49 protein-coding genes, 6 pseudogenes and 1 riboswitch (1 of these 56 only partly in view) are annotated in these 57671 nt (G+C 33.4%); of the genes and pseudogenes, 12 read left to right on the forward strand and 43 right to left on the reverse strand.

From position 1 onward, the window contains the following. The first annotated feature begins 301 nt into the window (after positions 1 to 301). The 3 genes and pseudogenes from ACQKNI_RS18785 to ACQKNI_RS18795 form a co-directional block, all read left to right on the forward strand. The gene (locus tag ACQKNI_RS18785; protein ID WP_098882621.1) at positions 302 to 757 is read left to right on the forward strand and encodes a GNAT family N-acetyltransferase; all 456 of its coding nucleotides are present in this window, start codon (positions 302 to 304) and stop codon (positions 755 to 757) included. A gap of 144 nt (positions 758 to 901) precedes the next feature. Next, positions 902 to 970 (forward strand): annotated as a pseudogene (locus ACQKNI_RS18790) (RNA-guided endonuclease InsQ/TnpB family protein); the annotation flags it as partial. 228 nt (positions 971 to 1198) lie between these two features. Continuing rightward, positions 1199 to 1387: pseudogene (locus ACQKNI_RS18795) on the forward strand (IS66 family transposase); the annotation flags it as partial. Positions 1388 to 1473: 86 nt separating this feature from the next. Here ACQKNI_RS18795 and ACQKNI_RS18800 read toward each other — a convergent pair. From ACQKNI_RS18800 to ACQKNI_RS18830, 7 genes are all read right to left on the reverse strand, one after another. Then, positions 1474 to 2874, reverse strand: a complete 1401-nt coding sequence (locus tag ACQKNI_RS18800; protein WP_098882622.1) for a zinc dependent phospholipase C family protein — start codon at positions 2872 to 2874, stop codon at positions 1474 to 1476. A gap of 87 nt (positions 2875 to 2961) precedes the next feature. After that, the gene (locus ACQKNI_RS18805) at positions 2962 to 5214 is read right to left on the reverse strand and encodes a M60 family metallopeptidase (protein ID WP_427282606.1); all 2253 of its coding nucleotides are present in this window, start codon (positions 5212 to 5214) and stop codon (positions 2962 to 2964) included. 419 nt (positions 5215 to 5633) lie between these two features. Then, positions 5634 to 6785: an HBL/NHE enterotoxin family protein gene (locus tag ACQKNI_RS18810; protein WP_098882623.1), complete on the reverse strand. Its 1152-nt coding sequence runs from the start codon at positions 6783 to 6785 to the stop codon at positions 5634 to 5636. Positions 6786 to 7058: 273 nt separating this feature from the next. Further along, complete coding sequence (locus ACQKNI_RS18815) at positions 7059 to 8219, reverse strand: HBL/NHE enterotoxin family protein (RefSeq protein WP_098882624.1); 1161 nt, start codon at positions 8217 to 8219, stop codon at positions 7059 to 7061. 53 nt (positions 8220 to 8272) lie between these two features. Next, a complete protein-coding gene (locus ACQKNI_RS18820) occupies positions 8273 to 9442 on the reverse strand; it encodes an HBL/NHE enterotoxin family protein (RefSeq protein WP_427282607.1) in 1170 nt (389 codons plus the stop codon). 999 nt (positions 9443 to 10441) lie between these two features. Beyond that, positions 10442 to 12820, reverse strand: coding sequence for a discoidin domain-containing protein (locus ACQKNI_RS18825; protein WP_427282608.1), 2379 nt, complete (start codon positions 12818 to 12820; stop codon positions 10442 to 10444). Positions 12821 to 12943: 123 nt separating this feature from the next. After that, positions 12944 to 13032: riboswitch (cyclic di-GMP riboswitch) on the reverse strand. Positions 13033 to 13242: 210 nt separating this feature from the next. Then, on the reverse strand, positions 13243 to 13938 hold the full coding sequence (locus ACQKNI_RS18830; RefSeq protein ID WP_427282609.1) for an ETX/MTX2 family pore-forming toxin: 696 nt from the start codon (positions 13936 to 13938) through the stop codon (positions 13243 to 13245). Between ACQKNI_RS18830 and ACQKNI_RS18835 the strand changes: the two are divergent. Next, positions 13912 to 14118, forward strand: a pseudogene (locus tag ACQKNI_RS18835) (DDE-type integrase/transposase/recombinase); the annotation flags it as partial. The gene ACQKNI_RS18830 and the pseudogene ACQKNI_RS18835 sit on opposite strands and share 27 nt — an antisense overlap. A gap of 377 nt (positions 14119 to 14495) precedes the next feature. On the opposite strand, the gene ACQKNI_RS18840 reads toward ACQKNI_RS18835, so the two are convergent. From ACQKNI_RS18840 to ACQKNI_RS18855, 4 genes are all read right to left on the reverse strand, one after another. Beyond that, complete coding sequence (locus ACQKNI_RS18840) at positions 14496 to 15620, reverse strand: NlpC/P60 family protein (protein WP_427282610.1); 1125 nt, start codon at positions 15618 to 15620, stop codon at positions 14496 to 14498. 44 nt (positions 15621 to 15664) lie between these two features. After that, a complete protein-coding gene (locus ACQKNI_RS18845; RefSeq protein WP_427282611.1) occupies positions 15665 to 16732 on the reverse strand; it encodes a 3D domain-containing protein in 1068 nt (355 codons plus the stop codon). Positions 16733 to 17247: 515 nt separating this feature from the next. Continuing rightward, complete coding sequence (locus ACQKNI_RS18850; protein ID WP_427282612.1) at positions 17248 to 17598, reverse strand: hypothetical protein; 351 nt, start codon at positions 17596 to 17598, stop codon at positions 17248 to 17250. A 532-nt stretch (positions 17599 to 18130) separates the two neighbouring features. Next, positions 18131 to 18841 (reverse strand): DUF421 domain-containing protein, encoded by a 711-nt coding sequence (locus tag ACQKNI_RS18855; RefSeq protein ID WP_427282613.1) that lies wholly within the window; start codon positions 18839 to 18841, stop codon positions 18131 to 18133. Positions 18842 to 19445: 604 nt separating this feature from the next. On the opposite strand from ACQKNI_RS18855, the gene ACQKNI_RS18860 reads away from it, so the two are divergent. Further along, positions 19446 to 19862 (forward strand): DUF1259 domain-containing protein, encoded by a 417-nt coding sequence (locus tag ACQKNI_RS18860; protein WP_098252224.1) that lies wholly within the window; start codon positions 19446 to 19448, stop codon positions 19860 to 19862. A gap of 381 nt (positions 19863 to 20243) precedes the next feature. On the opposite strand, the gene ACQKNI_RS18865 is transcribed toward ACQKNI_RS18860, so the two are convergent. Beyond that, a complete protein-coding gene (locus tag ACQKNI_RS18865; RefSeq protein ID WP_427282614.1) occupies positions 20244 to 20756 on the reverse strand; it encodes a ferritin in 513 nt (170 codons plus the stop codon). Between the two features lie 200 nt (positions 20757 to 20956). Between ACQKNI_RS18865 and ACQKNI_RS18870 the strand changes: the two are divergent. Next, a pseudogene (locus tag ACQKNI_RS18870) lies at positions 20957 to 21226 on the forward strand (IS4 family transposase); the annotation flags it as partial. A gap of 371 nt (positions 21227 to 21597) precedes the next feature. Here ACQKNI_RS18870 and ACQKNI_RS18875 read toward each other — a convergent pair. The 4 genes from ACQKNI_RS18875 to ACQKNI_RS18890 form a co-directional block, all read right to left on the reverse strand. Next, a complete protein-coding gene (locus ACQKNI_RS18875) occupies positions 21598 to 22026 on the reverse strand; it encodes an SMI1/KNR4 family protein (protein WP_088233105.1) in 429 nt (142 codons plus the stop codon). A 70-nt stretch (positions 22027 to 22096) separates the two neighbouring features. Further along, positions 22097 to 22288 (reverse strand): hypothetical protein, encoded by a 192-nt coding sequence (locus tag ACQKNI_RS18880; RefSeq protein ID WP_427282615.1) that lies wholly within the window; start codon positions 22286 to 22288, stop codon positions 22097 to 22099. Between the two features lie 391 nt (positions 22289 to 22679). Then, positions 22680 to 22997, reverse strand: coding sequence for a VOC family protein (locus ACQKNI_RS18885; RefSeq protein WP_427282656.1), 318 nt, complete (start codon positions 22995 to 22997; stop codon positions 22680 to 22682). Then, positions 22948 to 24159: an MFS transporter gene (locus tag ACQKNI_RS18890; RefSeq protein WP_427282616.1), complete on the reverse strand. Its 1212-nt coding sequence runs from the start codon at positions 24157 to 24159 to the stop codon at positions 22948 to 22950. Before ACQKNI_RS18890 ends, ACQKNI_RS18885 begins: the two co-directional genes overlap by 50 nt. Positions 24160 to 24390: 231 nt before the next feature. Here ACQKNI_RS18890 and ACQKNI_RS18895 point away from each other — a divergent pair, with 231 nt between their 5' ends. Further along, the gene (locus tag ACQKNI_RS18895) at positions 24391 to 25242 is read left to right on the forward strand and encodes a LysR substrate-binding domain-containing protein (RefSeq protein WP_427282617.1); all 852 of its coding nucleotides are present in this window, start codon (positions 24391 to 24393) and stop codon (positions 25240 to 25242) included. 458 nt (positions 25243 to 25700) lie between these two features. Here the strand turns inward: ACQKNI_RS18895 and ACQKNI_RS18900 are convergent, their stop codons facing one another. Continuing rightward, positions 25701 to 27557 carry an alpha/beta fold hydrolase gene (locus tag ACQKNI_RS18900; protein WP_427282618.1) on the reverse strand — a complete coding sequence of 619 codons (1857 nt, stop codon included), beginning with the start codon at positions 27555 to 27557 and terminating at the stop codon, positions 25701 to 25703. A gap of 58 nt (positions 27558 to 27615) precedes the next feature. Beyond that, positions 27616 to 28182 carry a TetR/AcrR family transcriptional regulator gene (locus ACQKNI_RS18905; RefSeq protein ID WP_140417522.1) on the reverse strand — a complete coding sequence of 189 codons (567 nt, stop codon included), beginning with the start codon at positions 28180 to 28182 and terminating at the stop codon, positions 27616 to 27618. A 427-nt stretch (positions 28183 to 28609) separates the two neighbouring features. Here ACQKNI_RS18905 and ACQKNI_RS18910 point away from each other — a divergent pair. After that, positions 28610 to 30039, forward strand: a pseudogene (locus tag ACQKNI_RS18910) (IS4 family transposase). Positions 30040 to 30182: 143 nt separating this feature from the next. Continuing rightward, on the forward strand, positions 30183 to 31025 hold the full coding sequence (locus tag ACQKNI_RS18915) for a DNA alkylation repair protein (RefSeq protein WP_088233097.1): 843 nt from the start codon (positions 30183 to 30185) through the stop codon (positions 31023 to 31025). Positions 31026 to 31494: 469 nt separating this feature from the next. Here ACQKNI_RS18915 and ACQKNI_RS18920 read toward each other — a convergent pair whose 3' ends face one another. From ACQKNI_RS18920 to ACQKNI_RS18955, 8 genes and pseudogenes are all read right to left on the reverse strand, one after another. Next, on the reverse strand, positions 31495 to 32871 hold the full coding sequence (locus tag ACQKNI_RS18920) for an erythromycin esterase family protein (RefSeq protein ID WP_427282619.1): 1377 nt from the start codon (positions 32869 to 32871) through the stop codon (positions 31495 to 31497). A gap of 409 nt (positions 32872 to 33280) precedes the next feature. Next, a complete protein-coding gene (locus ACQKNI_RS18925; protein WP_427282657.1) occupies positions 33281 to 33787 on the reverse strand; it encodes a hypothetical protein in 507 nt (168 codons plus the stop codon). A 312-nt stretch (positions 33788 to 34099) separates the two neighbouring features. Next, a complete protein-coding gene (locus ACQKNI_RS18930; RefSeq protein WP_427282620.1) occupies positions 34100 to 34594 on the reverse strand; it encodes a DUF2716 domain-containing protein in 495 nt (164 codons plus the stop codon). 874 nt (positions 34595 to 35468) lie between these two features. Then, positions 35469 to 35660, reverse strand: a complete 192-nt coding sequence (locus ACQKNI_RS18935) for a hypothetical protein (protein WP_427282621.1) — start codon at positions 35658 to 35660, stop codon at positions 35469 to 35471. A gap of 226 nt (positions 35661 to 35886) precedes the next feature. Further along, positions 35887 to 36327 carry a hypothetical protein gene (locus tag ACQKNI_RS18940; protein WP_427282622.1) on the reverse strand — a complete coding sequence of 147 codons (441 nt, stop codon included), beginning with the start codon at positions 36325 to 36327 and terminating at the stop codon, positions 35887 to 35889. A 552-nt stretch (positions 36328 to 36879) separates the two neighbouring features. Beyond that, the gene (hfq, locus tag ACQKNI_RS18945; protein WP_427282623.1) at positions 36880 to 37062 is read right to left on the reverse strand and encodes an RNA chaperone Hfq; all 183 of its coding nucleotides are present in this window, start codon (positions 37060 to 37062) and stop codon (positions 36880 to 36882) included. 209 nt (positions 37063 to 37271) lie between these two features. Continuing rightward, a complete protein-coding gene (locus tag ACQKNI_RS18950) occupies positions 37272 to 37556 on the reverse strand; it encodes a lysine 2,3-aminomutase (protein ID WP_098769170.1) in 285 nt (94 codons plus the stop codon). Positions 37557 to 38101: 545 nt separating this feature from the next. Then, positions 38102 to 38437, reverse strand: a pseudogene (locus ACQKNI_RS18955) (transposase). A gap of 355 nt (positions 38438 to 38792) precedes the next feature. Between ACQKNI_RS18955 and ACQKNI_RS18960 the strand changes: the two are divergent. Then, the gene (locus tag ACQKNI_RS18960) at positions 38793 to 38993 is read left to right on the forward strand and encodes a helix-turn-helix transcriptional regulator (protein WP_142952214.1); all 201 of its coding nucleotides are present in this window, start codon (positions 38793 to 38795) and stop codon (positions 38991 to 38993) included. Positions 38994 to 38998: 5 nt separating this feature from the next. After that, on the forward strand, positions 38999 to 39292 hold the full coding sequence (locus tag ACQKNI_RS18965; RefSeq protein WP_050845655.1) for a hypothetical protein: 294 nt from the start codon (positions 38999 to 39001) through the stop codon (positions 39290 to 39292). A gap of 835 nt (positions 39293 to 40127) precedes the next feature. On the opposite strand, the gene ACQKNI_RS18970 is transcribed toward ACQKNI_RS18965, so the two are convergent. The 3 genes from ACQKNI_RS18970 to ACQKNI_RS18980 form a co-directional block, all read right to left on the reverse strand. After that, positions 40128 to 41183, reverse strand: coding sequence for a hypothetical protein (locus tag ACQKNI_RS18970; protein ID WP_427282624.1), 1056 nt, complete (start codon positions 41181 to 41183; stop codon positions 40128 to 40130). A gap of 619 nt (positions 41184 to 41802) precedes the next feature. After that, positions 41803 to 42066, reverse strand: coding sequence for a hypothetical protein (locus tag ACQKNI_RS18975; RefSeq protein ID WP_427282625.1), 264 nt, complete (start codon positions 42064 to 42066; stop codon positions 41803 to 41805). A gap of 26 nt (positions 42067 to 42092) precedes the next feature. Continuing rightward, positions 42093 to 42281 (reverse strand): hypothetical protein, encoded by a 189-nt coding sequence (locus ACQKNI_RS18980; RefSeq protein ID WP_071770381.1) that lies wholly within the window; start codon positions 42279 to 42281, stop codon positions 42093 to 42095. Positions 42282 to 42396: 115 nt separating this feature from the next. On the opposite strand from ACQKNI_RS18980, the gene ACQKNI_RS18985 reads away from it, so the two are divergent. After that, positions 42397 to 42549, forward strand: a complete 153-nt coding sequence (locus ACQKNI_RS18985) for a hypothetical protein (RefSeq protein WP_175546523.1) — start codon at positions 42397 to 42399, stop codon at positions 42547 to 42549. A gap of 215 nt (positions 42550 to 42764) precedes the next feature. Here ACQKNI_RS18985 and ACQKNI_RS18990 read toward each other — a convergent pair whose 3' ends face one another. From ACQKNI_RS18990 to ACQKNI_RS19055, 14 genes are all read right to left on the reverse strand, one after another. Next, positions 42765 to 43427 carry a restriction endonuclease gene (locus tag ACQKNI_RS18990; RefSeq protein ID WP_427282626.1) on the reverse strand — a complete coding sequence of 221 codons (663 nt, stop codon included), beginning with the start codon at positions 43425 to 43427 and terminating at the stop codon, positions 42765 to 42767. Next, positions 43420 to 44397 carry a DUF3991 domain-containing protein gene (locus ACQKNI_RS18995; protein WP_427282627.1) on the reverse strand — a complete coding sequence of 326 codons (978 nt, stop codon included), beginning with the start codon at positions 44395 to 44397 and terminating at the stop codon, positions 43420 to 43422. Before ACQKNI_RS18995 ends, ACQKNI_RS18990 begins: the two co-directional genes overlap by 8 nt. Positions 44398 to 44639: 242 nt before the next feature. Next, complete coding sequence (locus tag ACQKNI_RS19000) at positions 44640 to 45575, reverse strand: nucleoside hydrolase (protein ID WP_427282628.1); 936 nt, start codon at positions 45573 to 45575, stop codon at positions 44640 to 44642. 258 nt (positions 45576 to 45833) lie between these two features. Beyond that, positions 45834 to 48491: a DNA topoisomerase gene (locus ACQKNI_RS19005; RefSeq protein ID WP_427282629.1), complete on the reverse strand. Its 2658-nt coding sequence runs from the start codon at positions 48489 to 48491 to the stop codon at positions 45834 to 45836. 518 nt (positions 48492 to 49009) lie between these two features. After that, complete coding sequence (locus ACQKNI_RS19010; protein ID WP_427282630.1) at positions 49010 to 49585, reverse strand: delta-aminolevulinic acid dehydratase; 576 nt, start codon at positions 49583 to 49585, stop codon at positions 49010 to 49012. A 450-nt stretch (positions 49586 to 50035) separates the two neighbouring features. Then, positions 50036 to 52537 carry an LPD25 domain-containing protein gene (locus tag ACQKNI_RS19015; protein ID WP_427282631.1) on the reverse strand — a complete coding sequence of 834 codons (2502 nt, stop codon included), beginning with the start codon at positions 52535 to 52537 and terminating at the stop codon, positions 50036 to 50038. Continuing rightward, complete coding sequence (locus tag ACQKNI_RS19020; protein ID WP_427282632.1) at positions 52530 to 52805, reverse strand: hypothetical protein; 276 nt, start codon at positions 52803 to 52805, stop codon at positions 52530 to 52532. The genes ACQKNI_RS19015 and ACQKNI_RS19020 overlap by 8 nt, the downstream gene beginning before the upstream one ends. 43 nt (positions 52806 to 52848) lie before the next feature. After that, positions 52849 to 53286 (reverse strand): hypothetical protein, encoded by a 438-nt coding sequence (locus ACQKNI_RS19025; protein WP_071717410.1) that lies wholly within the window; start codon positions 53284 to 53286, stop codon positions 52849 to 52851. After that, complete coding sequence (gene mobP2, locus ACQKNI_RS19030) at positions 53287 to 54480, reverse strand: MobP2 family relaxase (RefSeq protein WP_427282633.1); 1194 nt, start codon at positions 54478 to 54480, stop codon at positions 53287 to 53289. After that, on the reverse strand, positions 54473 to 54733 hold the full coding sequence (locus tag ACQKNI_RS19035) for a hypothetical protein (RefSeq protein WP_427282634.1): 261 nt from the start codon (positions 54731 to 54733) through the stop codon (positions 54473 to 54475). Before ACQKNI_RS19035 ends, mobP2 begins: the two co-directional genes overlap by 8 nt. A 259-nt stretch (positions 54734 to 54992) precedes the next feature. After that, positions 54993 to 55889, reverse strand: coding sequence for a hypothetical protein (locus ACQKNI_RS19040; RefSeq protein WP_098357275.1), 897 nt, complete (start codon positions 55887 to 55889; stop codon positions 54993 to 54995). Positions 55890 to 55910: 21 nt separating this feature from the next. After that, positions 55911 to 56489: a MerR family transcriptional regulator gene (locus ACQKNI_RS19045; RefSeq protein WP_427282635.1), complete on the reverse strand. Its 579-nt coding sequence runs from the start codon at positions 56487 to 56489 to the stop codon at positions 55911 to 55913. Between the two features lie 27 nt (positions 56490 to 56516). Continuing rightward, the gene (locus ACQKNI_RS19050) at positions 56517 to 57650 is read right to left on the reverse strand and encodes a lysozyme family protein (protein WP_427282636.1); all 1134 of its coding nucleotides are present in this window, start codon (positions 57648 to 57650) and stop codon (positions 56517 to 56519) included. Between the two features lie 4 nt (positions 57651 to 57654). Further along, positions 57655 to 57671: the 3' end of a VirB4 family type IV secretion system protein gene (locus ACQKNI_RS19055; RefSeq protein WP_427282637.1), read on the reverse strand. It continues 1921 nt past the right edge of the window; the window shows 17 of its 1938 coding nt (coding positions 1922-1938); its start codon lies off the right edge, out of view — the gene reads right to left on this strand; its stop codon occupies positions 57655 to 57657.

The raw sequence follows: 57671 nt of genomic DNA on the forward strand, positions 1-57671 counted from the left end.
AGGAATCTGTCTTTTCCTTGCTACCAATAACAGGACGTTATGTTAACTTCACATGTATAGGATATTCACTAAAAAAAACATTGCCTAGCCCAAAATAAAGAAAATTTGATTATAAGAATAACTTGATAGAAAAACATGATATAATAATAGTCTAAAAATTATAAATTCAAAGACTATTAACAATGAGAGAGGCTTTCTTTATGGCACACAGAAGGTCTTTTATCGTTACTGATTTTAAGGGAATAACACCTAATTAACATAAATGGTATAGGTATTCTCTAAATTGGAAAGGGGAAAATTTATGATTAAAACCGCTGTGAAACTTGTAGAATTAAATGCAGAAAACTGGTATGAATGTTGTGAATTAGAGTTATCCGATGGACAAGCAGATTATATTGAACCAAATGCTATTTCAATAGCTCAATCAAAATTCGAACCAACTTTAAAACCTTATGCAATTTATTGCGAAGAAAAGGTAGTAGGATTTTTAATGTTTAATTCTGAAATGGAAGAACTTGAAGGGTATTGGGTATATAGAATAATGATTGATAAGAAATTCCAAGGTAATGGTATAGGGAAAGCAGCAACTAATTTAATGATTGAAGAAATGACTAAATTACCAAATGCAAAAAAAATAGTAGTGGGTTATCATCCTGAAAATAAAGGGGCCCATTATTTGTATTCGAGTTTAGGTTTTGTTGATAATGGTGACAGGTTCGGTAAAGAAATAGCAGTTATACGATATATAAATGACTAAAAAATAAATATAAAAAAAGAAAAACTCGCAGTCACATGTAGGAAAGGGTTTACTTTAACTTCCAATATCGAGAATTGTGGAAATGAGCTGTCCAAATGGACGTCTTATTGTATTTTTTGCTTTTTCTGTAGTAACAGTTGTCTCATTTTTGGAAATGTAAAAAATATGACATTGTCTGAACAAGTCTATTCTTGTATTTGCGCTGTAAATCTCTAAAGAGATTATAACGCAGCTATCAATATCAAAAATGAAGCAATACGCCTATTAGCGTTATTATAAATAACAATAAAATAACCTTTGGAACAAGGGAGTTAGCTCAGCTATCTTAGGACGAATTCGTTAACTATCAAAAGTAATGATTAACCGAGAAGCCCCCACTTCAAACAGTCCATTAGGACGTTAAGTGGCGGGTAGTTCACCGATTTATGGTACACCTAGCGAAAAACACCTCATAATCAACTCGCTTTAGAACTGTTTAATGAGGCTGAGAAAGAAAATGATTCTGAAACCCCCGAACCAGCAGTTGAAACAATCACTTATCGTCGTATAAGGAAAGACGGTCATAGGGAGGAGTCTGTCCAAAACCTTACGATTGAAACAATTGAACATCGTTTACCTAATGAGGAACAGTGGTCAATGAATTTACCATCTAGTAGTAGATTGCCTAATAAAAAACACACTCGTTCTGATTAGGAACGAGTGTGTTTCTTTTTAGGTTATCTGAAAGGTACAAACTTCCATGAGCTAGGTTTTTGTGTTTTTTCACCTAGTACAATCCAACTTTTCTCTGCATTTATATTCTCATAATTTAATGGATAGCCATCTGTAAAAATATTATATTCTGTAGGATTATCTGGGTTAATTTGAACTTTAAAGTCGGCTAAACTATCAGATTTTTGAGCAAGGTGAATCCAACTCGAATAATTAGACCAATTTAAATATTGAAATTGATCATAATTCGAGTGCTTCATGCGAAGATATATACTCTCTCCATGGTGTAGCTTTGCATCATTTTCTTTGTAGAACTCAAATTCTATAGGTGTACCAGATAAAGCATTGTTCTCTTTATTTGCAAGTAAAACATAATCGTAACGGTTTAACGCATACCATTCAAATGCTAGCCCTTGATAAGGTGATTCACTTGGTACGATATAATAGCTTTTCCCTGCTTCTATGAAGTTTCCTGCTATATCATAGATTAATGCAGTCTCTATACTTGGAGCTTGCACATTTTTAGCAAACATCTTAAACCAAAGATTTAAGAAACCTGCTGTATTACGCTGAGCTTCTCCTAAGCTTCGCTGCACAGCTGGGGTAACCATTTCTTGCCACAATTGCGCCTTACCGCTATTGTAATACTCAAATGTTTTATCATTAGCAATATTTTGGATTTCAGGTTTAGCTAGTTTGGCTGCATAATCAATCCATTCTTCAGGTGTAGATAGAGAATCGTTATAATTCCCTCCATTATTGACTGCAAATTGATTTTGAATGGTTGTAACATAATTTTCAAAGTAGCTATGATATTTTATAGCTCTCGTATCAATTGCGGTAAAATTAGCTGCATGCATAGGTTGTGTCGCATCTGTAAAGTAGTGCGTGGCTACCCCTAAGTAATAGAAAGCTTTTTCATAGTCTTTATTTCGTAAATGTTCTCCAGATTCATAAAAGTATTTCTTGCCTTGTGTAAGAGCGGTTGGATCTGTTTCTCCTCTATAATTTTCTTTAGTATCAGGATCATAAAAATGGGATTTCCATCCGCCTTTAAAAACGCCGCCTATTCCCGTTCCACCATCGTTAAACTCTGCATTATAATCTGCATCATATAATCCTTTAGAAAATAGATCTTTATATTGCGGATAATTTAAGAACTCCACAGCCTGCTTATTTGCTTCAACATTAGATTCTGTTTTCATAATTTCAATAGCTTGTTTTGCAATCCATAAATGTGTACTTTTATCAGAATGATACGGAGCTTCTGCAGACCATCGTGCAGTGATAGGATCAGTCTCAGTTAAATCAATTTGATCGAGATGAGCATAGCTACTTTGAGGGGCTACTCCTAAAATAGTTAAAGTCATTCCAGCTATACATAGTGTTGATGTGATTTTTTTCATTTTTTGTTCCTTTCTAAATATAAAGATATAATTATTTTAAAGGTAGTAATATAAACTTATACTATGATACTTAACTTTATTTTCTTATTATTGATGTGATTGCCCATTTAAAATTGCATTATATAAAAACTGTGCATACTGTTCCCGTGTAACTTTCATATCCGGAGCAAATTTCCCTTCACCAATACCTGCTGCAATATGGTTCGATTGTATGGCACTAATTGCATCTTTTGCCCATGAATTCACTGGAACATCGTTGAAATTATGCGGAGCCTTCACATTTAATCTAAAAGCTTTCGTAATAACTTGAGCCATTTCTGCACGTGTTATTGCAGCTTTCGGTCTAAAGTTTCCTTGATGATCGCCTTGGAAAATCCCTAGCTTAGTTAAAGCTAGTATTTCCTCAGAAAACATTGTTGAATTTTTATCGATATCTCCGTATGGATTTTCATATTTATCTTGTTTTTCTATATGCAAAGTACGGTAAATTAATGCAGCCACTTGTTCACGTGTTACATTATCACCCATACCAAATATTCCATTCCCATAACCTGCGATAATTCCTTCATTCGCTAAATGATGAATCGCACTAAATGCCCAGTGTCCTTGTGGGACATCCTTAAATATATTTCTATTTACTCCCGCATCAATTGTTAAATCATCATGTAAAAGAGTAATCGCATCTGTTACCCCAGCCTCACTTACATTAGAGTCAACTGTTACATCTTGCCCACTTTGTTTTGGCATGAATATATATCCGGTAAGCTTCTCTACTTGTACACGATATGTGTTTTCTATTAATCCTTCAAACAAATAGTGGCCTTCTTTATCTGTTTTTACTTCTTTTATTCTATTCCCATCTTTATTTAACAGTTGAACACGAACGCCTTCCATTCCTTTTTCACTTTGATCTTGAATACCATTTTGGTTACCATCATCCCATACACGGCCACCTAATTTGAGCACATTCGCTTTAACAGGCTTAGAATCAGTTGCTTCCCAAATAGGAGCGATTAATATTGGATAGTTCAAAGTTTCTATTTTTTGCCGCGTTTCTTGCGATGCTTTCAGGCCCCATTGATCAAAGAACGGAAGTAAATTTTGTTTCGCTACTTTTGATGTATTGTATATAAACGCTTGGATTTTCTCTTCATCCGTTTTTGGAAGTTGATCTTCTGGTAATTCACGGTATAGTTTGTGAAGATTTGGATAAAAATCAGCACCATATGCTAATTGAAGTTGCCAAATCAGCACAAGCTTCACGAACAAGTCATCAATTTTTTTATAATCTTTATCTGTTTGTTTTAAGTATGCAAAAGCTTTATCGTAATCTCTCTCTTTTTCTAAACGCGTCGGTTGATCCGGGAATAATTGTTTTTGTGCAGCTAAAGAGTATAAGTTAACTGTAGCTTCAGTCATTCCTCTCAAATCATGATTCCACGTCCATGGGTATTGTTGTCTTGCGTGTCCCGCTTCATGCAGTTGTCCCCATCCAAATTTATTTACATTTAAAGCACTTTCGATTGCATTACCAGCAGTGGTAAATGCAGCTCCGTCCAAACTTGCATACATACCCCAGTCTGGTTTGTTAGGATTTTCTACAAAAGCCCAAATGCGACGAGTCGAACGATGTAAAGGATTAGGGTCTTTTTCAGATAACCCTGATATCTTATCTTGTGCTCGAATCATTTCATCATATTTTTTTAATAGAGGAATAGGATCTTGATTCACAATATATTTATTGGCACTATCCTGCGTAACAGTAAGTACTGCTTTTTCTGATTTCAATTGTACCGCATGTGCATCTGGATACTTGTTCATCATCGCAATCCAGTCTTCTTTCGTATGCTTCCCTAGTTCAAAGAATGGAACAGGGCTTCCACCTTGTGTTACTTTCACCTTAACTGTTCCTGTATCTTGAGAATTATCAAATCCTATTAAACCACCGTTTGGAGAGGAGATGGTATTAGAACCAGGAGAAAGATTAACTTCTTTTCCCCATTCTTTATCATATTGATGCGTCCCAATAATCGCTCTAATCTTTTGTGTTCCTGATACTTCAATTGTAACTTGTTCATTCGGTTTTACATAAATTCCTGTAGGCATATAGGTTTTTTGATTACTTCTTCTTTCTCTTTTTGCTTCATCCCCATAACTTCCTGTAGCTGGAAGATCAAACTCCCTCTGTTCATATTGGTTTGTAGTCTGTGCAGCAATCGTTTCAGCATGAACAATCAAGCCATTTGTCATGACAGGTGAAAATAATGTAGTGGTCAAAATAATAGACGTCGCAAGTACTTTCATCGGTTTTTGAAACATATAATGATTCCTTTTCTGCATATAAATAATCCTTTCCTTTTCAATTAGTTCCATTAAAGTCCTTTCGCTGAATGAATGTAATTAATTTTGATTTCCTGTTGGTTTAATTTTTTTAAAATTAAGAAATAAGTGCTGGTAAATATTCCTATAGTTTGATAAATATAAAACATAACCGAAGAAAGAAATCTCCATCCTTATTCATACTAAATAATTACGAAAGGTAGGATATGGGAATGGAACGAACCCATTTCCTTTTTTCTTTCTACTACGAACTTAACATCGAACAAGTCGTACAGCAATAAAATTTGACAATTATAGCTATTTTTCGACATTTTTCCCGCCTTACGCAAAAATATTGAAGGTACCTGAAGTTGTTACATCGTTATAAAAAAACATACAACCTTACCAACAAATACAAGGTTGTATGTTCTTAATAGTATTTAAGTGCAATCTGGTCCTGTTTGTGGTTGTCTTATTTGTGGTTCTCCTATTTGGACAATCTCTCCATTTTTTACAATCTTAGCACCTTCATATAATTTATCTGCATAATTTTTAAGGTCCTGCCAGCTATCCTTCGCTATCTTCAGCTGTGTTTTTATTAAAACAAGCTTGTCTGGATTAATATTATCAATATTTGTAATCAATGAGTCGTATTTTGACGCTATTATATGCCACTGATTCGATATATTTTCTAGGGCAATAATAGCTGTATCAATTGTTGTAGTCATATGTTCCGTTTTATTTTTGGCATCTGTCAAAATAACTAATTCTGCCTGTGCTCCAGAAATTCTGGACTTTAGTTGTTCTATTTCTTGTTGTGCAGATTTGATATTATTTTCAGCAGTAGCAATCAATGGTCCACCAACGAAAGGTAGAAATACAGTTAGGGCTATATAGCCACCACGCTTATCATAGTTTTCTCTAATTATATTATTATAATGTTCGATTTGTTGTTGTAAAAGTGGAATACCGGCGTTTGTACTTTCTAAAATAGTATTCAATTGCTTGGAATCTGCTTTAAAACTTCTTGTATCTTCAGCCATTTTATTCCGGAATGTTTTCAACTTTTCTAGTAGTCCATCCACTTCTTCACTATTTTCCAAAATACTACGATATAATCCCACTAGTCTAAATTTAAATGTCACTATATCTTTTTTATCTATAGCAGCTAGTAATTGATCATAACTCGCTTGAAAGGTATCATTATAACTTACACTATTTTGAATCGTTTTCATAATATCAGGATTTAGATTATCTAACCAATATGTTGCATTCGTTTGCGCATCCTTTTGATGCTGAATCATGTTTGCTTTGAAATCACCATTTATAGAACTTATTTTACTTAAATCTGTCTGTTGTTGATTACGGATTGTTTGAGCATATGAATCCATTGTAAGGATATTTGCCCCCATTTGCTCCATTACTTCTTTATATTTATCAGGACCCAAATCGTAGCTCTTACTATCTTCTTGCTGTTGGGACACACTATTAGCTTGTTCTGCTGCAAAAGTATGAAGTGGGATTACATTACTCGCTGCCATTCCAGTAATGATCGTTGATAAAATAACCTTCTTATACAATTTTTTATTCACCTTTTTCACCTATTCTCTCAAATGTATCACGTATTTTATTAAATTCATAAGCTTCTATTCTTTACTTCAAATGAATTACAATCATTGCAAATAAAACAACATATTAAAATAGGGAGTTTCATACTTTCTTATTCTACAATCTTTATCAAGTTTCATAACTATATAGGAAATCTCCTGCTCAAACTTGAACAGGAGACTCACATTATGTGTCCTTCAAAAGGGAAAGTCAGTATATTATATTTTTCAATACTTCAGCAATTTCTTGGAGTAATATTATTTCTTCTCTTCTACGAATTTAATCTCACCATTTTGAATATTTTGAGCATACTGGTTAACCTGTCCCCAGCTATCCTTCGCTGTATTCAGCTTTGATTTTATAATAATAGCAAGCTGGTCTGCGTTCAATTTGTCAACATTTTCAAGTAATGATTGATATTTCTCCCCCATTGTCGTCCACTGATCCTTTATTTTTTCAGTAGCAGTAACAGCTGCACCAACTGTTTCTGTTAAATTTTTAGTATTCTGTTCTAAAACCGTTAAATTAGCTACCTGTAGTTCTGCAGTTGAAATATTTGTTGTTAGCTGTTTAATCGTTTCGTATGCGCTGTTTATCTGCTGCTGCGATGTAATAATTCCATATATCCCGCCTCCTAATCCAGCTGCACCAATAGGTGCAAAGATAATTGTAGCAGTTAAGTATGCACCGAGAGCAGTTGCAACCGATGATGCAATATAAACTTTGTTATTCTCATCAATTAATTTGTAATTTACTTCGATTTGTTTCTTCATATCTGGAATTCCATTTTTTTCACCAGCTAAAATACTTGCGATTTTGTCAGTATTACTTTGAAAATTTTGTGTATCCAGTGCTAATTTGTCGCGAAAGGCTATCAAATCTTTCCCTAACTTGTCCACTGCATCTCTATTCTTTGAAATACTATCTTTTAATTCTATAAGTACAGCTTTTATTGTTTCTTTGTCCTTATTATTTGCAGCTTCTACTAAAGCATCATAATAATTTTGAAATTCTGTATTATAATTGATAATATTTTGATTCGTCTTAATTACTTGTGGTTTCAAATCATCTAACCATTGCTTTGCATTTACTCTAGAAACATCTAGGTTGTTTTTCATGCCTGTTTTTAAATCATTGCTAATTGCAGTTAAACCATCAAAATTAACATTTGCTTGTTTAATAATAGTTAAAGCATACAGGTCCATTACCAACATATTGGATCCAGTTTTCTCTATCGCATCTTTAAGCCCTTCTGGTCCAAGTGAATACTCAGGGTACTCAGGGTAGTTATTTTCTGCATACATAGGTGCTGGTTTTGTTGTATTTTCTGCTGCCGAAGCATATGATGGCGTAATGCTACCAGCTGCAATTGTTGCTATTAATGTAGATAAAGCCATTACCTTATAAGGTTTTTTCATTATATTCTTCTCTCCTTATATTATATTGTTAACAATTACGGTTCTTCATTCGATTATTTTCCTTCTGTTACTTTTATTTTTGTAACACTATCATCATATTCCTTTGTTTGTTTATTCAATTCATCCGTAAACTTTTTGAGTTCTGTTAATTTTGCTTGTACTGCATTAGAATCTAGTTTCGCATCAGTATTAAAACTTGTATTCATTTCACTCATTGTTTCATTAAAGATGTCCCAACCACTTACTAGATTGTCAAAACTCTGAATTTGCTTTTTAACTACACTCGTAAAGTTATTTAACTGCAGATCAATGAGTGTCATTTGAGTTGCTTGCACTTCGATTTTCGCTAGACTTTGTAGCAATAGAAGTTTTTGTTGTTGCTTCTGACGAACATCATTATTCAGTTTTGTTACTTCATCATTTTGGATTTGTCCAACTTGGTTAAAAATCACTTCCAAATTAGACGTGTCTAAAGTGTGATCCTTACCTGCGTCTTTCCAAATATCAATAACCGTCTTTCCAATATTTATAGAACCTTTTATATTTTCTTTTGGTAGAGCTAGAAGTTTTGTATAATCATTTTGAATGCTTTCATCAAGTTGTTCAATTTTCGTTCTTAATGTTTCAATGTCTCCACCTGAATTCTTATAACCTTCAATTGCTCTGCTAACTTTACTAGAAAAATTATCACTATCTTTAACCAAATCGTTTTTATAATAGTTTAAATTTACTGAATTCCCTTTCATGTTAAGCTGAATTACTTTCACTTGATCTTGAAGTTCATTGAAAACACTTACAAATGCTTCTTTTGCTTGCGGATCTTCATTCATTTTTTCAGCTAGTTCAACCAACATATCATAATAATTTGTAAAACTTGTTCCAAAACTCTGCATGTCTAGATTTACTTTGAATAGTTTTGGATTATAGTTATCCAGCCATTCTTTAACATGGTTTCTTGCAGTACGTTGATCAGTTGTTATTCCAGGTATAGCATTTACTTCAAGATCTGGTTGCTTTAGTATGATTAGTCCATATCCTTGAATTAATGGCGTCTGTGATCCTAATGTCCTAAGCGAATCTGATAATCTATTCATAGCAACTTGATTTTGACTACTTGTTAGTTGTGAATAAGTTGTTTTACTTTCTGCAAAAGTATTTACAGGTAAGAAGCAACTTGTAGATACCGCTGTAGCTAATAACCCTGCGACTAACGTTTTTTTCATGATAATTCCTCCTATTAATTGGTGTTTTTTGATAAAATAGTTGGACTAAATTTTAAAGGTTTCATTTCTATTTATATGAAATCTAGCATTGCAACTATTTATGCTTTGATTAGCTTTCAAATGAATAGATATTCAATTGAAAGCTGGAGCTACTGCATTTGCAGGAAGCCCAGATAGATTGAGTCGTTGCTCCTATCATTAATCCTGCCATGACTTTTTTGATAGCAATTTCATAAGATCCTACAAGATTACAAAAAATGAAATTATACTTGTACATTGCTTATACTTTTACCTCGGAATAAAATAACATCATTTTTGCTATGTATAGACTTAGAATGCTATTTTTTATAAATGTGATAATTTTGTGGTTCTATATTGTTTCTAAACTTAATTAACTGAGTATTAAGAAAATTAATTCAACATAATGTTACTTGCTACTTCACTGCACCTTTTATTCGTATAATCTTCTCCTTTCTTAGTGGTCATACCAATTACACCTTTATTAAAACATTAAATTTTTAATGCGTAAATAGTAGAATTTTGTCGAATAAATCTAAAAATTATACCATTAATCATTAGTTCAACTAGCAATGTTATCCTAATAAAATTACTATTTAATCCCATTTATATTCAACCTTATTTAATTAATTATACTTATTATAAGTTAATATACACATTAAAAAGATAGTTAATTTAACTTGCAAGGAAAAATGCAATGCAATTTAATTATATTAAAATAATTCAATCGCATCCTGCATACTCATTACCTTTATTTGTATATGTAGAATTGCATACTATTTGGTGATTTGCCCCAGAAGTCTTTCATCAAATTACCGAAACCAAGGATGTTTCCAACTATATAGGAATAGTATCAGTACTAGTACTTCCGAATTCCGAAGTTCCATTGCATAAATCCTCTAGTTTTTGCACTAGAACAAAAAAGAGACCGTAGCGAAAGTATAAAATACTTTTGCTACAATCCCATTCATCTTCCAAATACTAATTATATAATTTTATTTCTGAAGCTGAAGCAAATCCACCGTGTCCTGATACAACTTCTAGCTTTACATACTGAGCATTTACTTTACTGAAACTTGTATTCTTTGTAAGATTATTATCTTTCCACGTTCCAGTAGTAACCTTTGTAAAGTTAACTCCATCTAGACTTGTGTAGATATTATAACTAGTTATGTTACCATTAGAGTTACTGTCTTGTCTTGGAACATAAGTTAATTGTGATATGCTAGTAACTTCATTAAGCTTTATGGTAATGTATGGAGCCTTATCACTGCCATTCCATAACGTATGCCACATTGTTGCACCGTTTCCATCGATTGCATTTACGGCACCATTATTAGCCGAAACTTCCTGACTTGAGACACCTGCAACTGATAAGTTTTTGTGCGGTATTAATCCCACTACAGCGGTATCAGTAAACTTTAAGTTAACAGCATCACTTGCTGGATTTGAACCAACAGCAAATTTTCTAACTGTTAATGTAACATTTCCTGTTAAATCCGGTAAATTAGGAGCAACTGGATTAAATTTTGTCCAATGTGAACCTTGGTCTATACTGAATTCCATCGTACCGTCTAGACCAAAAACTAAATTCTCATCATCATTTGAAGAAACTTTGACTTTGTTAGCCTTTCCAATTGGAATTAATAAGGGCTGCTCTGTTCCGATCACTCTTGTTAAAATGCCATCCGTTGAATTGATTGCTGAGATCTCTTCATTGCTCAGAAGCATATCATTGCTTGTAGCAGTTTTATACGTTTTTCCTCCATCAATACTGTATTCCGTATCGGGTTTAATTCCCATTAGTTTTCCTGCATTTGCTCCATCAAAACTAAAAGTAGCAAGGCCTAATCCTAAACTTGGCATTTGATCTTTAATTTTATTAGCTACTTGCTTTTGGTTTACATCCGTTATTGTGTTAAATACATTTAATATATTTAACGTATACTGTTGCAGTTTTGCTCTATCATTTGTGTTCAGAACATGGCTTCTAATTTGAGTAAGAAGATCCATCATCGGTCTTGGCTCATTAGCAAAAGAAGAAATAATACTACTTTTTAATTCTTGCCACTCAGCATCTGTTGCATTTGGATTTTGTAACATAAGAGAAACGTAATCTTTCCATACTAAAACATTAGTTGGTAAAAGTTTAGTAGCTATTTTATAAATTGCAATTTTCTTATCTGTGGAATTCATCGCTTTCGCTAACCAGCGTAATCGCTCTGATTTATCTAGTTTTACTGGGGTACGTTCAGCATCTTCAAATTGTAAGATGTAAGGTACTTGATTTCCCAAACTATTATTTGACCAAGGAATAACAGTTACATCATGACGGCCCGATTCACCCCATCCCGATATATCATTTCCTAAATTCCAAGAAAATGGTTTGTCATTCCATATGAGTGCACAATGCCCAGGTTGTGTAACAGGCATAGCGGCCACACCAAAGGCTTGACTTACTTGCACACCAAACTTCGAAATATTACCGCATACCCCGCCAAATCTGTAAATGGAAGAAAGATTCCAGCCTACACCGTAGAATGCATCATTCCCAGCTTGAATGCTAACTCCATCCTTGTTATTTGTTACATACTGAATCAAATATGCACTTTTTCCGATCTTATCTTGACTTTTAAGTTCTGGATGTTCCGTATTAATCATGTTTCTTGCCCAAGTTAAATCTTCTTCTGGTGACCAAGTATTCACTACTAATCTTAAATGCCAAACATCATATGTTCTAAAGACTGGGAGTAACTCATTATTTTGATCTGCTGTTTTATAATATTGGTACCTCTTTAATGGATCAATAGGTTTATTATTTGTCCAATATTTTATAGGTTCAGCATGAGCTAACGATGTAGCTATCGCTAATTTTAAATACAATCCTTCGTGAGAATCTGCATCCGTATTCCAGATTGTATTCCATATCTCAAGTGCATTTACTGAATTCTTTGCAGTTGGACTGCCACCTTCAAGAAACGTATTCATTACCCCTGTATTTTTCATAACCCAGTTAAGAAAGCTCTGATGGGCAGCATCTTTTTTAGCGAATGTATCCATTGCTGCAGCACCTGTTTGTGATATGAATTGCCACTGAGCCAAAGCAGCTGCAAATACTGGGTCTGTAAGTTTACTTTTCACATTCACTTCAGTGAGTTCCCCAACCTTTTCATTTAAATATGTAGTAAGATAACTCAAATGATCTTCAAAATTACCATTTGCAATTGCCTGATCTGTCTTTTCTTTCAATGTTTTTTGAGTCAACGACACCGTTTCAGCTGAAACTTTCGTATAAGGAATCGTAACAAAGCTCCCTGAAATAAGTGACATAGCTAATACTAAAGATAAAGTTTTTTTCAAAATAAGCCCCCCTATTTTTTGTTTTTAAACGCTTACCTTTGTGTCTATCCTCCCTCATATAAAATAATTCTCGGACCTGAAATGCCCCCGAAATTTTTAAGATTCGGAATTAATTTGACATTTTTCGACAAACGGCTGACAAAGTGAATGAAATACATCTTAGCCCTATAGCTTTGTGTCATTAGCTTTCACTGATTTCGCTTTTACCGAGATGAATCTTTCAGTTTTAATATACCAAAAGTCCAATTGTATTTATAGAATTTTGTAATTAATGTAACTATTTTTAAAAAGTTAATTAAGGTCCGACACACATGCCAATCAAGCTACCATTTTGAAGTGCCCCCAAAACCAAAATTCCCAAGAATCTTTGCTTCAAACAAAAGGTTCTTGGGAATTTTATAGTCTAATTTTCTAGTTTTTTCTTAAAGAGATTTATCTTGTGTTTTTGTTTCATATTTTTCATATGACATTGTTTGTTTTGGTTCATTTTGATCGAATGGAATAAATTCCGCTTGTACCGCTGTACTATAACCCATTTCTCCTGTATAGTCAAAAGTTACATTTTTCACTAAGACTTTTTTACCATTGTCATCAAAACTTAAATATGCTGGTAATGGTATATATGGTACATTTTTGAAAAGAGTATATATGTCTTTTGCAGTTAGAGTAACCTCTTCGGTATGAACTACATCATGCGCATTCCCACTTTTCTTAATTATAGGCAGTTTCAATTTTAGTTCAGCTAAAGCTGCATCAGTTTGGAATGCCCCCGAAAATTTTGCTTTTCCAACCCTCGTAAAATAATTCGTCGTTCCACCTGCGGCAGCAAGTACTTCTTGTGCCTTAAATATAACAGTCTCTTCATTAGTAACGGTATTTGTATCTGTATGTGAAAAATTAAATTCAGCACTAGCTTTAAATGATTGTTTAGCTGAAGCTACAAGAGCATCAACTTTAAATTCAGTGTTAGACTCAAATCCTAATTTAAACCCATATTGGTTTGTCGCAGTAACAGTATCTACACGTTTCATTTGTTTTTCTGTTGTAAACTGTTTTTGTGTAAGAGGTGTGTCATTCCTATAACTTAATAGCTCAATAATATCGTGGAACAGAATCATCTTTTTATAAAGAAGAGGGTTCGTTCCATGTTAGGATTGAAAGCATTTCGTACAGCAACCTTGATTTTGAGCGGTATCGAAGCCATGCATGTGATGAAAAAAGGGCAACTTCACCAAAGGGCGAAATCTGCCCAAAATGAGGTTAGAGTCATTCATAAGTTATTTGAATTAGCAGATTAATCTCAAAATTAACAGGAGATTGCTGTTCTATATCCCTATTAAGCTATTTTTGCACTAGAACCCGTTTTCAGTACTTATAATAAAATCCTTGTCATATTCAAGGGAGTTATCCTTAACGTACAGAATCTGCGAAATATTGGTGCTACCCCATGCCCATCAAGCTAAGATAGATTAATACCCCAAAACGATAAATTTGAGAAATATTTATATAAATCTAGTATGTATTATGTAGAGATTGCTTTTTTGTAGATTGGTTGTTATTTTGGATAACTATTTTTATCTACAGTCCCCCTATTGCGAAAAGAAAAAAGGAAACTCGTCTATAGAGTCCCTTTTTTCTCATTTGAACGTTCTTTTAACAGGATTAATAGAATTTATTAGATTCGTCCGTATCCAACAAAGTGCTGGCGATTATACGGTGAATTTAAATCTCGGATATCTACATGGTCCCCACCAGCATCAATCATTTTATTATCACCAATGTAAATTCCTATATGAGTAATATAAGGGCCCGGAGAATATGTTTTTGTGAAGAAAACTAAATCACCAGGTTGCGGGTTTGTAATCTTCTGTGATTTATCATAAAATCCCTGTGCTGTTGTTCTTGATACTGGGTATCCAGCGTGAGTATACACATAAGTAATGAAACCAGAGCAGTCAAAACTATTAGGACCATTGGCTCCCCATACATAAGGTTTATTTATATGTTTTTTAGCTTCATTAATAATTTTATCACTTTTACTATCTTGCAATTGACCATTATTACCAAATACATAAGTCTTTCTGTCTATAGTAGCTTGTCCCGTCACCATAGCACCACCATTATTACCATCGAAGTAGTACCATTTATCATTTTCTTGGAACCATCCTGTTTTCATGGCGCCGCCATCATTACCATCCAAGTAGTACCATTTATCCCCCACTTTTTCCCATCCTATTTTCATTGCTCCACCTTCATTTGGATTTAGGTAGTACCATTTTCCTTCTACCTGTACCCAACCTGTCTTCATAGCGGCGCCATCATTACCATCGAAGTAGTACCATTTATCCCCCACTTTTTCCCATCCTATTTTCGCGGCCCCACCCTCATTTGCATTTAAGTAATACCATTTTCCTTCTACCTGCACCCAACCTGTCTTCATTGAGCCATCTGTCGTTGGATCTAGATAATACCATTTCCCTTCTACCTTTTCCCAGCCTGTTTTCATTGCTCCACCTTCATTTGGATTTAGATAGAACCATTTTCCTTCTACTTGTGCCCAACCCACTTTCATCGCTCCACCGGCGTTTGGATCAAGGTAATACCATTTTCCTTCTAATGCAAGCCAGCCTGTTTTTTTGGTACCATTTTCATAGAAAAACCATTTTCCGTTTTCCTCTTGTACCCAACCACTTTGTTGAGCTGCCTGTGTATTTTGAGTTGCTTCAGCTGAACTCAAAATCGGCTGAATACTTAATCCCAAAATAGTTGCTAATGTAATTGCTGCAATTTGTTTTTTCATAATCTTAATAACCTCCTAGATTTATAAATAGATATATTGATGAATTAGTTTTTAGGTAATACATATATTTTAACTGTTTTTCTTCCCCAATTACTTGATTCCTGTTTTGAAGGAATAAATACATCTATTTTATTACCTCTAATAGCGTCACCTGTATCTCTGGCTTCAGCTATTCCATAATCCTCGACGTAAACTTTTGATCCAAGTGGAATAACTGAAGGATCCACAGCAATAACTTTCAAGTCAGGATTAGCAGTTAAATCATCTCCCATTTTTGTATATACATGTTGTCCAGGTTTAGAACCATTTTCTTCTGGATCATTTGAATATGCTGTTGACGTCACTGTTAATTCACGAGTATTTATCCATTGACCATTTTCCTGAAAGTAATTCATTTTTCCATTAATTCTAGTCCAACCATTCACCATAACACCACCGGCATCTAAGTAATACCATTGATCATTCTCTTGAAACCAGCCTGTCTTCATGGCGGCGCCATCACTACCATCGAAGTAATACCATTTTCCTTCTACCTGCACCCAACCTATTTTCGCGGCTCCACCTTCATTTGCATTTAGATAGTACCATTTTCCATTATCTTTGAACCAGCCTGTCTTCATAGCGGCACCATCGTTACCATCGAAGTAGTACCATTTTCCTTCTACCTGCACCCAACCTATTTTCGCGGCTCCACCTTCATTTGCATTTAAGTAGAACCATTTCCCATTATCTTGAAACCAACCTATCTTCATTGAGCCATCTGTCGTTGGATCTAGATAATACCATTTTCCTTCTACTTTTTCCCATCCCGTTTTCATTGCTCCACCTTCATTTGGATTTAGGTAGAACCATTTTCCTTCTACTTGTGCCCAGCCTATTTTCATCGCTCCACCTTCATTTGGATCAAGGTAATACCATTTTCCGTTTAATGCAAGCCAGCCTGTTTTTTTGGCACCATTTTCATAGAAAAACCATTTTCTGTTTTCCTCTTGTACCCAACCACTTTGTTGAGCTGCTCGTGTATTTTGAGCTGTTTCTGCTGAACTTACAATTGGCTGAATGCTTAGGCCAAGAGAAGTCACTAAAGTAAATACTGCAATTTGTTTTTTCATGTTCCCACCTATTCTGTATATTTCTATACTAATAATTCAATTGAAACTATACTAATTTTACATTATATTGAAAGGTGAAAAATATTCTTATAATAATAAATTGTTAAATTTTAGGAGCGAACTAATGGTTTTTCAAGATTTTAGTAAAATTATTAAGAAAGCTAGAATTAAAAAAAATTGTACATTTTCACATGAAGATGCCAATTTTCTCGTTTTGAAGGTATTTGTATTTCTTAACTTGATAGCGATGTGGCGGGTCCTCTAGATCAACATCTCCAAAACAAAGGGACATGCAGAATTAAAAAGAACAGACTTTTCTTTTTGGAAAGGTCTGTTCAAAAATAAATAAATTCAAGTACTTACCATCCAAGCCAAACAGTGCCTTGGTGCCATGAACCATCTGTATTTACTAGAGTTACAACATAGTTTCCTGCTTTTATAGGACCAAAGTAATTATAAACATAATTACCATCACTCGTTGGCCCTCCTGTTACATTATGGGTTACGGTGTTTCCTTATGATAAACTTTTTACTACAACTTTAAAATTAAAATTTTTATTATTTTGAATAGCTACTCCAATAGCTCCGTTGTCTGCTACAGATACAGTTTTTTTCACTTGAATTGATGTAGAAAAATTATAACTACCGGAATATCCCCAATCAAATGCTGCAGCTGCTTTTTCTCCAATAAGATTATTTTTATCAGAAAGATTTGGTACAAATGGTCTTTCGACTTCATTTGTATTTTCAACTATACTTTCAATTCTATCTGAAATAGGTTTTACTGTATCAGCTGATGCTGCACCAATCCCCCCAGTTAATGCAATACCTGTTGCTAATGCTCCGACTACTAATTTCTTGAACATAAATAATCCCCCTTTAATAGTTTTGTAACTCATACCTCAAATGCATAATTTTTTACAAAAAGAAAATATTTAGATTTTATAGAAATATCAGTTTAGTTATTAGAAATATTCATTCTTAAATTTATCAAAGTTTACACTCATAAATTACTGTAAAATAATAAAACTTCCATTTTGGGGATACTTGAAATTACTAGCTTGATAATAATGGGGTACCGCCACATGTCCAACAAGCTAATATTTTGAAATGCCCCCAAAGTGAAAATTTCATCTTTTCATAGGTGTCCATAAGAATTGAACCCATTTTTTTCGTTTTGGGGTAATTCTGAATTCTTAAGTTGATGGGCATGGTGCGGTACCCCATGTCCATCAACTCAAGAAATTTTAATAACTCCAAGTATCAAAAGGTGTTATTTTTTTCTAACAAGCTAGATTAGAAAGGAAGACGTTTTCTTATGAATCATTCAAGATGAACTACAACCATTTGCGGAAGGATTACAACGATATGTTCACCTGTGTTTTTAGAAGAAATAGCCTATTCTTGGTCCATTGGGGAAGTAATGTTATCTTTATATGTATCAATGTAGATATTTCCATTTGCAGCAAGTACAGCATACGTAACATCTTTGTAGCGAAGTTTACGTTTTTTTAGTTCACATTGTAATTCTAACTCCGTCTGATTGTTTTGCCTTAGGTTTTCTGTCATAATTTCTCCATCCATAATTAGTTCGATGGGGAGTTTACACTCTGTTTTTGTTGGTATATTTAAATCTTGTTTTGTAACAGTACGATATTCAGGTTTTTTCAGAACAGATATTTTACCATTTGTTTCAACTACGACATAAAGAACTTCTTCAATGTTAAAAATGCCATTCTCTCTTAATTGTTGGTTTAAGTAATCTAGAGAATAGCGCATTTTTCGCATATTATTTTCTAAAATTTTTCCGTTTTCAATAATGACTGTTGGATTTCCAGCAAATACTTTTCTGCCTATTCGACTTTTCATGGATATATAACTAACCATTAAAATGATAAATACTAAAATAAGAAAAGCGATAACTGCATGATGAGTTTTTACATTTAAATTAAATGCCAAATTTGCAATAATACTTCCGATAGAGATAGCACCAATAAAATCAAAGGTATTCATTTCAGCGATAATTTGCTTTCCTAATATTTTAGCTCCGATAAATAAAATCGAGAAAGATAACAGTGTTCTCAAAATAATCTCTATATGTTCAGACACAAGTAACTCCTCCTGTTGGGATTGCGTGTTCGTATTATAATAATTTATTTAAGGATAGTATGTATCATTGTAAAAGAATTTATTATGTTCAATAGCATTAAATAGTTCATGTAGATGAATGAATCTCGGTTCTGTTGCCAAGTTTCTCAAGAGATAAAAAGAGACATGAATGTAAGAAGAAATATAATGATGTTGAATGTTTTGATACAGAGTACATTTTTTGAAATCGAATATGAATTATCAAAAAGAGATTGGATTCCCTTAAAGAGTATTAACTAGATAAATATGAATTGATTTAAATTACCGGGATATGTTTTCTACCTACAAAATCCTGTATCACTCTCACCTATCCAGAAAATCATAACTTTTTAAACTGGTGATTTTTTTGAGGAAAAACAATCATGTACCGACAGTTATTAATATTTTAAGAACGTCCCTAAAATATATTTTTGGTGTTTTTAAATTAAATAAGAAGTGAATATGATGTGCATTGTTTTCTTATTATCTAAATAAAAGTTTCTTAAATTACTTATATAAAAGCTAATGGACGAGTATTAATACTTATGAAGTAACTTTTATCTGATAAGAAAGGGGCATCAGATTTATGAACAACCTTAATTTCCTTTGTGAACAATTTGCTAAAATTCTTAATGGAAAAAGCAACATAAATCAGGGTGTTTGTTCTGTCTCCTTGCGTCGTAATATTAAAGTGTTTGTTCAAGGACGACCAAGCACCTCAGTGATACCGGTTGGGATCTCTTTTGAATCGTTAGATCAAAATGGAGATGCGTTGAACTTTGGAGAAATCGCTATTTTACAAGAAGAAATTCCTTTATTTATGCAATCAATTGTTCAACAAGGGATTATTGTTAGCGCCTTACATAATCATTGGTTATATATGAAACCATTGATTATGTATATTCATATCCAATCTGTTGAACCACCATTGAGTTTTGCAAAAAAATTGGCAAATTCCTTTTTGGTTTTAAGTAGCTATCCAATTACTGACAACGGGAGCTAATGTTAAGTAGATCATATTTATTCATTTCCTATATTGAGAATCATGTGAACAAAAAATACCCTCCAGCTAAGCGATCTGGAAAGCATTTTTATGAATTTCTAGATACATTGAATTCTGATAACAGGAATTATATAAATGAGCTGTCCATATGGACGACTTATTGTATTTTTTGCTTAGCGTGGGGGTTTTCCGAAATGCTGGCGGTATCTCATCGCTATCAAGCTAAGATTTTGAAATATCCCCAAAACGAAAAAATGTTATTCTCTCTGTAGAAATATGCAGAAAGAATAGCGTTTTTTTGACTTCTTCTGTTCAATGTGCATGCTATATTTACGCATGAAGTTTGAGTCATTTCCAATATTCAAAAGAAAGATTTGATTTTTATCCGTTTGCTCCTGCTGCTCCACCTTTCTTCCTTTGCCCCAACTCTTGATCTAATAACAATAAAGCAGCTGGATTATCCGTTGCTATTTTTAACCTTTCTACAATGGTTAAGTTTTGATTTTCCTCTTCAATTTGTTCCCTTAAAAAATCTAGAATAATAATCAGGGTTTGAGAATCTACTTGAATAATATAATCATAAGCTCGCCGATATGCGTTTGTTACAAAACGTTCATGTTCTAACGCCTTCTCAAAAGTTTCTAGTGGTGTTCCATAATCTGTAGGTTGTGTTGGTATTGCAAGTATTTGTACGATTCCATCTTTTCCTGCTAAGTAATCAATAAGCTTTAACATATGCGTTCGCTCCTCGTCCGACTGAAGCTTTAACCAATGTGCCATACCAGTATAGTTTTTACGATTCGCATCGGCAGACATAGCTAAATAAATGGAAGACGATAAATTTTCGAGTTGAATTAAATCATTAAGCAGCTTTTGAACTTGTTCCTTAATCATTTGAATCACACCTTTTAGTTATTTGTCACAAAGTATCTTATGAAACTATTTTTTATACGGTTAATAACTAAGGTTACTATTTGATTAGGTATCCCCTTAGTCCTTAGGGACTCAGCTAATATCGCTATAAAGCTACGGATTTGCACGCAAAAAAACGTTATCCTTTCTGTAGAATCATAGGAAAGGATGGCGTTTTTTGTATGTCTATTTCTGTATCTGATGAATTACAACTATTTGCTCAAGAGTTTCAAAGCTTTTTATCTCCAAATATCTTACGAGATCTTGCTAGAGATGTTGGTTTCGTGCAACAAACCATTAAATACCAAGCAAAAGATTTAGTCGCTTTATGTGTATGGATGAGTCAAAATATCGCTACTACTTCTTTAACTCAATTATCTAGCTGTTTGGAAGCATCAACAAAAGTGCCCATCAGTCCTGAGGGATTAAATCAACGATTTAATCAAGCGGCTTAATTCAAAAAAATGAAACCCGTTAAGGTTTATTTCGTATGCAAATCTTTAAATTCCATACACGTAGCCTTAAAAAAAAGAAACAACCTCTACTATGATTGACATTGTATGAGCTTAGCTTGATGGATATGGGGTAGCACCACATGCCCATCAACTTAAGAAAACAAATCCACCCCAAAACGAAAAAAATTAGCTGAGTTCTCATAAGTAAATGTAGAGATATAGGGTACCGCCAGCATTTTGGAAAAAATCACGCTAAGCAAAAAAGAAAATAAGCCATCCATATGGACAGCTCCTTTACATAATTCTCGAAAGCGGAAGTAATTCTACTTGTATCTTTCGAAAGGAGTTGTGTTGTGGTTTGTTATATATTATTCCCACCACTCATTTTCAATTGCATTTTCAATTCCTTCTAATAAGTGTTCGTAAAAGTTGTCTGCTTCTGGATAGATACCTTTTTCATGGGCACTCCAGTTTACAACAGGACATTCATTGTTCATCATTTTTCCCGTATCTAAACAATAGGAATACTCATCGCAATGCTCAATAATAATATATCCTTTTGGAATGTTAAAGGACTTAAATCTGTCATGATAATACAAAATATCGTTGCAGCCGTTCACATATACACCATTACCTCCGCCGCCATATTCCTTTAGAAACCATCGATAACTGTCTGGAATCTTTACGTTCAGTCTCTCTTCAACTTCTTGAATGGCTTCTTCTTTCTCTTTATAGAAATATTTCCTTAAATCCTTGAATTCAAGCAATTCTCTAATTTTACTGCGATACAACTCCATTTATGTTCCCTTCCTTTTTTTCATCTCAACAGCAAACCCCTCCCCATTTGGAAAGAGGCACGATCCGTTCTCAATATCTTTTCTTTTTAAGTAAGTAAATCCCTGTTAGACTAACTCCTGCTGCAATGACAATCATAATAATAGAAATGCTTAGAGAAACAGCATGATTCGGAATCAAATTAGCAATATTTGCCCAGAGTATTGCAAGACTCCCTAACCAAGCTAATCCGATGAGATAAGTCCAACCTGTTCTTTTTGTCATGATTCATTCCCCTCTTTTTTTCTCATTGTACCATTTGAAAGAACCTATTTGTTTAGATTTTTCGATGTATAATGAGGCTTTTTATTTGTGTAAAATCATAAAGAAAAGACACCCTCACAAGTGCCCGTCTCCGACTTGATAACCACTTTAATTTTAATAAGGGATCCCACCACATAGCCATTAACCTAAGATTTTGATGCCCACCACAACGATAAAAATAAACTTGGTTGCCATAAAAAACATAATGTTTTCATTCTGAAAGCATTATAGAAGCTTAATCTAATGATTATATAGCAGGTACTGATTATTAAAGAAAAAATCATCCTCTTTATTGTAGGATGATTTTTCGGAAATAAATTATATCCTTTATGTCAATTAGTTAATGGAGTAACTAAATTTCTTGAATCATTTCCACTCTGTTTCCGAATGGATCTCTAAACTCAAAACGTTCAAAGCCAGGTATAGGTACCCCTTCAATTATCTGAATGTCATTTTGTTCTAACACATTTCTCCAGTACGATATATCCTCTACTTGATAAGCTATATGGACTTTTGTTTTTAATCGGTCAAAACCATCCTCTGTACCTATATGTACTTCTCTATCTCTGACTTTTAACCAAAATCCTTCACGCTCCTTTAGTGATTCGGGCTTTTCTTTCTCAGGTAGACTGAGAATTTCGCAATAAAATTTTTTTTGCTCTATATAAATTAATCGCTCCTAAAGCTACAGCGATTCCAACAATCTGTAATGCTAGCTGATAACTATCCAATATATTTACTAATAAACCGAATAAAGTAGGTGCGATGACAATAAATAGTTGATTTAATGTCAAGGCTGAACTCACTGTTAAGCCTATATAACCGGGATCAGATTGCTCTGTGACACAAGCAATAAAAATAGAATACCAACCAATAGCTACAACCCCTAATAAAAAACAGAATAGTGGCATAAATATTTTGTTTTCTATATGAATGATTAGTGGAAAAATCACTGTAAATATTACTGTAACAACCATCACAATAAGCAATAATCTTTCTCTATAATTCTCGAAGAATTGATCACTCATCCATGCAATGACTACCCGTCCAACCATCCCACCTATTAATACGAGGCTTAAATATTTCCCTGCCTCTGTTAGCGAATAGCTACCTTCTTGATGCAAATAACTCATAAAATGTGCAATGATAATCATCTGTAATGACATCATCACAACACCTACAATGTACATCGGATACAATTCTTTATTATTTTTAATAGTATTCATTTTCTGCTTAAACGATACCGTTGTCGATTCTGTAGCACAGGTTCTTTCTGGCTCACTATAAAATAATAAAAAAAGTAGACCTCCTATAATTGCTACTCCCCCTTGTACAACATGCGTGACCGACAAATTGAAATGATAATATGTAAAGGATAAAATAACAGACGCTAAAGCCCCCCCTAGTGGTATACCTGTCTGTCTTATTCCAAGAGCTAGACCTCTATGTTTGTTGGGGAACCATTTTACGATAGCAGTACTACCACCAGTTTGAGCACTGCCATACCATATCCCAACCCATAATAGTAAAAGAAGCAATACCATATAATTGTTAACAAAAACCAGCGTTAATGCTGAGACCCCTAATAAAATTGTACCCCATCCAATAATTTGTTTTTCCCCTTTTTTATCCATTAAGTAACCAAACACTAGCATCGAACACATCGGACCAATATTTACAGCTGAAACAATAAAGCCTGTTTGCAGTGGTGTTAAGTTCCATTCAATTTGATAGAATGTAGCGATAGGTCCCATGCCATATGTCACAAAGGTTGCTGCAGTTTGTGATAGCGTAGCCACCAATACGATTAACCATTTATAATATGTGTTCATTTATGTCCCTCCATTAGCTTGCTATTACACATACGTATTCCTTCCATTTTATTTCGGCTAGGGATCTTTTTTATAGAGAGAGTAGTCACATAATCTATTATTAGGTTGTAGCATCATCTCGACTCCTTACTTATTAAGCTAACTAGAGTTTACTCTGCCTACTGAGAAGCGTAAAATGAAGGAAAATGATAGGAACCATAAATTTTTTTTATAGGGTGTGTAACAAACAATATGAATATCGAAGAAATTGCAATAAAAATTGAAATATTAAATCGACAAAATTTAAGTAAGTCCGCAGAAATTACAAGCTATACTCAATCCGCCCTTACTGCTAAAGTAAAAAAAATGGAGTCTGAAATTGGCAAACCCGTTTTTAAACGTACACCCCAAGGATTGAAAATTACTAGCGTAGGTACCCAGTATCTAAAGTACCTTCAACTTATTACTCAAGAGTACCTAGAATTTTTGCAATCCATCGATGCTTATCAGATTAACTCTATAGTGAATTTTGGCACATCACATACAACCTTAAAAATCTACGGTGCCCCCATCGCCAACTCGTTGAACGCGAGAGACACTCAATTGGATGTAGACTTCGCAGTAGATTCTAGTAATGCTATAAATCAAAAAGTACACAATTCCGAATTGGATTGTGCACTCATTAGTGAACCTACTAAAAAATATCCCGATTTAGTATACGCTATTGTTGCGACTGAAACATTTGAGATTATTTCAAGTAATGACCATATAATCAATTTCGATCAGAAAACACCTATAACATTGCTTGTATTGAGTAAAGGTTGTATGTATACAAGAGCTGTAGTTGATTGGCTTATGAATAATCAAATACAATATAAATTAAAGGAAATAAAATCAATTAGTAGTATTCAAGATTTTCTACAAATCAGTAATACTATTGCTGTTTTGAATACTAAACTTATTGACTTATATAACTATACAAACATTCACTATTACAATTTAATCTTTAATAATGTCATTAATACCGTTTTCATATATAAGAAGAACGAAAGTAAGCAGAACAATATTTTACAATTAAAAAATGTACTCGAGACGATTTGTTAATCTTACTATAAATAATAGCATTTTTATTGTTGTGAAAAATTTAATGATAATATCGCAAAAAAATCCAGTTTGAACAAAGAGTGTTCAAACTGGATAGGATGCAATTGGAAGTCATAGCTTAGTTATCCTTGCTGATTTCCATTGATCATATATTTGATTAAATTCTTCCATAAGATTGGTTAATCAATCTGTTAAAACATACCAGATAGTTGTGTATAGGATAGGTAAACAAATAACATTGTACATAAAGGGGTACCGCCACATCACCATCAAGCTAAGAAAATACAACTACCCCCAGAACGAAAAATTGTGCTTACTTGTAATAAAAATCTCATTTTTTCGTTTTGGGGTGTTATAAAATCTTTAAGTTGATGGGCATAGGGTGGGACCCCAAACAGTACGATTTTATTTCAAAGACACAACTATCTTACTACACACTTTTTATTTATCCCACACTCTCATCTGCTAGTATTACTATTTTTTATTACTAATGTTGCCGTTTCACTCGGATGGCTAAGAGGAAAATGATGGCCATATGGAACAAAATCGACCTTACCAAGATGCGATGGAGCAGAATAGCCTCTGTCATAATCCCCCCAAATAATGTGAAGATTATACTTTGTTACTTCATTGAAATCACCTTGATCGTTTTTCAGTAGTAAACTGTTAAGCTGAACCGTAGTATTTAAAATTCTAGGAGAAGTAAAACTGTTACTTATTTTTTCAATATAATGTTCAGGGATGCTCTCCGTACTTTCAAACAAACCATTACTTAATAAATAACACCCTATCAAATTAGTAGTTGCCAATTTTAATGTCCCTTTGTTCATAAATTGAGGAGCATTTAGCGATTTAGCATTTTTTTTAGCAACAGGTGGCTGAAGTAAAGTGATTGAATACTTCTTATCTATGTACTCTTGTACCAATGCTTCCAGAAGAATAAACGCACCGAATGAATGGCCAATTAGATGTGCACCATTAGTAGCTTTCTCCAATAACTTTTTCACTACATTCAAATAGATATCTAGAAGATTTTTCTCTCGTTTAAAAGGAGAACGTCCCAAACCCGGAAGATCCAAGATCCATACAGGTTGACCAGTTTTTTCATGAAGCTCTTGTGCTAAAGGAAATAAATCCTCTCCATCACTCAATAAACCATGTAATAAAATAAACGGTTTACCCTCTCCTTGTAATTGGTAAAGGGTAGTGTTATCGCATAATGTTCGTTTAAATAAATGATTATGCTGGCCATTTTGATACATCATTCGATAATCCAGATCAGCTACTACGGCAGGGAAAAATTTCATTACACTCGTCTTCTTAAACCAATCTCCTCCCATAATTTTTTTCGCTGAAACATTTGAAAATTTTCGTTTTGTAATAAAATTCAGTCCATCAGAAGGAATTTTTGTTATTTTACTTACTCCACTATTCATAATTGCCTTCATAAGTGGCATTGGGACAGAGATTTTTGGTGCCCTCATATTCATACTTTCCGACATAATACTTAATAATTCAGCAATGTTCTGATCGTGCTGTTTGTCTTCAACAAGTGTATATGTTTGAATAGTCGGTTGCTCCAATCTGAAAACCTGCACAATAAACTTCGCAAGCTCATCGTTTGAAATAAGTGGTAACCTATATCCCTTACCTCCAGGAATCACTGGCATGAGCCCTCTTCGCATACTCATCACAAGCAAACCTAATCCTGCTATCTGCTCTGTACTCCCTGTTTTACTACTACCGACTACAGTTGGCGGATTAATTACAGAAAGCGGATAACCTACTGCTGATGCCTGGTGACGGATATAAAGATCTGCTAAAAATTTTGTTCTCTCATATGGATTTTTTATTTTCAAATAATTGTTTCCTTCTTTAAACACATCAATTGTAATCTTGCTATTTTTATCATCAAAGGGACTCATATAACCTACAACATGAATAAATTGTTGCAAGCCCTTCAATTGATGAATACTTTTAGCTAATTCACTAATATGTTTGGCGCCATTTAAAAATACGGAAGCTGCCTCTTTACTTGTCACTTGAATATCCATGGGGCCTCCTGCGTGAATAATCACATCCGTTTTCAATATCCTCTCCTTATCTTCAGCACTTAGACCTAAATCTATTTTCGTCAAATCACCTTCAATAAAGTGCATAACTGCCTTTTTTAAGATGCCTCTTTCTTGAAAAATGCGTGTTGCTTTACTTTTCGACCTCACTAAAAGAAGAATTTTAACATCCTCTTTGGCTAATTCTTTCACTAATTGCTTTCCAATAAAGCCTGTTCCACCAATTAAAAATACTGTTCTCATATAAAACCTCCTTTTTAGTACTATGTAGTACTAATTTGATGTAAAAAAAAAGCTTCTTTTATCGAAGCAAGTTAAAAAAATGATCTGCTGTTTTCGTGATTACAGTTGCATCCTTCAATGTTTCTGAAATAAATAACGCTCCTTCAAGATTTGTAATAAAAAGTGATGCAACCTCATCAATATTAATCGTATTTCTGAATTCCCCATTCTCTACCCCTTGTTTAAGTAATAGAGAAACTTTCTTTTGTAATTCTGTAAAAAAGAGACCTATTTTTTCTTTTATTTGCGTGGCCTGTGTAGGACTTTGAATATAAAGAGTAATAAATGGACAGCCCCCCTTATACTCTCTCGACTGAACTCCTTGTGATAATTGCTTTAAAAACAGTTGGATACGATCTTCAACTAAAAATTGGTTCTGAGAAAGTACGTCATCAATTGCAGATTGATACATTTCAATCCAATAATCAACGACCCCTTCTAATAATTCTTCCTTATTAGAAAAGTGATAATACACATTAGACTTTGAAACTTTGCTTACACGTACTAATTCATCCATACTTGTATAAGCAAACCCTTTTTCTAAAAATAATGTTGCAGCTACTTCAATCACACGTTTTTGATTCATTAATTTTACCTTTGTCATAACTAGAACTATATAGTACTAATTTAAATATTGCAAGTATTTATGTTAATTTAGAAAAAAGTTTGATTAAAAAAGTTCCACTAACATTGATTTTACTGCAAAAAAATCTTATTTTGAATAAAGTTGAACTGAACCCCGAAATTGTTAATTCACTATCGTCTAATAGGGGGCACCATACATGCCCATCAACTTAATAAAAAGAAATGCCCCCAAAACGAAAAAATGAGCGGCTTCTCAGAATAACTATCTGTAGAGAAAGAAAATTTTAATTTAGAGGGATATGAAAATATTAGCTTGATGGTGATGTGGTACTACCCCATCGCTATCAAGCTAATAAAAAGAAATGTCCCCTAAAATGAAAAAATACGCTATTCTTTCTGTAGAATCATAGGAAAGGATGGCGTTTTTTATGTCTGTTTCTGTGTCTGACGAATTACAACTATTTGCTCAAGAGATTCAAAGTTTTTTATCTCCAAATACCTTACGGGATCTTGCTAGAGATGTTGGTTTTGTACAACGAACTAGTAAGTATCAAGCAAAAGATTTAGTAGCTTTATGTGTATGGGTCAGCCAAAATGTAGCTATGCCTTCTTTAACTCAGTTATCTAGCTGTTTAGAAGTATCAACAGAAGTACTCATCAGTCCTGAAGGACTAAATCAAAGATTTAACGCCGCAGCCGTCCAGTTTCTACAACAAGTGTTAGCCAAATTTCTCAACCAAAAGTTATCTTCAGCTAAGCTGATTTCTTCTCCATATACTTCTATTTTCAAGCGTATTCGTATCTTAGATTCAACTGTATTCCAAATTCCAGATCCTTTTTCATTCGCTTATCCAGGTGCAGGTGGATGCAGCCATACAGCGGGAATAAAGATTCAGCTCGAGTATGATCTATTAAGTGGACAGTTCCTTCATATTCATACAGGTCCAGGTAAACAACATGATCGAACCTACGGTTCCCTGTGTGTCCCAACTGTAACAGAAAATGATTTATATATCCGAGATTTAGGTTATTTTCATTTGAAAGATCTTCAATATATACAAGATAAAAAGGCTTATTATATCTCACGTATCAAATCGAATACACGTATGTATCAAAAAAATCCTAACCCTAATTATTTTCAAGATGGCAGAATCAAGAAAAGTACAGAGTATATCCAGATAGATATGGAGATTGTAATGAACTCTCTTTAACCAGGACAAACATGTGAAATATCCAACGCTTATGTAGGAATGACTGATAAAGTACCAACTCGCGTGATTGTTCATCGACTAACAAAAGAACAACAAAAAAACGATTACAAGATCAAACTGTAAGAGAAAAAAAGAAAGGAATGAAGTATTCTCCTCGTAGTAAACGACTCACTGGTATCAATGTATATATGACAAACACCCCTACAGATATTGTCCCAATGGGACAAGTGCATGATTGGTATTCTTTACGTTGGCAAATCGAAATTTTATTTAAAACATGGAAATCATTCTTTCATATTCATCATTGTAAAAAGATAAAAAGAGAACGATCGGAATGCCATTTGTATGGGCAACTGATTGCCATTCTACTTTGTTCTTCTACGATGTTTCAAATGCGACAATTACTTCTTATGAAAAAGAAACAAGAGCTGAGTGAATATAAGGCCATATATATGATTAAAGATTATTTTCTTCTTCTTTTTCAAGGTATACAAAAAGACACCCAAGAGCTATCAAAGATTCTACTTCGCCTGTTCAACCTCCTACAGCAAAACGGACGAAAATCCCATAAGTATGAGAAGAAAACAGTCTTTGATATATTAGGTGTCGTTTACGATTGTACCATGTCTGATAATCAAGTGGCTTAAATCAAAAGCTTGTATTATCAATGCAATTTTTTATTTCTCTTATTCAACTAAGGGAACAAAGTAGTATCAGAATGGGGAGGAAGGGAAGCTACTCCTATTTATTGAATGTCTATTTGAAGACAGTATTGTGAGGAGGGAATTAAATGGTAGTGAAAGAAACAGACGTTATCTTAAACAGAAAAGGAGCCAAGAAAACAAGCGAAATCCCTAGTGAGGTATTACAATTACTAAATCAAGGGAAATTAGAAAGTGTTAATCTAACAGAATGGCTAGCTATAAACCATATTGAATTACTTAAAAATGTTTTGCCTTCAATAGGACTCAAAGATAGTTTAGAATTAGTGGTAGCTGAATTGGAAAAACAGAACGTTGAAACTGGAATGAAAGTCATACGAATGACAGGAACTTTATTAGATAAAGTTATATTCAAAGAGAATGAAAGGAAAAAGGCAGACTTCTTATTAAAATTCTCTAATCACATCTCAGATAGTGTACGATGTTGGGCAGCGTTTATGAATAAAAAACCAAATAACACATTAAAAGATAAATTGAAGTACATTCGCCCTTTTGCAGCGGATCGTCATTTTGGTGTTCGAGAAATTGCTTGGATGTCTATTAGAGAAGACCTTTCACAAAATATAGAAAAAAGTGTGGAATTGTTAGTAGACTGGGCAAAAAGTGAAGATGAGAATATTCGCAGGTTTTCTGTAGAATCTATTCGTCCTCGGGGTGTATGGAGTAAGCATATTGAAATATTAAAACAAGAACCTGATAAAGCACTTCCTATTCTTAATTTACTTAAGTCAGATCCATCAAAATATGTTCAAGATTCGGTTGGAAACTGGCTAAATGATGCAAGTAAAACCAAACCAGATTGGGTGATCAACCTGTGTGAAGAATGGACAAAGGATACTGACATAAAATCGACTAGTAGAATTATTAAAAAAGCTAAAAGAACAATATTGAAAAACAAAGAACACAAATAATCAATCTTTGTTCAAAATATGCTCTTCTCATTTTCTTTTATATCAGTTTTATTAACGTTAATTGGATTAAACTTTATTCCAAAACAACACGGTCGTTTATGGAACCTTCTTAACGTACGAAAAAACCAAGGTTTTTAAATAAAAGATTTCTTAGCGTACGAAATTCGCGTTATGTTGGCGGGACCCCATCGCTATCAAACTAAGAAATGCAAATACCCCATGCCCATCAACTTAAGAATTCAGAATTACCCCAAAATGAAAAAATGAGCTTTTTGGTTACAAGTTAGCACAAAATTTCATTCTAGGAGTAGTTGTATTTTCTTAGCTTGATGGTGGTGTGACGCTCCCCTATAATGAATATATTGTTTGATTGTTAGTATTTTCTATAGGGAATGAATTCAATCGAATGTTGTTTACGTACAATCATGACAAGAAAGAGAGCATCCTTAACATGTAAGGACGCTCTCTTTTATTTAAGAACAGAAGGCGAAGTCTTTTCTAACCATAAAATGCCATCATATTGTTCGATAGGAATCATGATTTCTTCTCGCTTTTTGTCCCCCCAGTAACTTGCTGCAGTTGGGGTAAACATCCATGACGTTTCTGGTCGATTACTTTCTCCTTTTAAGTTTACAAAAACATTTGGACTTCCAACGGTGCTTATTATTTTTTCTACACTTTGTTCTTCATGTTCGGTATGTACAGGAACAATTTCGTCAATTTCAGAGTTCCAGCTGCTCCCACTATACGCAAACAGGCCAATTGTATACATTTGATTTTTAATACGCTGCGGAAGATAATCCATCATATTAGGGCCTACCAAATTGTATTGCTGCCACTTCGTATAGTCTAATATCATTTTCGAATTTTGTTTCCGAATATGATAATTATGTCCCCATACAATAATTTTTTTGTTTTTATATTGCATTTCAGTGAGCCATGCTAGGTTTTGAGCCATTTTTTGATCTCGGATATAATCAGCGTAGTCTCTAACATTAGTAGAGAAGATGCCACCTTTAACTTTCATTTGAGCATCTAAATGCGTTTTAATCGCATCAATCCGTATATTAATTGATTTCTCCAGAAAGTTCACATCATACGTAGGATGAGGTGCAACTTGAGTCAATTCAGCTTTATGATTTTGAATAAATGTTCTAACCTTTTCAAACTTGTTAATTACGGGCTGTATTTCAATTTTAAATTGATCATAGGGATATGTTATATTTTTATTGTAATACTTATCCAGTTTAATCAACTCTGTTACTGCTGCATCAAATTCAGATGCCACTTCAGGACTTAGTTTTTGCAACCATTCTTTTGCGTACGGGTGGAAGGATGAGCGATAAAACAAATTGATATCAAAACCAGCTAATGTGAGTGGTTTTCCTTTTTCTTTTTGTTCTTTCATATAGGTAAACAATTGTTCAACTTCCTCTGTTTGCCATACACCTTCTAAAGATTGTTTCATAGCTTCAGTAGCGGTTAAGTTATCAAAATTTTGTTGAACCGTACTTGCTTCTGCAAATCCTGATTCAAATGCAATTACATCATATCCCATTTCTTCATGTAAGTACTTAATCATACGTATTTTGGATTGATTCATTTCCTTAGCACCATGCGTACTTTCGCCAAGTACAACAATACGCTTGTCCTGTACGGCCTCTTTTAGAAAAGATAAATCTTCTGTTGTTTGGGAAGTGGGTTCATTTAATCTTTTTGCATGTCCATTTAGCCATTCCTCCCATTTGGGTTGATCGACTGGCTTTTCTGCTGCAAATGCTACAGATGTGAAGGTAGTACAGGCAAGAAACGTACTCATTAGCCCGATTTTCCATTTTTTACGCACAACAACGCCTCCAAGAATCATATTTTTAGAGATTGAATAGAATCTGTGTTAAAAACTTACTAATATACCATTATTTATAATAATATATATACTAATTCTAAACAATATTAATATTCAAAAAATTAAAAATAACTTTCATACACATTGAAGAAACCTTCTATATAGGGGGCGCACCCCATCAAAATCAAGCTAAGAAAAGTAATATCCCCATATCCATCAACTTAAGAAAAATAAATGCCCCACGAGTTAGTACAAAAATTCGTTATGGGGGTACTATAAAATCTTAGCTTGATAGCGATGTGGCGGGTCCTCTAAATCAGCATCTCCAAAACAAAGGAACGTGCAGAATTAAAAAGAACAGACTTTTCTTTTTTGAAAAGTCTGTTCAAAAATAAATAAATTCAAGTACTTACCATCCAAGCCAAACAGTGCCTTGGTGCCATGAACCATCTGTATTTACTAGAGTTACAACATAGTTTCCTGCTTTCATAGGACCAAAGTAATTATAAACATAATTACCACCACTCATTGCCCCTCCTGTTACATTATGGGTTACGGTGTTTCCTGATGATAAACTTTTTACTACAACTTTAAAATTAAAATTTTTATTATTTTGAATAGCTACTCCAATAGTTCCGTTGTCTGCTACAGATACAGTTTTTTTCACTTGAATTGATGTAGAAAAATTATAACTACCGGAATATCCCCAATCAAATGCTGCAGCTGCTTTTTCTCCAATAAGATTATTTTTATCAGAAAAACTTGGTACAAATGGTCTTTCGACTTCATTTGTATTTTCAACTATACTTTCAATTCTATCTGATATAGGTTTTACTGTATCAGCTGATGCTGCACCAATCTCCCCAGTTAATGCAATACCTGTTGCTAATGCTCCGACTACTAATTTCTTGAACATAAATAATCCCCCTTTAATAGTTTTGTAACTCATACCTCAAATGTATCATTTTTTACAAAAAAGAAAATATTTAGAATTTATAGAAATATTAGTTTAATTATTAGAAATATTCAGTCTTAAATTTATCAAAGTTTGCACTCATAAATTACTGTAAAATAATAAAATTTCCGTTTTTGGGATACTTGAAATTAATAGGTTGATAGCAATGGGGTACCGCCAGCATTTTGGAAAAAAATCACGCTAAGCAAAAAATAAAATAAGCCATCCATTTGGACAGCTCCTTTACATAATTCTCGATACGGGAAGTGAAATTTATACTTTATCATTGGTCTTTTTTAATCTACTATCCCTTAATTCTTTGAAATTCTTGATTAATTCTTCTCCGAAAATATAAATAACTTTTTCCCATGGATGCCCTAAATAACCCCACTTAAAGTCTTTTTGTAAAAAGAAATAATAATCTCCATCCGAAAAAAATGGGATTTTCCATTGATGATCCTTTTCGTTTAGATTTAAATTTAAACTAGGATTCATCCAATAGCTATCATGATGCCAATCTAACGCATATATATATTCATGTTTCTCGGTACATAAAATAAGAGCTTCCAATAATATATGATCAAAAATATAATCATCGTCATCAGTCCATTTTCCTTCAAAATAATTAGGTAAATCATAAGTAATATATGGACAAGAAAATTTAAATGACTGTTCGCCATCTATATTAGGATTAAAAGCAAATTTATCATAAAATCTATTCCAAACATTCTCATATTCTTGTTCATTTAACAAAATCCATTCTTTCAAACTCCGTACCTACTTTCTAATATTATTATATAATTAAAATACCACGATGAAATTGTATATTCTATTCATTGCTAATTTACATAACACATTATTATCGATAGCAAATAAAAAGGGGAATCCTTACTCTCCCTTTTTTATTTGCTATAACACTATTCATCTTTTTATACATTCCTATCCTGGCATGGGTTTTAGGGTTTTAGGGTTTTAGGGTTCTCGTTTGTTACCCGATTAGCCGAAAAACTGTATAAAATCTTGCATTCTCTTAGCATAGTTTTTTTTCCGAAATATTAGCGGTATCTCTAATAACATTTACTATCCATCAATCCGAAGAACAAAAAGAACTTGTAGGAATCACTACAAGTTCTTTTTCAGATAATGTATTAAAGGTGAATCAAACTATCTCATTACTCGTAACGGGGAAACCATCTTACATATGGCTTGGTTTCATTATATAACAAATATTAAAATCTATAGAATTTAATTTTGAAAATTATGTGAATTAAGAAAACCGAATGGTTTATCATTTTCTCTTCCTAAAAAATCCATTTAGTTATTTCGTATAAATAACTTTAAATTAATATCTACATCATAATTAATTAATGAACATATAGGCAGATAGATAAAAATGGTGCATTATTCTTATAGAAAGACATATATTTATATTTAGGATTAATTAATTATAAGAAAATGAATTTCATGTTATTAAGAACTATAATTCTTGGGTATACGTAAAGAACTGACGTACAAAAGAAGACCCCTTAGTGTTACTTTGAAATAAATTTTGATTAAAATGCATGGGTTGATTTTTTTGAGCTATTTATTTTTGTTATTAAGTTTGACAAGCAAATAGTGAAGATTAGCTTCCTGTTCAGTATTATTTACATTTACTACATAAAATTTCGTTTGCTATCTTAGCTAATACTTTATCTAATTGTCCAACAGGCATATTTTTATCTTCGGATAATATTAAAGAAACTGCAAATTGTTCACCACGTTCAATTGTTTTACCACATTGTGAACATACTAAATTTACATCTTTAAAATGATTTATTAATATATCTAACATATTATTTATTCCTCCCGCTTAATTTTTAATATAAAAATATATAAATATCATTATTTTATTATACAAAATTAAAAAGAAAAGATGGAGTAAAATTCCAATTCACACCATCTTTAAAAACAACTTTTTTCAAAACGTCGTGACTTTATTTCAAACCAACAGTTCCTTATCATACAATGAACCGGGTAAAAGATATCCTAAATTATGTCTAACTGTACACAATTTCTTTTTAATCATGTACTTGCATAGAAAGATAATAAATTCCCTTATTGGTTACGAAGACATATTCTTCATAACTACAAGCATAATAGGCTCCAATATCTAATTTTACCCAATAAACTGCTCCAATCCCTTGTTCAAATGTATTCAATAACTTTTCTATTATAAACTCCTTCGGTGTTAATCCTTTCAAATCATATCCACTGGGTATTGTTCCGAACCAATACTCTTCACTGTCAGGGAATTCACAAGAAAGGAAACCCTGCTGCCATTCATTCAAATGTATAAGTTCTATTGTGTCGTCACTAGTAGCTTTTATATCCTTTTTTATAAGCTCACATATATCTTCTTTTGTATTTTCTGATAAAAGATATAGTCTATAATCATTACCTACGCCATCATATTCATTAACCTTAGCAAAATCACTTAATATTCTATTAATCTTTTCCATGTCTAAGCTCCTTCCTCAATAATTAGGAAATAGTTCCAACATTATTATAGCAAGGTGCTACACGCTTCCCTATGGATATGTTTTATATTTGGCGGTATGCCTTATTTACAATGTTTTGAATGTATACTTTTCTTGTTGATTTTGAGGGTATTAGGCGGATTGGGTTAAAGTCAATGTTTTCGATAGTTCGAATGTAAATAAATGGGTAAAAGTTTACATTGGAGTTTTGAATCATTTATAGCTAATTTTACAATAAATTTCTCAATATAGAAATACTTGTTAATTATGGTTTTAATATTCTAAATTAACAAAAATTAAAGTATATTAAAAATATGATGGTTATCCCTTATGTTTACTCCTTGTGCTAAAGATAAGATTGTGTTCCCGATCTTATCTTTTTTTTGTAGATTTTTGATACAAAAAAAGGAATCCTTATAATAAGGATTCTGCAACAGAAAATAACAAAAATATAAATAATAAAAAGAATCACTTATATTATAGTATATATTAATAATATAATATTAGGGAATATTTACATAAGCCCATTATATATTAAATAGCAAGTGTAGAGATTGCTTGTTTGTAGATTAGTTGTTGTTTACCATGAACCATCATTAGGACAGTAAATTTATCTGTTGCAAGGATCTGCCCACGTACTGGAACGCCATTCTTTAAAAATACAGTAACTCCCCCTTTTTTCTCTTTCAATTGTTCATACAGGGGTAGCACGCACATTTTAACGATTTTATACTCTAAGGGATTCTCAAAACTCAATAACACAATTTGAATTGAGATTAAATGCTTTGCTTAGAGTAGTAAAATCAACGTTTTTTGATGTCGAAAATTGCTTAGCGTATATTTTCGTTAAAATGTTGGCGGTACCCCTTTATGATTTTACAAAAATAAAAAGCCTCATTATAAGAAGCCTTTTATTATAAATAGATTTACTTATTAATAATATTACCCCAGCCTTCAAAAGCACCTACCCATGTACCATCCGGTTCTTGCCATGCTTCTTTCAAGTTCCAATGAATACGATTTTGATAAATGCTGTCCGGTATAGAATATCTAGTAGGATACCCTGGTTTCATCATCACAAGCTTTTTCGCTGCCATGGTAACCTTTTCTTGCTTCGGACTTTCAGTATTAGGTGTTGCAGCCATCGCTCCACCTGCACCAGATAACATAATACCAGTCGCTAATGCTCCAACTACTAATTTCTTGAACATAAAAATTCCCCCTCAAGTATTTTTATAGCTTGTAAGTGCTATATACATATATAGTGTAACAACAAAAAAAACCAATTTGTTAAAATATGCAAAGATGCATTTTTTTGGAATTTATAGGTGCATATACCATATTTCATAATAAAAAATCCCCACACATTGTGCAGAGATCAGGGGTGAAATAGTCGGGTGACTACCTTCATACTAACTCATCATTCCCCCACCAGCAAAACAGTAAAAGCTTATTCTTCCACTAATAAAGGGGTACAGCCGAGATACGTGTGAAAATAGGTCATAGGCTTACTTTCATTTCCAGATGCGATTTATTGGGGTAGCACGCACATTTTAACGATTTTATACTCTAAGGGATTCTCAAAACTCAATAACACAATTTGAATTGAGATTAAATGCTTTGCTTAGAGTAGTAAAATCAACGTTTTTTGATGTCGAAAATTGCTTAACGTATATTTTCGTTAAAATGTTGGCGGTACCCCATACATATCTTCTTGTAAATTAAACATGAAATGCGCCCCCTGGTTTGTTTGGATTTACTTTTCTTCTAATACCTGTTGCTTTTCACTGTTAGATATTTGTGATTCCCATTCACTTTCTATTTTTCTAAACCATTTTCCTATTTTGCTTAGATAATATCTTTTTACTTCACCATAAGGAATCCAAATTTCACGTTCCTGTATTTGATTCATCACTTCATGAAGAATCTCATCATGTTCATACTTTCTAGGTTTTCTATAATGTGTTTTTACAAACTGTGTATATTCTCTACGTAGCCGATTAGAAATATGTTCTTTTTGTTTTTGCTTGAGATGTGATCATTTTTTATTTGTTTGAAGGATTTTTCCATTTACTTTTATGTGGTTTTTCATCGACACTCATCTCCTTTTACTAGCAAAACGAATATATAACTATCGTATCACATTTAAATTGAAATACTACTCTAGGTACATATTTCGCAAGAAATCTATCCAAGACGGGGTACCGCTAGCATTTTTGCAAAATAACCTACGCTATGTGGAAAAATACAATAAGCTGCCCATATGGACAGCTCCTTTACATAATTCTCGATATAGGAAGTAAATGTGACACCTTTGTTCAAGTATCTATCCCTTAAAAATAAAGAGCTATTTTTTGTACGTGTTTTTAATCACAAAAAAATATTTTGTCAAAAATATTTTACTAATTGTAAGAAATAAATTACAATCATTTCAAGAGGTGGTACTATTGTTACATAACAAAATTGTAGTTTGTCGAGCAGAAAAAGGTTGGTCTCAAGAGGAACTGGCAAAAAGAGTGGGTGTTAGTCGTCAAACTATCGCTACTCTTGAAAAAAGTAAATATAATCCCTCTTTAATTCTTGCTTTTAAAATTGCAAATGTATTTGGAAAGTCAATAACTGACGTATTTGATTATCAGGAGGAGTGAGACATATGTTGTGGTTAAAATCTTTATCTTTAGTTTTAATATTCATCAGTCAGATGTATGTAATAAAATTTCAATCAAGCGATGAAGCAAAAGATGAAAGAGGGAGAGAAATTCAATATAAAACAAATAATATGTTGTACAACATATTATATTTAGGTATCATTGCGATTATTATTTTTCAATTGATAGATATTGTTCCTTTAGAATTTATACCTGATTTATTGTTATATTTTGTACTTTTATTAAGTGTGTTAGGTAGTATTTTGATATTTATCAATAGAAACAAGGAAAATTACTAATATAAGTTAGGTTTTTTATTAGAAGATTGAACAAAGAATCATGTATATCATATACATGGTTGGTTAACATAACGTCTCATTATCGGTAGTAAGGAAAAAGAGGATCCCTACTTTCACAAGGAATCCTCCTTTTTCTTTTTCTATGACTCTATTCATTTTTTTATACATTCCTATCCTGGTGTAGGTTTCAGGGTTCCCGCTTGTTATTGGATTGGCCGAAAAACTGTATAAAATCTTGCATGCTCCTAGGGGGCACTATATATGAACACTACGTATTTGACTTTCTCAATGACCAACATTACTTAACGTGGTAAAATAGTATTCGGATGGGAATACAATGTTATTAAAATTAAAGTGGTTATCAAGTCGGAGGAAGGCACCTTAGGGTGTCTTTTCTTTTTAAAATATATAAGTGCACCATCCCTTTCCTAATAGAGGCCCCCCTCATGCCTCCTTACAGGGAGAATGATACGGCATTTTTTATTTACCCAATTACCGAGCTTTCAAATGTTTGAAATAGTTACCTATCCCCTAATCACCGAGTATGTTTATTCCTCTAAATCAATGTCCATAATAATAAATAAAGACAAACCCTTTACCCTTAAGATACAAGCTCTTTCTCAAGGGTATCAAACTCGGTGATTAGGGTAGAGTGGTATATTTGTTATATGTGGTTTTTATATAGAGAATTAACAAAAAGTACAATATTATAAAAATTAAGATGGTTTCTGTCATTTGTTTTTCCTTTACGCTAAAGATAAGATCGTATTCCACGATTTTATCTTTTTTCATTACTCACACTTATAGCACCAGTACCGTAAAACTACAATCTTATTCATGAAACCTCTTGTTTATTTTGTTCAAATGATATGTTTTTAACAATTTCAATAGCTTTAATAAGTTGAAAGAGCTTTAACGTGTCTAATTTAGTTATTTCATCATATGTAAAAGAACCATGCATAATCCAATTACGATTAATTTGGTTTGGATGTTTTTTCTTAGAAGGTTCAAATATTTTTTTATAAACATTAAAAACTCTACGGAAAAACATTAGAGAGAAGGCAAGTTTATCTTCGTTTGTTTCCACGTAATCTTTTACTTTATGAAAAATTTTATTTTTATGGTTTTTTAAAGACGGTTTTAATTGGATATCTATTTGATAGTCAGAAAAAGTATTGGATATTAAGTTGTCAATTACAGCGAATAAAGGAAAAACAGTCAATGCATAATCGCCATTTTTATAAGCTTTATATGCTTGTTCAATTATTAGTTTATAATCAGAATAAAGATCGTCTGTCATAAAGAATTTAATGTATGAATCGAGAGAATCTTCAACATATTTTTCGATAGCACTGGAGTTAAACTCCCTTGATTCGTCCTCAAAAGTATCTAGTAATTCGGCATCTATTGTCCATAATTCTTTATCAAACTTTTTTAGTTTAATTTCATATTCTTCGAGTTGACTACGTAATCCATCTCGAATAGAACCCCAATCAAAATCATTGAATATACTTTGAGTCATTGAATCTATGGTTTGTTGGAAGGCTATTTGTTCAGACATAGTATTTCCGAAAATCTGACTAAATTGAGCACCAATTCGAACGCTATCTACTAATTTTTGATTTGTTTCAGTTAACTGTTTCATAGATTCTATAGCTTCGGAGATTATAGGGGTTTTAATAGCTTCCATAGCATCTGAGAGCATAGGGTTTTTTAAGGGTTGTAAAAGCTCATGATTTTCGAAAGGGTTTGTGACTAAACTGGAAATTTTTGATGCGTCTCCAAAAGTTTGTGCTAATTTATTTGCATTCTGTGATAATTCAGCTGCTGTTTGTGCTAATTGATTGGTATTTTGTAAAAGTTCTATGTGTTTTCGCAATTTTTCATTCATATAGAAAGGCTCCTTTCTAGTTTATATCTATATTTTACCATGAGACCAAGCGGTATACTGATTTTACCAAATGAAATCAGTATAAACTGAGTAATAATTATGTAGACGATTAATTATGTGTTTGGTTTTTTATTAAACATTATGGTACGTGAAATTTTATTGTTCCCTTATTAAAAAAGCCCCCATAGATCTTACACCTATGAGAGCTACCTAAGGGTATTTAGACTTTCGACTTCATTCTATTGTAACAGGCTTTCACCATACATGAGAAACATAAAGATCCAAAAACTAACGATCATAACAAGAAATTCTTTAAACCTTTGCTGAAAGGAAATACGATCTTCTTCCATTCTACATGCCCCTTTTCTCTACAACTTTTTATATGTTAGAATATAGTGGAGAGAAATCTGCCAATTTCTTTCCTAGACGGTCACTCATGACTTTGCTCTTTGTTTGCTTTTGCAAATGAAGAGCTTTTATTTTGCATACTTATACTTGCTTTCCAGCATCGCATAACGTAATAACTTTAACTTTGTTTCTTTTTTCAATGCTTTCCATTCCGATACAGCAATCTTCATTTTTCATTCCTCCATTAATTAAGTTTGTTATTTATATAGACTTATAAGTTCCAGTTATAAATTTTTCTAATTTGTTTATCGCTAAATCCTTTATGAATAGCGAAGATTTCTGGAAAATCAGAGATACACAAATCAATAATTGTATTGTCCGTTGTTCTTATATAGTAATATTGAACGGCCCCCTTATAATCCAAATATAAATAGTACTTATGAATCTTATAATCTAATCCATTTCTCTCTAATACCTCATAAAGCTTATTTTTAGTTTCATCCATTACGTCAAAAATGCTTAACTGCTCCATCATTAACAGCTCCTCATTACGTAAATTTACTAAACTAACTCTAAGAACAAGGTTGTTTCATTATGTTCATTGGTACGCACATTAAACTTTTTCCCGGTAGCTTCTAATGCACTATAAAGCATTCTTTTATAGCCCAAATCCATAAAATCTACACTTATTTGACCATGATTCATAAGAAATTGAAGATCAGCCATCATCTTTTTAACTTTCCGTTCCATGTAATAACCTCCACAATAAAGTTATATAACTCATATAACTATTCTATTACTCATTTTTCCAGTTGTCAATATAAGTTATATAACTTATAATACTTTTTATAGAGGAGGTTTTAGAATGGCAGTTAATAAAGAAAAGAACACTCAAATTTTAGTTACATTTACAAAAGAACAAGTGGAACAAATAGAAAATTATTGGCATGAAAATAAGCTGAAGAATCGAAATGAAGCAATACGACAGCTCGTAGACAAAGGGTTAAGTCGTAAATAATGACTACCCTTCTTATTTTCCCTAAAAAACCTAAAAACGTATTTAAAGTCCGTATCTACCTTTACATACGTTTTTATAACAAATATGACGTATTGTATTAACCACTTCATTCAAATTCAATATAGTCGAATTTGAAAGGTCATTTTTTAATTAAACCTCATTTTTTTCATGTATTCTTTAAATAATAAAAAATAGAGCCGGATTTTCATCACAGCTCATGTATTAATTGGTTCTGTATGTGTACATGTAGGATATTGAGAACAACCAAAAAACTTATTTCCTGTTTTATTTGAATTACGAATCACTAAATCATGCTTACATGTTGGACATTTCCGTTCTGAAGGTTTTACCCCTTGATATACATCTTCAGCCGTATATTCGGGATTAATTTTATTAATCAATTTCTGAAGTTCTACACGATCTATTAGTTTTACAAGACAAGCTTCCGCTAATTCTTTTGCTTGTCTTGTATATACACTGTTTGTTACAACCCAGCCCTCATGTGCTTTGTAATAGGCTTGCGCTGCATATATCTCTTGTACGGCACTGATGCCGACTCTATTTTTCATCCCGTAGCGTTTCGCCTGGATTACAATACGATTTTTCCCCTTTAATACCAGATCCGCTCCGAAATCATTTGACTGCTTTGTGACTGTTGGAGAATAACCCAACTCTCGAAAGAGAGCTTTTAGGTATACTTCGAATTGATGGCCGTCCATTTTGTCTATATAGCGAATACCGGACTTAGCCATTCGCTTTAATATTCTTCGTTCCTGGATCTTCCGGTACATAAATTTAAAAATACGAAAAAGAACATAAAGGATAAAACCATAAATCAAAATCTGTAATATGTTTGGCATTCCTGGTAGATTAGACACTTCTCTCCACCTCTTTAATTGGTTTCATTTTCTTTGGTTGAGCTGTTTCTTTTACCTGTTGCTCACTCACTTGTTTCTTCCGGACATCGTTCCAATCTTTTTCATTCGTTGGAATATCCTCTTTAAGATCTACAAAGCATTTCATCGTCTGAATAAAGTCTTTCCCGGCTTTATCGTTATCAACTGCCATAATGACCTCTTTAATATCGTGCCCTTCTTTTTTCGCATCCATTAAAGATTGAATCACTGTTTTTGACTTCAATCCATGCATAGAAACCAGGCGAGCATTTTGTATCTTATTTTGCTTGATACTCCAGTGAGATAACATATCAATCGGATCTTCATAAAAATAGATTTTATCCGGCTTACCCACATCAACTGTAAAACCCGCATTGATTTTTTCATAATTCGGGACAATTTGTTTAAAGCTGCCCCTTTTATTCTCCATTTTGACTGTACCTTGACGATTCATTCCAATTACTTGCCCTTTGCCGCCTTCTTCCCTCCATTTGAACACCACATTATTTTTCTTATCCTGGGCGATGAGATCCTTTTTAATCAACCAGTTCACCAAGCGAGGATCTATTTTCCGTTCATCAATTAAATATCGCTTGATCTCTGTTTGTTTCGGCACCTCTAAGTGTTTTGGATAGATAAATGGCTGCTGTTCTTTTTTGCGTTCCTCTTCAGCTTTTGAACGATCAAACTCTTTGTAATCCCCTTTATTGATGTCTAATACAGCTTGCGGAAATGTCATTTCATAGTACATCATCGCAAAGCTAATCGCTCCATATCCCTTCTCCCCTCGACTATTCCAGGCGTATTGATTCCCTTTAATGATGAGACTGTCATGTTCCGTATGACGATAATAGTTCCCTTCCTTCTTAAACGTTTCTCCCTTTGCTTCCAGATATGAAATCAAGTCTATGTTTCTTGCTTTCATCGCATCCTCCGTACTGACATGTGCCATTACGGAATCCCCCCTTTACTCTATAAAATGAAATAAAAAAGAGGACTATTCCATTTCCTAGTCCTCTTTTGCTACTTATTGTCTTGATATAAAAAAAAGAGCTTTACTAACAAAATACTTAAACACCGCATTTTTGAATGAGTAAAAATCTTTTTTATTTTTTACTTTATAACTACCTTCGTCCTCAAATTTAAATTTTCATAAGGTTATACATTACTATAAAAGGAAATGAATTTTTTAAATTAATACCTTTGCTTCCCTACCATTGTCTCTATAAAATCATTAATAAAGTATTTTTGATTTAATTTTAAACCAATGCGAACTCCTGTAGCTTCTGCACCTGAACGAAAATCAGCAACGGTTTGTCCTCTAAAAGATTTTAAATCAACTTCTACTTTACGATACATATATTGAATAAAACTAGGGTTAGCTATTGCGCTCATTGCAACTACATCATGTAAAGGAGCTCCTTTAATACTTTTATTCAATTTTTTATAGGCACTGTAATAATAATCATAGATTGGTTTTATTAATGATTTGAATGGACCATTTGTATGTTCCACAATATAATTCACTTCGTTCGGGAGCAATACAGCTGAATTTGTAACATTTAAAGGAATCATTGTTAAATTTTTCGACTGATTAATTACAAACTGTGTTGAAACAGGATCACCATACGCATTGGCTTCCGCTACAGATGTGACATTTCCTGGTTGTAAGAACACTCCGGACATGATATATACTTCCTTTACACTTTGCATTAGTTCTTTCCAAATATTTAATACCATCGCAAGGGAAGTAGATCTTCCTACATCAATAATTGTTAACTCTCCCTTGTACCTTTCAATAATTTTAGGGATTAAGCTAAAATCATGAACAGGAATAGTTGTTACACTTTCAGGAGGCCGAATAGGACCCAGTCCTTCTGGACCATGGATTTCTGGATAATAGGTAGTAAACCCATTGAAAAATGGTAAAGTTGCACCACTTATAACAGGGATATCTTGTCTTCCAGCCAATTGCAAAAGATACAAGGCATTTCGAGTTGTTTGTTCTTTGGTAACATTACCGTAACTCGTAACAATTCCAACAATTTCAATCTTAGGATTTAGTAGACCATATATGATAGCTAAAGAATCATCAATACCTGGATCGCCAAATAACAATACTTTCTTCAAGGTATATCTCCTTTCTTACAAAAACTAATTTTATAAGACAAGCCTCATACCATTTATATGTAAGAAATTAGTGTATTTATGACGCATATTTTGAGATACTCCCTCTATAAGTAATTTTCTACTTAACCTCGCATAATATGAATGATAATAGGTTTGTCATATGTGCTTTTGCGTTATTTTTCCTATATAGTAAAGAACTTTTTTATTCAGCAAAAAACTTCTTTATCTTGTTACACTTATAGTTGATACATTTCATTTTTATTTGCCGAATAAGAATTTTAATCGCTTCTCCTGTACGCTGTATGATAAACGAGCGTCAAATTTCTTTCCGTTTTTGTTTGAGATAAACCCTTTAATTTGATCCGTCACATTCTTTTCTAATAGCTTTTTTACATGGTTACTACTTAGATTTTTACCAGAGAATGTACCAAAAATGATGAAGTCACAGCCCTTTTTGTATCGCTCACATAAGTAATTACTTTTTCCTACAAGAACTCTACTTTTGCATAGTGGGCATTTACCGATTGTACGATCTTCAGTTGTTGGAAAACTGAATTTCAGACTTCCGTCCGCTTCCATATAGATAGCTGCCGTAAATTCTCCCTTTTCCCCTTCAAAGCCATTTATAAAATCTGTTGTTTTATACTGAATCAGCTTTTTCATTTGATTACTAGGGATTGCTTTCCCTTTCATCTTTGCTGGTAACATAAAATCACATCCATTTTTATGCTCCGTACATCCATAAAACGTTTTACGATGAAGGATCTCACCTTTTTTACATTTTGGGCATTTACCAAATGACAGCTCCTCTTGTGTTGGGAACTGAAATTTAACTTTTCCTTCATGTAATACTAGATAAGCGGAAAACTCCTTCTCATTGGACTTAAATCCTTTTAAAAGATCTGTTTTCTTATCCTCAAACAGCTTTTTCGCCTGCACCTCCAGAATCGCTTTTTCTTTAATTTTTTTCGGTAAGGAGATTTCACATTCTGGATAATTACTGCATCCATAAAAATTGCCTTTATGAAGGATTTTCCCTTTTCTACAAGGGCATTTGCACACCTCAATTTGCTGATTCCAGGTATTAATAATGCTATCGGACACCTTATCATCCATTGCGCCTAATTGCTCGACCGTATTCTTTACAAACGTGTTTGTCTTCTCTACAAATTCCTCATATTTCATTTCATTCTTTTCGATCATGTAGATCATCCCTTCCATTTCTGCCGTATAAGATGGATTTTTGATTTCATCTACCGGAAAAGCATCTATAAACGCACGACCAATATGAGTGGTTTGAATCTGATTATTGGTAACATCAATATAGCTTCGCTCTAACAGTTTTGGGATAAATGTTTCTTCCGTTGCGACTGTCCCAATCCGTTTTCCTTTCATCAGTTCTTTCAAATGTTCATCATCCAATTTACGTCCTGCCGTTTCCATAAAGGTTAAAATGGAACTTTCTGTATGAAAGGCTGGTTTCTTTGTTCGGGACTCAATCAAGTCATACTGAACGATTCTGAAAGAATCTCCCTCCTGTAAAACGGGGATTTGAAATGCCTCAACTGATCCCTCTTCTATATCCTCTTGAAACACACTTAGAAACCCTTTCTCTTGTAGGATTTTTTCTTTTGTACTATATGTGTTGCCCTCTTGATCTATAAAGTGTACTTCTCTTACCAGGTAGATTGCTGGTTTCATAAAGTTCCCGATAAATCGTTTTACAATTAAGTCATATAACTGTTTTTCTAATGGATTTCGGTTGGTCCCGACATATAATTTTGTTGTTGGAATGATTGCAAAGTGACTACTGACTAATTCATCATTAAATGTAGTGTGTTTTTTTGTAATAGAAGATGGGATTACTTGTTGTACGAGATTTGCATATGCGCTCTTTTCTAATGCTCCCATTACTTCTTTTACTCGTTCCACTTGTTCGGTAGGTAAGTGCCTGGATGAAGAACGAGGGTACGTGATAAAGCCTTCGTCATACAAACTCTGAATATGTTTTTTTGCTGTTTCTGCATTTATCTTCAGCTTGGCGTGAGCATCTTTGTAGATGTCTGTTAAGTTATATAATAATTTTGGTTTCTTTTTTCTCGTACTTTCTTTAAATTCCGTTACGATTACATTTGTTTCTTTCAAACTATCTCCAAGTTTTTGGAGTGGGGATGGATCTATCAGTTGATCTTCTGTTTTCATCACTGGTGGTAAACCGTTTTCCGTTAGTAGCTTTATATTATAGTAAGTTTGTTCTTTATAATTTTGGATTGCAATTTCCCGTTGATGGATTTCATTCAAGATACACATTTGAACACGACCAGAAGCCAATAAGAATTGGTTTCTTGCCAGTTTTGATGTACAGCCCCTCGTAACATTAATTCCTAGAATATAGTCCAGGTATTGCCTTGCTTTAGCGGATTGAGCAAGCCCGTCATAGTCTCTTCCTGGTTCTAATCGGTTCAATGCTCCCTCTAACTCTGCGGCTTCATAAGAAGAGATAAAAAGGCGGGATTCTCGCTTGTTCACACCTGCATGTTCATATATTTCTCGATAAATAAGCTCACCCTCTTTATCTGCATCACAGGAGTTGACCACATGGTCTACATCGGGGCGATTTAATAACTTAACCAATATTTGAACCTGTTCGAGACTATCCGATTTCACTTTATATTCCGGCTCCAAAATAATTGGTAAATGTTCGAATTTAAATTCTTTGTATCGTTCATCCATTTCTTCCGGATGTTTTAGTTCTAATAAATGCCCTCGGCACCAACTAATAATGTAATTTTCATTTTCATAGTATCCATAATACGGCTTGCTCCCTGAATACCTTTGTGATTTTCTAAATCTAGGTGATTTTAATAATTCAACAGCTACCTTCGGCTTTTCAGCAATAAATAGTGTTTTTCCCATACGTAGTACCTCCTATTAATCTGCAATTTCAGTTTCACGCTTCCATTTCTTGTTTTTTCGCTTTTTTATCATCTTGTGACCGAGAATAATAGCAACGTGTTCAAAAAGACTGCTACAAGGAACATACATCCCGTAAACAGCCATACATTCATGTATTGGTTTGGAATAAAGTTTAATCGGAAATGTTTTACAAACCCTTATTTGATAAGAAACAAAAGGAATCCATTTTGAAAAGAGATTGATCAAAACGGATTCCTACTTTGTGAAGCATTATACAATTTTTAAAAAAGTTTGATTAAAATCTCACAGAACTCCTTATTTAACAGCAAATATAAAAACTCCATTTAGAAAAAACAATAATCAAAATGGAGTTGCTCTATGAAATAAAATATGTTTTTAAAAAAAAGTTTGATTATTTTTATTAGCCTTCTTCACAGAAAGTCCCTTTGAGCACAATAAGGATAGCTTATTATTTTCATTTTACCTCTATTTTATCTATTCAAATTTATTCTTCTAACTTAACCATTCTTGTTAATGTTTTCTTGTAAATAAAGCTGATACATTGAAGTTTCATCATCCAAGGATTTTGCAATTCCAAATGCTTCTTGTTGGCTCTTATTATTAATAATTTCATACATGAATCGTATTAAAAACAATAAATTTGCGTTACCATCTATATAATCATCTGGGCCTAAATATGAGTGGCAACCACTTTTTAAAAATGCAGAGGCTAATTGTTCTACACCTAATGTACAGCCTGCTGCGATAACTTTTACATCATTCATTTTTGAATACCGTATAACTTCTTCAGCACCAAAAAACTCTCCTCTTGGCTCGTTAACCTCATAATCGTTATCGTCTAGTTCAGGTATACAAAATCTCCCTTCATCACCATGGAAATATAAAATCAAATAATTCATTTTCTCCTCTCGATCTTCTCCAGAAAGAACATCAACTAAATCATTTGGTCGTCCTCCTATCCAATGAACATTAACCCTCGCTCCGAAGTATTCAAGTGCCGATCGCAAGGCAAATGCTGCCCCATCACAATTTGGCCCTACGGCTAAACTAACATATAATTCTGGTTTACTCATTTTAATCCCCTCTTTCTGTATATCCTTTTATTTGAAAATTTGGTTTAAACTACATTTATTATATATGACAAAAGTATCAAATAGGATGAAATTCCAATTTCATTTTTCTTTTTAATAACGGTTATAAATCTTTATTTAAAGTTAACGAACTTTGTTATGAATTACTAATTTTTTTATAAAGTCATATTTAGAAAACTAAACTCTAAAGAATAAAACCGTACAACTTCTTTATAAACAGTTAATCTTTTTTCAAAACGGTTGAACTTTGTTATAAACGATTGAACTTTCTTTCAAGTCCACATCATGACGTTCACTCCTTTCGTTCTACAAACAAGAAAGAGGGCTTTTACTTTTCCCCTCTTTCTTGTTTAGATATAAAAAAATCACTTTCCGTTTTCTCAATTGATTAACAAAAAATGATTTAATCTGGTTTTCCTGTTATAAAATTTTTCATCGTTCTATTTCCATTGTTTCTCTTTTTCTACTTGATTTCTTTGTAGCCTTTGACTGCTCTACATTACCAGGCTCCGGCTCCTTGTCTTTTTCTTTATGATTCGTTTGTTTTCCGTTCAATGGCTGAAATTTTTTATCTACATCCATTTCTTTTGAAGTTGTAGACTGTTTCACCGTTATTCCTTCTTTTCCAAGCTTCTCATCCACCTGATTTTCTAATTTCACTACGTGTTCTTGGCTTACCAGCTCATTATCAATCGAAACATACTTTGTTGTATAATATCGCTCTTCAGCTTTTACACGAGTGACAATACTATCAATATTATCTGGTGTTTCTTCATATTGTGAACGTCTGTATGCTTCGTATTTCCGGCTTAAATCCTTATCTAATGTAGTTGACTCTTTTTCTTTTGAAGGTTGAATTTGTTGATCTAAAGAGGCAATAGGTGCATACCCTTCCTTTTTCATTTCTTTATACAATTCCACTTCTTTTTCATTAAATGAGTGATCTTTTTGTCCCTCCGCTTTATCAACTAAGAGTCCATATCGTTCATCTTTTACGATTTCATCTAGACTCATATTTGTATCCTTTTCATAAACAACAAATGATAAATTTCCTCTTCCATCAAAGATAGAACTTTGAACCTTTTCATATAAATCTGGTTTCAAAATGTTATCTAAAAAGACATTTTCTCGTTCCCCGTTCTTTTCCATTAGGGAAACATATAAATCTTCCCGATTTGTTTTATCTTGGTTCCATACAGACAAATAACTTATATCTCTCGTTACGCCATCCATCATGTGGATTCTTGCCAGCTCTTCATCTTGTATATCCTTCGCTAACACTTCAATTGTAACTAAATGATTAGGTGTCTCTTTCGATTTTTCTAATGTATTTTCTTGTACTTTTTCCATCGGTATTTCTTTGTTATTTCTATAATTCACTAATTCATCTCGTAACGCTTGTTTCACTTCATCCGATAAATACCTTTTCTCGTTTAATATCTGTTCATACGGTGTCTTGTAGTCCCCATCCCCCATATCCAAACGATCCATACTCACAAGCTCCATTCTCCCAAAATCTCTATCTACTTCTTTTGGAATGGCAATATGATAACGAGTTTTATCATATTGTACGTATTCATCTCTTTCTCTTGCTTCCTCTTTTGCTTTTTCAATATTTGTAATGACTTCAGCCATTTTTTCATTGGCCTCTCCAAATGGGATCAATTGATTACCCTTAAAATTTTCGTTTTCGCTCCACTGAACTAACATAGTTGGACGATTTATTTCATCCTGATTTAGTGCTGCATATCTTTCTTTATTTGCCACGTTAAATGCATCTATAAATTCTTTATCACTCAATTGTTCCCCACGCTCTATAGACTGAAATGCTTGATTTTTATCTACTTGTTCCCTTAGCTCTGCAACGGAAACAAGCTCTTGTGTCGTATTACTTAAACTCATATATTCGACCAGCAAAATATTTTTTTCATCCTGTTTTTCATTTTTATTTGCCATACCTTCCACCTCTTTTTCAATTGTTTTTTCTTTTTCCTTTTCTAATGTGTTTTCAATTGTTTCAATAAATTCAATCGAAGTTTCATGTACTTCTTTCAATAATTTCGTTTTATCTTTCATTTCTTTTCCTTGTGTCCAGCTCGCTAAATACCCCAAAGAATATTCGCTTGTATCAATCCCAAAATAAGAAGAAACGGCATAAGCGGTCATTTCTGCTTGAAACTCTTTTTCTGGTGCCGTGTAATTCATATGTGTCTCTGCTGTATGAAGTTTGGCATGGGCTAATTCATGAAGAAGGGTTTTCACATTTTGCAATTCACTGTTTCGTGGATTCAAGGCAACTTCTTTTGTTAGGGTATAACTCACACCTTTTGCGACACCCAGCTCTGCTTTTGGTTCAATAATTTTCACACCGTTCTTTGCCGCAACAGCTTCCATTCCTCTATACAAACTCTTATAATCTTTCACACTACCTTCTAACCAACGATTCGGAAAAATACGAGGGAGATCTTCCGCTTTTGCGTTTGTTTGAGACACGTCAAACACATGGCCGACAGCAAAATATAAGCGACCTGGTTTCACCTCCACACTTTTAGAATCAATCTGTTTTTTCTCTTCCTCATTTGCTTTAGTTACTGTTTTCCAAGTGCCTTGTTTGTCTTTAAATTTTGCTACAGTTCGGTTTGGAACAAGGATCTGGATTCCTTTCTCACCCTTCTTAACCGCAAACCCTTTTTCTTTCCAAAAAGAAAAGGAACCAACTGCATTGGCTCCCTCGAATTGACTCTGTATTAATGAAATGTTAGATGGTGAATAGTGATAAAACTTTGCCATAAACGTTAAATACTCTTTTAAATCTCCCGGTGTACGAAAATAACCTTCTACGCTTTTTTCCATCTTTTTTGTTAAAGCTTGCACAGCTTCTTTCTTTTCTTCCGGTGATTTTGTTTGATACTTTTTCTTATAATTTTCACTCATGATCTTCCCCTACGCTTTCACTCGCTTTTTGCAATTCCTCCATGTCTTCTTCATTCCATCTCTCAGTTGTATCAAAGAAAAGCTCATGAGTTTTCACATTAACCGGAACTAACATATTTTCTTGATTCATAACATGAACTGCAAGTTCTTCCTCTTGTTCTCGTGTGATATTGATTGTTAATTCTTCATCTTTTACAAGTAAAACCAATTCACCTTCTCCAACCTCTTTAATAACTCCTAATGCGATATCTTCATGAAATAATAACATCCTAATGACCTCCTATTTTTTTTATAAAAAAGAACAATGTATCTTATGTTACATTGTTCTTTGATGCCTCATGATCTATACGTTTTTGTCTCGCATGACTAATCCGTTCCGCTACGACTTCCTTTGCCATTTTCACGCCACCGACTTCTATTTTATCCGTAGTAATAATACTCTCTAAATCTAAGTCATTGGCAAAAAAGTAACCATTCATTAATTCAATTAAAACTTGTGTATTCCTATCCGCACTATTTGCACCAAGACGAATTTTTGTTAGCTCACTTTTTAATATGTCATGAAGATTTTTAGAAACAACTTCTGAAATATAATTCAATGACCATTCTGTATTTTTTGATGCTTGATGTTCTCTACAAATCCTTACAATTGCTTCGCCGTTGTATCTGATATTGTGTTCTTCCATATAATCTTTAATATACGTATCTGTTTCTTCATCCAATGTAATTTGCATGCGAAAGTCTTTCATTTAATAACCCCTCTCATTTTGATATGCACTTTCTTTTTGCATACGCTCATAATACTTTTGGTTCTTCCAGCTTTCATATTCACTTTTAAACGCACGTTTTACTTTCCTCATAGAATACTGAATAGATACATTCTGTTGAAATTTTTGAAACGGCTTTGATTTTTTCATGTGATGGATTCTCTTTTGTTCTTTATCGTATGCCTTCATTTCTTGTAAAAAGGCGTTCCCCATTCTTTTATACAGGTCATTGATTTTATTCGTCTTGTAATTTTCATATTGCTTCTTATCATACTTTCCTTCTCCATATGCTTCTTTAAAAACTTGCACTTCTTTATCTAACTTTTGGAGAAACTGATCGTAATCTTTTTTATGATGATGTTGAATATATCGCCTGCTTAATTCATCAATTTCCGGCTTCAATGGCTGAATTGTATTGTAGCTATATTGCCACTGTCTTTTATCACTTGGTAACTGTTTATAGATTTGTAAAAACAATGGTTTCAAATGTTGATTACGCCAATCAAAAACCGAATCCTCTTTTTTACTTCCCACCATATTGTTTCGAATCAGATCATTAATTTGTTTTTGTTCCTGCTTACGATCTAACAAATTGTTTACGACTTTTCCCCTCATCGCATCCAATGTTTTGGGTTTTCTTTTGCCACGGTCTCTCGTTGGAAATGGTTCAACCGTTGCCACATGAATATGAATGTTATCCGTATTAAAATGAATGGCTGCCGACCAGGTAGAACTTTTTTCTAATCCCTCCCTTTTCTGCATTTCCTTCATCGCAATCCGTGTCACATCCATTAACTTTTTTTCATCCAATGTTTTAGTTTTCTCATCATATATGCCTTGTTCCTCTAGCCAAGGATTATGAAAAGAAATGACATCTTGCCACATGATACTTCCATTCTCATGAGCGGTTTTAAACATTTCCTTTAAGGACTTTTTTTCACTTTCTGTTAAACGATTTGCGTGTTCCGTAAATAGTGCCGAGGTCTTTTCTGAATTCCCCATATAGTCTTGATACGTTTCGAACATTTTCGGATTCAACTTTACTTCACTTTTCGCTTCCTCCCGATCTACATAATCAATATAGTTCTGAAACGCATCGGAACTTGGTAACACAAATTTCGTTTTTAAAACAACACCCGTTGTGACGGAAGATTGAACAGGAACCGCATTACTCATTTTCAACATCCTGCATCATCATTTGAATAAACTCATTCATTTTTCCCATTGCGTTATAACAATCACTCATCATATGGATGTTCTTTTCAATGAGATTTTCTAACTCCATTTCCCTTTTATTTTGTTGCTGAAAAAATGCCAGCATTTCAATTTGGTCTTTCAAAAATTTCTGCCTGGATAATCCTTTCCTCTTTGCAATTTCATCTATTTTCTTTACGGCAATTGGATCTACTTCCCTAATTCTAATTTCCACTTTTCCCTCTCCTTTCTACAATTCTGGGTAGAGATCAAAAAATAGTGAGAAGAGCATAAGGGGTTTTTGTTCCCACCTAAGGTGTGAAGCTAGGCGGAGCCTAGCGAAACGATGGGAACAAGAAAACCTTCTAGGTGTAGACTCACTCACGACACAAAATCTTCTGATGTAGACTCACTCACGACTCATTTTTTCGTGATGTGGACTCACTCACGACACGAAATCCCTTGATGTAGACTCACTCACGACATGACTTTTTTCAATTTTTATTAATTTCAAGTGCCTTTTGCTCTAATTTTTTGATCTTATCTCGTGCAATTTTTTGTTCTCCTTTAAACAATTCAACGTTCTTTTCTGATGATTTTATTTTAGATTCTAAGGATGCTATTTTCGATTGCGTTTCCGTTTTTTCCGCTTCTGTTTGGTACTTCATTTCATCTTTTAGTTCCTTTACTTTCTCATAAACTGTCTTTGCATTTTCTTCTTCAAGCTTAATTGCTTTTCCATAATTTTCGATCTTTGTTTCAATATCTTTTTTATCCCTTTCTATAAAATCTAGCTCATATGTTATTTTATCTTCAGCTAACAATTCATCATTTGCTTTCGTTTTTCTTTGATCGGTAAAAATCGTCTGAACAAGTTTATTTGGACTCTTTGTACTTGTATTTTCTTCTTCGTACTCGTTAGCATCTTGTGTAAACTTCCGTATATCCATTTGTTCTTTTTCACTGTTTTTATTGTAAATATCTAAAGCTAAAGCGCCCCAATTTGGAGATAATTCTTTGACTTCTATCACGTAATTTCCGTTCTCTTCATACAACACTTTGACAGGTAATTGAACACCTGGCTTTCCTTTTTCTTGTGCCTTAAACGTAAATCCTGTTTCCTCATATCCTTCTATCCGAAAGCGAATTTGTATAAAGTTTTTATGTGGATTGTACTCCCTTTGTTCTACAATCAACTTCCCCATTCCCGACAACCTGATTACTTTGTTTGTTTCCGTATGAAATAGTTTTTCATCATTTGGCATGTAAATTTTAGATGTTAAGAAAGCGGAAAAACCTAAAAATAGAAAGCTGATAATTGCTAGGTAGATCCACGACTTATTTCTTCTCAGATTGATTCTTTCACTTTTCTTACCAATTGAACTTATCACACTCTCACCCCACCTTTTTCGTTATAAAACTTTCATATTTAACTCTTCTACACTTGTAACTCGCCATGTTTCCTTATCTTTTTTTATGATGATTCGCAACACATTGTTGACTTTCTCTTCTCGATTTTGAGTTGAATCTGTCGTGACATTTATAAATTCAGCTAACACATTTACCTCCTCTTTATCGGGTTCATTTTCTTGTAAATAAAACTTCATTTCTATTGGTTTTGTTTTATAGGTATCTCCTAATTCGTATTTTTCAGTGGGATAGAATTGTTGTAAAAGTTCTTCACTCATAATGGATTTTGCTTTTTCTTTCCGCTCACTGTAGCCTTCTTTTTCTCGATGAAATGATAATTGAATAAACGTTTCTGCTGTCGATAAATACGCCCTTCTTTGTTGTTCTTGTGCGGAAGGAAGCACCTTATCCAGTCGGTTTTTTAAGTCTTCAATTTGTTTTGTTAGTAATTCATTTGAAAGTTTTAACTGTTTTTCTTTGCCATCACTCATTGATTTTTTGCTCAAATAGATATTAAAAACTGTCACACCTATAACTAAAATGGCAAACACAATAAACAAAGATTTCCGTTTATCTTTCATTCTTTCAGTCTCCTATTCTTTCGTTTTTTAGAACCTTCTTACATGACCAGAAAAGACTTTTTTCCAATACGGATTATTTAAATCTTCAATGGAAACACCTTTATTTGTTTGGCATCCAATGAAAGTATTTTTATCAATTACAATGCCAACGTGCCCGTCATGTTTATAGGTATCAAAGAAAATAACATCACCCGGTTTCATATCATTTGCTGATACTTTTGTACCGATTTTATTTAATGTTTCCGTACTTACAGCTCCTATTGGACTGGTATACATCCCTACTTGTTCGAATGCCCAGCGTACAAAACTTGAACAATCAAAAATCCCTCTTGCAATGTCATTTGTATTACGTCCTCCACCAAATACATACGTAGAACGGCCTATCCATTGACGACCTACATCGGCAACTTTAGAACCACTACTTCCCCCACTTCCTGGACTTCCTCCTCCACCAGAAACGACTGAACCCGGCTGATAATATTTCAAAACCGCATCAACGTACAATATATCGCCATAGCACGCTTGATACGGTACAGCTTCTGGTCTAAGGCAGTGATACATTCCAGTATGTTTTACTTTTTGATACTGTTGTTGTGAAAATTTAATTGCTAATTCTTTCGTATACTTGCCACCGTTTGCACCAACAAAATCAAAAAATCCTGTTCCAAAATTGTAAGCTTGAAGTGCTGTTTTAATATGATCCATGTCTCCTGGACTCGTTACTCCTGCTCTTTCTATCGCATGTTTAAACTCCTGTACACCTGCCCAAATACTGTAATCTGGATCTGTAATACAGTTTGGTGATTTACAATATTTCGTATTATAAGCACCCTCTGATGATTGCATCGGATCGCTGCCACGCCCTCCGCTTTCCTGCATCATTTGAGCAAGCATTAAAGCAACAAACGGTTCCACGCCAAACTCTTTTGCATACTTCCGAATCGTAGGTTCCCATTTCAAAACGTCGGGCGAAACATTCATCACTTGTCCTTCACCTGTATATGTAATATCACCCGTGTCTGTTCCTGTTCCACTATCACTTCCCATTGCTGCAATGAAAATACTAACGACTCCAAGTAAAAGAAAAGAAAAAAGACCCATCACAATTAACGCTAAAGTGATGAGCCATTTCTTTGGTATGATCTTTAAAACCAGATGCATGGTATTAAGCACCTCCCCCGA

Source organism: Bacillus sp. NPDC094064 (genome assembly GCF_050279585.1).
Taxonomy (GTDB): domain Bacteria; phylum Bacillota; class Bacilli; order Bacillales; family Bacillaceae_G; genus Bacillus_A.

Coding starts and splice junctions, on each gene's coding strand:
- ACQKNI_RS18785 (WP_098882621.1), top strand. CDS start 302: ATGATTAAAACCGCTGTGAAACTTGTAGAATTAAATGCAGAAAACTGG.
- ACQKNI_RS18800 (WP_098882622.1), bottom strand. CDS start 2,874: ATGAAAAAAATCACATCAACACTATGTATAGCTGGAATGACTTTAACT.
- ACQKNI_RS18805 (WP_427282606.1), bottom strand. CDS start 5,214: ATGCAGAAAAGGAATCATTATATGTTTCAAAAACCGATGAAAGTACTT.
- ACQKNI_RS18815 (WP_098882624.1), bottom strand. CDS start 8,219: ATGAAAAAACCTTATAAGGTAATGGCTTTATCTACATTAATAGCAACA.
- ACQKNI_RS18820 (WP_427282607.1), bottom strand. CDS start 9,442: ATGAAAAAAACGTTAGTCGCAGGGTTATTAGCTACAGCGGTATCTACA.
- ACQKNI_RS18830 (WP_427282609.1), bottom strand. CDS start 13,938: ATGATTCTGTTCCACGATATTATTGAGCTATTAAGTTATAGGAATGAC.
- ACQKNI_RS18840 (WP_427282610.1), bottom strand. CDS start 15,620: ATGAAAAAACAAATTGCAGCAATTACATTAGCAACTATTTTGGGATTA.
- ACQKNI_RS18845 (WP_427282611.1), bottom strand. CDS start 16,732: ATGAAAAAACAAATTGCAGTATTTACTTTAGTGACTTCTCTTGGCCTA.
- ACQKNI_RS18850 (WP_427282612.1), bottom strand. CDS start 17,598: ATGTTCAAGAAATTAGTAGTCGGAGCATTAGCAACAGGTATTGCATTA.
- ACQKNI_RS18860 (WP_098252224.1), top strand. CDS start 19,446: ATGAACAACCTTAATTTCCTTTGTGAACAATTTGCTAAAATTCTTAAT.
- ACQKNI_RS18865 (WP_427282614.1), bottom strand. CDS start 20,756: ATGATTAAGGAACAAGTTCAAAAGCTGCTTAATGATTTAATTCAACTC.
- ACQKNI_RS18875 (WP_088233105.1), bottom strand. CDS start 22,026: ATGGAGTTGTATCGCAGTAAAATTAGAGAATTGCTTGAATTCAAGGAT.
- ACQKNI_RS18880 (WP_427282615.1), bottom strand. CDS start 22,288: ATGACAAAAAGAACAGGTTGGACTTATCTCATCGGATTAGCTTGGTTA.
- ACQKNI_RS18890 (WP_427282616.1), bottom strand. CDS start 24,159: ATGAACACATATTATAAATGGTTAATCGTATTGGTGGCTACGCTATCA.
- ACQKNI_RS18895 (WP_427282617.1), top strand. CDS start 24,391: ATGAATATCGAAGAAATTGCAATAAAAATTGAAATATTAAATCGACAA.
- ACQKNI_RS18900 (WP_427282618.1), bottom strand. CDS start 27,557: ATGAGAACAGTATTTTTAATTGGTGGAACAGGCTTTATTGGAAAGCAA.
- ACQKNI_RS18905 (WP_140417522.1), bottom strand. CDS start 28,182: ATGAATCAAAAACGTGTGATTGAAGTAGCTGCAACATTATTTTTAGAA.
- ACQKNI_RS18915 (WP_088233097.1), top strand. CDS start 30,183: ATGGTAGTGAAAGAAACAGACGTTATCTTAAACAGAAAAGGAGCCAAG.
- ACQKNI_RS18925 (WP_427282657.1), bottom strand. CDS start 33,787: ATGTTCAAGAAATTAGTAGTCGGAGCATTAGCAACAGGTATTGCATTA.
- ACQKNI_RS18935 (WP_427282621.1), bottom strand. CDS start 35,660: ATGTTAGATATATTAATAAATCATTTTAAAGATGTAAATTTAGTATGT.
- ACQKNI_RS18940 (WP_427282622.1), bottom strand. CDS start 36,327: ATGGAAAAGATTAATAGAATATTAAGTGATTTTGCTAAGGTTAATGAA.
- hfq (WP_427282623.1), bottom strand. CDS start 37,062: ATGTGCGTGCTACCCCTGTATGAACAATTGAAAGAGAAAAAAGGGGGA.
- ACQKNI_RS18950 (WP_098769170.1), bottom strand. CDS start 37,556: ATGTTCAAGAAATTAGTAGTTGGAGCATTAGCGACTGGTATTATGTTA.
- ACQKNI_RS18965 (WP_050845655.1), top strand. CDS start 38,999: ATGTTGTGGTTAAAATCTTTATCTTTAGTTTTAATATTCATCAGTCAG.
- ACQKNI_RS18970 (WP_427282624.1), bottom strand. CDS start 41,183: ATGAATGAAAAATTGCGAAAACACATAGAACTTTTACAAAATACCAAT.
- ACQKNI_RS18975 (WP_427282625.1), bottom strand. CDS start 42,066: ATGATGGAGCAGTTAAGCATTTTTGACGTAATGGATGAAACTAAAAAT.
- ACQKNI_RS18980 (WP_071770381.1), bottom strand. CDS start 42,281: ATGGAACGGAAAGTTAAAAAGATGATGGCTGATCTTCAATTTCTTATG.
- ACQKNI_RS18985 (WP_175546523.1), top strand. CDS start 42,397: ATGGCAGTTAATAAAGAAAAGAACACTCAAATTTTAGTTACATTTACA.
- ACQKNI_RS18995 (WP_427282627.1), bottom strand. CDS start 44,397: ATGGCACATGTCAGTACGGAGGATGCGATGAAAGCAAGAAACATAGAC.
- ACQKNI_RS19005 (WP_427282629.1), bottom strand. CDS start 48,491: ATGGGAAAAACACTATTTATTGCTGAAAAGCCGAAGGTAGCTGTTGAA.
- ACQKNI_RS19010 (WP_427282630.1), bottom strand. CDS start 49,585: ATGAGTAAACCAGAATTATATGTTAGTTTAGCCGTAGGGCCAAATTGT.
- ACQKNI_RS19015 (WP_427282631.1), bottom strand. CDS start 52,537: ATGAGTGAAAATTATAAGAAAAAGTATCAAACAAAATCACCGGAAGAA.
- ACQKNI_RS19020 (WP_427282632.1), bottom strand. CDS start 52,805: ATGTTATTATTTCATGAAGATATCGCATTAGGAGTTATTAAAGAGGTT.
- ACQKNI_RS19025 (WP_071717410.1), bottom strand. CDS start 53,286: ATGAAAGACTTTCGCATGCAAATTACATTGGATGAAGAAACAGATACG.
- mobP2 (WP_427282633.1), bottom strand. CDS start 54,480: ATGAGTAATGCGGTTCCTGTTCAATCTTCCGTCACAACGGGTGTTGTT.
- ACQKNI_RS19045 (WP_427282635.1), bottom strand. CDS start 56,489: ATGAAAGATAAACGGAAATCTTTGTTTATTGTGTTTGCCATTTTAGTT.
- ACQKNI_RS19050 (WP_427282636.1), bottom strand. CDS start 57,650: ATGCATCTGGTTTTAAAGATCATACCAAAGAAATGGCTCATCACTTTA.